Origin of the sequence: Delftia sp. WSY_7 (assembly GCF_043104845.1) — a bacterium.
GTDB lineage: Bacteria > Pseudomonadota > Gammaproteobacteria > Burkholderiales > Burkholderiaceae_C > Comamonas > Comamonas tsuruhatensis.
On sequence record NZ_JBICLB010000054.1, the window covers coordinates 1 to 56756 of the forward strand.

At 67.9% G+C, this 56756-nt stretch carries 48 protein-coding genes and 2 riboswitches (1 of these 50 running past the window's edge); of the genes, 34 read left to right on the forward strand and 14 right to left on the reverse strand.

The window, feature by feature from the left end; translation table 11 throughout:
* Positions 1-16 precede the first annotated feature (16 nt).
* The 3 genes from ACF8ME_RS26035 to ACF8ME_RS26045 all read right to left on the reverse strand — a co-directional run bounded on the left by ACF8ME_RS26035 (position 17) and on the right by ACF8ME_RS26045 (position 1687).
* The gene (locus ACF8ME_RS26035; RefSeq protein WP_209668890.1) at positions 17-373 is read right to left on the reverse strand and encodes a VOC family protein; all 357 of its coding nucleotides are present in this window, start codon (positions 371-373) and stop codon (positions 17-19) included.
* Between the two features lie 85 nt (positions 374-458).
* Positions 459-1226 carry a helix-turn-helix domain-containing protein gene (locus tag ACF8ME_RS26040; RefSeq protein WP_310044015.1) on the reverse strand — a complete coding sequence of 256 codons (768 nt, stop codon included), beginning with the start codon at positions 1224-1226 and terminating at the stop codon, positions 459-461.
* A 5-nt stretch (positions 1227-1231) separates the two neighbouring features.
* Positions 1232-1687 (reverse strand): Lrp/AsnC family transcriptional regulator, encoded by a 456-nt coding sequence (locus tag ACF8ME_RS26045; RefSeq protein WP_012206124.1) that lies wholly within the window; start codon positions 1685-1687, stop codon positions 1232-1234.
* 367 nt (positions 1688-2054) lie between these two features.
* Between ACF8ME_RS26045 and ACF8ME_RS26050 the strand changes: the two genes are divergently transcribed.
* A complete protein-coding gene (locus ACF8ME_RS26050) occupies positions 2055-3776 on the forward strand; it encodes an ATP-binding protein (protein ID WP_392418873.1) in 1722 nt (573 codons plus the stop codon).
* A gap of 51 nt (positions 3777-3827) precedes the next feature.
* Here the strand turns inward: ACF8ME_RS26050 and ACF8ME_RS26055 are convergent, their stop codons facing one another.
* Entirely contained in the window at positions 3828-4319 is a 492-nt protein-coding gene (locus ACF8ME_RS26055) for a DMT family transporter (protein ID WP_392418876.1), read from the reverse strand.
* 98 nt (positions 4320-4417) lie between these two features.
* Here ACF8ME_RS26055 and ACF8ME_RS26060 point away from each other — a divergent pair, with 98 nt between their 5' ends.
* A complete protein-coding gene (locus ACF8ME_RS26060; protein ID WP_209668884.1) occupies positions 4418-5335 on the forward strand; it encodes a LysR substrate-binding domain-containing protein in 918 nt (305 codons plus the stop codon).
* Between the two features lie 15 nt (positions 5336-5350).
* On the opposite strand, the gene ACF8ME_RS26065 is transcribed toward ACF8ME_RS26060, so the two are convergent.
* Entirely contained in the window at positions 5351-6955 is a 1605-nt protein-coding gene (locus tag ACF8ME_RS26065; RefSeq protein ID WP_315533457.1) for a fatty acid--CoA ligase, read from the reverse strand.
* Between the two features lie 169 nt (positions 6956-7124).
* A riboswitch (glycine riboswitch) is annotated at positions 7125-7236 on the forward strand.
* 15 nt (positions 7237-7251) lie between these two features.
* Positions 7252-7370, forward strand: a riboswitch (glycine riboswitch).
* Positions 7371-7395: 25 nt separating this feature from the next.
* Here ACF8ME_RS26065 and gcvT point away from each other — a divergent pair.
* The 10 genes from gcvT (at position 7396) to ACF8ME_RS26115 (ending at position 20372) form a co-directional block, all read left to right on the forward strand.
* Positions 7396-8562: a glycine cleavage system aminomethyltransferase GcvT gene (gene gcvT / locus ACF8ME_RS26070; protein WP_209801978.1), complete on the forward strand. Its 1167-nt coding sequence runs from the start codon at positions 7396-7398 to the stop codon at positions 8560-8562.
* 133 nt (positions 8563-8695) lie between these two features.
* Positions 8696-9070 carry a glycine cleavage system protein GcvH gene (gene gcvH / locus ACF8ME_RS26075; RefSeq protein WP_012206130.1) on the forward strand — a complete coding sequence of 125 codons (375 nt, stop codon included), beginning with the start codon at positions 8696-8698 and terminating at the stop codon, positions 9068-9070.
* A 71-nt stretch (positions 9071-9141) separates the two neighbouring features.
* Positions 9142-12033, forward strand: coding sequence for an aminomethyl-transferring glycine dehydrogenase (gcvP, locus tag ACF8ME_RS26080; protein ID WP_392418879.1), 2892 nt, complete (start codon positions 9142-9144; stop codon positions 12031-12033).
* Between the two features lie 155 nt (positions 12034-12188).
* A complete protein-coding gene (locus ACF8ME_RS26085; RefSeq protein WP_017404836.1) occupies positions 12189-14417 on the forward strand; it encodes a PAS domain-containing sensor histidine kinase in 2229 nt (742 codons plus the stop codon).
* Positions 14414-15115 (forward strand): RluA family pseudouridine synthase, encoded by a 702-nt coding sequence (locus ACF8ME_RS26090; protein ID WP_392418881.1) that lies wholly within the window; start codon positions 14414-14416, stop codon positions 15113-15115. The genes ACF8ME_RS26085 and ACF8ME_RS26090 overlap by 4 nt, the downstream gene beginning before the upstream one ends.
* Positions 15116-15455: 340 nt before the next feature.
* Entirely contained in the window at positions 15456-16577 is a 1122-nt protein-coding gene (locus ACF8ME_RS26095; RefSeq protein ID WP_016446333.1) for a branched-chain amino acid ABC transporter substrate-binding protein, read from the forward strand.
* 100 nt (positions 16578-16677) lie between these two features.
* Positions 16678-17604, forward strand: coding sequence for a high-affinity branched-chain amino acid ABC transporter permease LivH (gene livH, locus ACF8ME_RS26100; protein WP_016446334.1), 927 nt, complete (start codon positions 16678-16680; stop codon positions 17602-17604).
* On the forward strand, positions 17604-18842 hold the full coding sequence (locus ACF8ME_RS26105) for a high-affinity branched-chain amino acid ABC transporter permease LivM (RefSeq protein WP_016451503.1): 1239 nt from the start codon (positions 17604-17606) through the stop codon (positions 18840-18842). The genes livH and ACF8ME_RS26105 overlap by 1 nt, the downstream gene beginning before the upstream one ends.
* Positions 18843-18894: 52 nt before the next feature.
* Positions 18895-19662: a high-affinity branched-chain amino acid ABC transporter ATP-binding protein LivG gene (gene livG / locus ACF8ME_RS26110; protein WP_016446336.1), complete on the forward strand. Its 768-nt coding sequence runs from the start codon at positions 18895-18897 to the stop codon at positions 19660-19662.
* 8 nt (positions 19663-19670) lie between these two features.
* A complete protein-coding gene (locus ACF8ME_RS26115) occupies positions 19671-20372 on the forward strand; it encodes an ABC transporter ATP-binding protein (protein ID WP_026062223.1) in 702 nt (233 codons plus the stop codon).
* Between the two features lie 99 nt (positions 20373-20471).
* Here ACF8ME_RS26115 and ACF8ME_RS26120 read toward each other — a convergent pair whose 3' ends face one another.
* Positions 20472-21620 (reverse strand): hypothetical protein, encoded by a 1149-nt coding sequence (locus ACF8ME_RS26120; protein ID WP_016446338.1) that lies wholly within the window; start codon positions 21618-21620, stop codon positions 20472-20474.
* Between the two features lie 172 nt (positions 21621-21792).
* On the opposite strand from ACF8ME_RS26120, the gene pdxK reads away from it, so the two are divergent.
* The 5 genes from pdxK to ACF8ME_RS26145 all read left to right on the forward strand — a co-directional run bounded on the left by pdxK (position 21793) and on the right by ACF8ME_RS26145 (position 28549).
* The gene (gene pdxK / locus ACF8ME_RS26125; protein WP_126312574.1) at positions 21793-22713 is read left to right on the forward strand and encodes a pyridoxine/pyridoxal/pyridoxamine kinase; all 921 of its coding nucleotides are present in this window, start codon (positions 21793-21795) and stop codon (positions 22711-22713) included.
* On the forward strand, positions 22710-23486 hold the full coding sequence (locus ACF8ME_RS26130) for an SDR family NAD(P)-dependent oxidoreductase (protein WP_046240202.1): 777 nt from the start codon (positions 22710-22712) through the stop codon (positions 23484-23486). Before pdxK ends, ACF8ME_RS26130 begins: the two co-directional genes overlap by 4 nt.
* A 292-nt stretch (positions 23487-23778) precedes the next feature.
* Positions 23779-24753 carry a hypothetical protein gene (locus tag ACF8ME_RS26135; protein WP_392418885.1) on the forward strand — a complete coding sequence of 325 codons (975 nt, stop codon included), beginning with the start codon at positions 23779-23781 and terminating at the stop codon, positions 24751-24753.
* Between the two features lie 134 nt (positions 24754-24887).
* On the forward strand, positions 24888-27572 hold the full coding sequence (gene ligD, locus ACF8ME_RS26140) for a DNA ligase D (RefSeq protein WP_392418888.1): 2685 nt from the start codon (positions 24888-24890) through the stop codon (positions 27570-27572).
* Positions 27569-28549 (forward strand): Ku protein, encoded by a 981-nt coding sequence (locus tag ACF8ME_RS26145; protein WP_392418891.1) that lies wholly within the window; start codon positions 27569-27571, stop codon positions 28547-28549. Before ligD ends, ACF8ME_RS26145 begins: the two co-directional genes overlap by 4 nt.
* Before the next feature lie 201 nt (positions 28550-28750).
* On the opposite strand, the gene ACF8ME_RS26150 is transcribed toward ACF8ME_RS26145, so the two are convergent.
* A complete protein-coding gene (locus ACF8ME_RS26150) occupies positions 28751-29209 on the reverse strand; it encodes a hypothetical protein (RefSeq protein ID WP_392418989.1) in 459 nt (152 codons plus the stop codon).
* Here ACF8ME_RS26150 and ACF8ME_RS26155 point away from each other — a divergent pair.
* The 6 genes from ACF8ME_RS26155 (at position 29117) to ACF8ME_RS26180 (ending at position 35529) form a co-directional block, all read left to right on the forward strand.
* Positions 29117-31204, forward strand: a complete 2088-nt coding sequence (locus ACF8ME_RS26155; RefSeq protein WP_016446345.1) for a catalase — start codon at positions 29117-29119, stop codon at positions 31202-31204. The genes ACF8ME_RS26150 and ACF8ME_RS26155 overlap by 93 nt on opposite strands.
* 345 nt (positions 31205-31549) lie before the next feature.
* Positions 31550-32611, forward strand: a complete 1062-nt coding sequence (locus ACF8ME_RS26160) for a DNA topoisomerase IB (RefSeq protein ID WP_016446347.1) — start codon at positions 31550-31552, stop codon at positions 32609-32611.
* Between the two features lie 162 nt (positions 32612-32773).
* On the forward strand, positions 32774-34369 hold the full coding sequence (locus ACF8ME_RS26165) for a sigma-54 dependent transcriptional regulator (RefSeq protein ID WP_016446348.1): 1596 nt from the start codon (positions 32774-32776) through the stop codon (positions 34367-34369).
* A 95-nt stretch (positions 34370-34464) separates the two neighbouring features.
* The gene (locus ACF8ME_RS26170) at positions 34465-34992 is read left to right on the forward strand and encodes a hypothetical protein (protein WP_338500487.1); all 528 of its coding nucleotides are present in this window, start codon (positions 34465-34467) and stop codon (positions 34990-34992) included.
* 70 nt (positions 34993-35062) lie between these two features.
* Entirely contained in the window at positions 35063-35341 is a 279-nt protein-coding gene (locus ACF8ME_RS26175) for a GlsB/YeaQ/YmgE family stress response membrane protein (RefSeq protein WP_016446350.1), read from the forward strand.
* A gap of 44 nt (positions 35342-35385) precedes the next feature.
* Entirely contained in the window at positions 35386-35529 is a 144-nt protein-coding gene (locus tag ACF8ME_RS26180) for a hypothetical protein (RefSeq protein ID WP_016446351.1), read from the forward strand.
* 92 nt (positions 35530-35621) lie between these two features.
* On the opposite strand, the gene ACF8ME_RS26185 is transcribed toward ACF8ME_RS26180, so the two are convergent.
* Entirely contained in the window at positions 35622-37250 is a 1629-nt protein-coding gene (locus ACF8ME_RS26185) for a hypothetical protein (RefSeq protein WP_392418895.1), read from the reverse strand.
* Between the two features lie 233 nt (positions 37251-37483).
* On the opposite strand from ACF8ME_RS26185, the gene rpoN reads away from it, so the two are divergent.
* From rpoN to ACF8ME_RS26220, 7 genes are all read left to right on the forward strand, one after another.
* A complete protein-coding gene (gene rpoN, locus ACF8ME_RS26190; protein WP_126312568.1) occupies positions 37484-38818 on the forward strand; it encodes an RNA polymerase factor sigma-54 in 1335 nt (444 codons plus the stop codon).
* Positions 38819-39002: 184 nt separating this feature from the next.
* Positions 39003-39311 carry a hypothetical protein gene (locus tag ACF8ME_RS26195; RefSeq protein WP_392418898.1) on the forward strand — a complete coding sequence of 103 codons (309 nt, stop codon included), beginning with the start codon at positions 39003-39005 and terminating at the stop codon, positions 39309-39311.
* A 49-nt stretch (positions 39312-39360) separates the two neighbouring features.
* Positions 39361-39555 (forward strand): hypothetical protein, encoded by a 195-nt coding sequence (locus tag ACF8ME_RS26200; protein WP_016446355.1) that lies wholly within the window; start codon positions 39361-39363, stop codon positions 39553-39555.
* A gap of 333 nt (positions 39556-39888) precedes the next feature.
* Positions 39889-43719 carry an ATP-binding protein gene (locus ACF8ME_RS26205; RefSeq protein WP_392418901.1) on the forward strand — a complete coding sequence of 1277 codons (3831 nt, stop codon included), beginning with the start codon at positions 39889-39891 and terminating at the stop codon, positions 43717-43719.
* A gap of 93 nt (positions 43720-43812) precedes the next feature.
* Positions 43813-45090 carry a Zn-dependent hydrolase gene (locus tag ACF8ME_RS26210; protein WP_043791156.1) on the forward strand — a complete coding sequence of 426 codons (1278 nt, stop codon included), beginning with the start codon at positions 43813-43815 and terminating at the stop codon, positions 45088-45090.
* A gap of 254 nt (positions 45091-45344) precedes the next feature.
* Positions 45345-46328, forward strand: coding sequence for a tripartite tricarboxylate transporter substrate binding protein (locus tag ACF8ME_RS26215; protein ID WP_017404816.1), 984 nt, complete (start codon positions 45345-45347; stop codon positions 46326-46328).
* 60 nt (positions 46329-46388) lie between these two features.
* Complete coding sequence (locus tag ACF8ME_RS26220; protein WP_227468561.1) at positions 46389-46943, forward strand: bacteriohemerythrin; 555 nt, start codon at positions 46389-46391, stop codon at positions 46941-46943.
* A gap of 90 nt (positions 46944-47033) precedes the next feature.
* Here ACF8ME_RS26220 and ACF8ME_RS26225 read toward each other — a convergent pair whose 3' ends face one another.
* From ACF8ME_RS26225 to pobA, 3 genes are all read right to left on the reverse strand, one after another.
* Positions 47034-47471 carry a universal stress protein gene (locus ACF8ME_RS26225; protein ID WP_016446360.1) on the reverse strand — a complete coding sequence of 146 codons (438 nt, stop codon included), beginning with the start codon at positions 47469-47471 and terminating at the stop codon, positions 47034-47036.
* Between the two features lie 99 nt (positions 47472-47570).
* Positions 47571-48353, reverse strand: coding sequence for a 2OG-Fe dioxygenase family protein (locus tag ACF8ME_RS26230; protein WP_043791151.1), 783 nt, complete (start codon positions 48351-48353; stop codon positions 47571-47573).
* A 120-nt stretch (positions 48354-48473) separates the two neighbouring features.
* Positions 48474-49649 (reverse strand): 4-hydroxybenzoate 3-monooxygenase, encoded by a 1176-nt coding sequence (gene pobA, locus ACF8ME_RS26235; RefSeq protein WP_047327502.1) that lies wholly within the window; start codon positions 49647-49649, stop codon positions 48474-48476.
* A 170-nt stretch (positions 49650-49819) separates the two neighbouring features.
* On the opposite strand from pobA, the gene ACF8ME_RS26240 reads away from it, so the two are divergent.
* A complete protein-coding gene (locus tag ACF8ME_RS26240; RefSeq protein ID WP_016446366.1) occupies positions 49820-50602 on the forward strand; it encodes an IclR family transcriptional regulator C-terminal domain-containing protein in 783 nt (260 codons plus the stop codon).
* 34 nt (positions 50603-50636) lie between these two features.
* Here ACF8ME_RS26240 and ACF8ME_RS26245 read toward each other — a convergent pair whose 3' ends face one another.
* Entirely contained in the window at positions 50637-51536 is a 900-nt protein-coding gene (locus tag ACF8ME_RS26245; RefSeq protein WP_312841185.1) for a LysR family transcriptional regulator, read from the reverse strand.
* A gap of 203 nt (positions 51537-51739) precedes the next feature.
* On the opposite strand from ACF8ME_RS26245, the gene ACF8ME_RS26250 reads away from it, so the two are divergent.
* Positions 51740-52747 (forward strand): tripartite tricarboxylate transporter substrate binding protein, encoded by a 1008-nt coding sequence (locus ACF8ME_RS26250; RefSeq protein WP_046238589.1) that lies wholly within the window; start codon positions 51740-51742, stop codon positions 52745-52747.
* 74 nt (positions 52748-52821) lie between these two features.
* Here ACF8ME_RS26250 and ACF8ME_RS26255 read toward each other — a convergent pair whose 3' ends face one another.
* Positions 52822-53964 (reverse strand): DSD1 family PLP-dependent enzyme, encoded by a 1143-nt coding sequence (locus ACF8ME_RS26255; RefSeq protein WP_047327503.1) that lies wholly within the window; start codon positions 53962-53964, stop codon positions 52822-52824.
* An 11-nt stretch (positions 53965-53975) separates the two neighbouring features.
* Entirely contained in the window at positions 53976-54380 is a 405-nt protein-coding gene (locus tag ACF8ME_RS26260; protein ID WP_016446370.1) for a GFA family protein, read from the reverse strand.
* Between the two features lie 143 nt (positions 54381-54523).
* On the opposite strand from ACF8ME_RS26260, the gene ACF8ME_RS26265 reads away from it, so the two are divergent.
* Positions 54524-54871, forward strand: a complete 348-nt coding sequence (locus tag ACF8ME_RS26265) for a low molecular weight protein tyrosine phosphatase family protein (RefSeq protein WP_392418904.1) — start codon at positions 54524-54526, stop codon at positions 54869-54871.
* 165 nt (positions 54872-55036) lie between these two features.
* Positions 55037-56756 carry the start of a TOMM system kinase/cyclase fusion protein gene (locus tag ACF8ME_RS26270; protein ID WP_392418907.1) on the forward strand. 2369 nt of this gene lie beyond the right edge of the window, so 1720 of the gene's 4089 nt are visible here — the first part of the coding sequence; it begins with the start codon at positions 55037-55039; its stop codon lies off the right edge, out of view.

Consider the following 56756-nt stretch of genomic DNA (forward strand, 5'->3'; position numbering starts at 1 on the left):
TGCGGGCTGTCGTCTTTCAGGCATCGGCCGACCACACGGCCAGCTCGTAGCCGTCCGGATCGGTGAAGTGGAACCTGCGCCCCCCCGGGAACGCGAACACCGCGCGGCTGATCACGGCCCCGGCCGCCTGCACGCGGCGCTGCGCCTCGGCCAGATCGTCGGCGTAGAGGATGACCAGCGGGCCGCCGGGCCGCACCTCCTCGCCCGTGGTGAAGCCGCCCGTCAGCCGGCCGTCGCTGAACTCGGTGTAGCTCGGCCCGTAGTCTGTGAAGGTCCAGCCGAAGGCCGCGCCGTAGAACGCCTTGCTGCGTGCGATGTCGGCCACGTTGAATTCGATGTTGTCGATCTGGTGGTTGTTGCCCCTGATGCCCATGTGATGCTCCATTGAATGTCGGTAGGCCGCCATCATCGGCCACGCAGGGGCATGGCATCTTGAACAAAACGGCCAGCCGGGCCGCTCAATCCAGCAGTTGCTGCAGGGCAGCGCGGGGCGTGATGCCGCACAGCGCCCTCACTTCGCGCGACAGATGCGCCTGGTCCGCATAGCCGGCCTCCGCCGCCAGGGCCGCAAGACCTGCCTGCCGGTCAGACCGTGCCAGGGCCAGCAGGCGCTGAAAGCGCAGCACGCGTTCCAGCGTCTTGGGGCCGTAGCCAAACTGCGCGTGGCACAGGCGGCGCAGGCTGCGCTCGGACATGTCCAGCTGCGCGCGCATGGCGGCCAGCACACCGGATGCGTCCCGCCCGGCTGCAGCCGCCACACCGAACAGCTGCATGGCCTGCCGGTCGGGCTCCGGGGCGTCGCGGCCCATTTGCACCAGTCCATGGATGAACACGGCCTGCCCTGCGCCCGGCTGCGCATCGTTGATGCGATGCACCCACTCGCGCGCGCGCGGCCCCAGCAGATCGCCCAGTTCCACCGCCTGCCCCACGATCTCGTCCATGGGCAGGCCCAGCCAGGCGCTGGCCGCACCGGGGCCGAAGCGCGCCCCCCATACCTCGGACCCCGGCACCAGCGCAGGCCGCGCAGCCACCCTGTCAGGCCCCACGGCCAGCAGCCGCCCGCCTTTGCAGACGATGTCCACGCAGCCATCGGGCACCACGAGAAAGCCGCCGGCATAGTCCGGGGCCACGGTGCTGCTCCACAGACACTGGAAGTGCGGCTGCAAGGCGGGCGGCGGGGAGTGTTCGCGGTAGGGAGCGGGCGGCGGCGCCTGGCCAGAAGGCATGGACTTCAGACCCCCAGCGGCAGGTCCGCCTTCTTCAGCGTGCGCAGCACAAAGCTGGACTGGCTGTGGCGTATGCCCTTGATCTTGTAGAGCTTCTCGCGCAGCAGGCGCTCGTAGTCGCGCGTGTCCTTGACGACGACGCGCAGCAGGTAGTCGTACTCGCCCGAGACCAGGTGCGCCTCCACCACCTCGGGAATGGTCGCCAGCATCTCGCCGAATTTCTCCAGCGTGTTGTCCGAATGGCTGTCCAGCGTGACCTGCACCAGCACCGTATCGCCCAGGCCCAGCGCCAGCGGGTTCAGGCGCACGGTATAGCCCTCGATCACCCCCGCCTCTTCCAGCTTCTTGATGCGTGCCCAGCAGGGCGAGGCGCTCAGGCCCACGGCCGCGCCGATTTCCTGCAGGCTGGCGCGCGCGTTGGCCTGCAGGGCGGAAAGAATCTTTCTGTCGAGGATGTCCATGGCCGGCAATCTACTGCAAAACAGGCAGGCGCAGAATAATTTTCTGTAGCAACGCCTGTTTTGAAGAAATAAAGCAGCATTTTCTGAGGCCAAACGCGCACACTTGTCTGCATGGGAGCACGCTTACCGGCGCAGCAAAACCATTCACCCAGCCCCGCCGACTACCGCCAGCGCCCGGATGCGTGATTCAGACCAGGAGCCCGTTACAGGCCGCCCCGCTTATCCGCAGTGGGGCGGCCTGTTGCATTGGGGCACCTGGCAGACGGCAGACAGCGCTTTCCCGCAATGGCCGCCGGTGCACAATGGCCCCCCGCAAGCCTGCACGGCGGACATATATGGGCGCACGCCACTTCAACCAATCGGACCCTTGATCCACACGCAAGACAACCCTACCGAAGGCGGCCGGAAGCACTGGCAAACGGGTGCTGCAGCGCAATGGCTGGTGCAGACCCTGGTGCAGGCCCTGGCAGCCGCAGCGCTTCTGGCACTGCTCACCCGCTTGCTGCCCAACCCACAGGCCGCCCAGGGCATTGCGGTCTTTCCCGGCAGGAGCATGGCGCCGGCCGCCATGCTGCTTTACGCGTACATGGGCTCGGCCTTGGCCATCACGCTGATGAGCCTGATCCTGTGGTGCTGGCTCAGGGAAAGGCTCTACATTCTTTGCGCCGCGCTCCTGGCAGCCGGTTTTGCCTACGCTGCTTTCCGTTACCGGCCCGAAGGCCTGTGGCTGCCCGGCGCCGACCAGCCCCAGCATGCGCTGTCCATCGCCTACTGCAGCTTCTGTGTGGTGGCGACGGTGTTTTTCAGCCAATTGTTCGAGTTCCGTCGCCATTGGATCTGGGCTGCGCACCTCTTCAGCGTGGTGGCCTGGCTGAATGCCATCGCACTGGGCCTGGCACTGTTGGGTGGCTATGCGCAGATCTCGCGTGCCGTGGTGTTCACGGCCCTGGTGTCCACATCGTTCGGCGCCGTCTTCGTGCTGTACCTGCTGGTGGTCCGAAGGCAGTGGCAATACCTGCCGGGCGCGCTGGCGTTTGCCGTGCCATCCGCCCTGGGCATCCTGAACCTGCTGAGAACCCAGGGCCTGCTGCCCGATGTCGCGCTGCCATCGGCCCAGATGCTGTGGTTTGCCGGGCGTGTTTCCGAGGCCATCCTGCTGGGAATGGCGGTGACCAACCGCACGCGGGTGGCGGAGCGCGCCCTGCGCAGTGAGCGGATGCAGGCCCTGTCACGCGCCCAGGCGGCCGAGCGCGAGCTGGAGTCCAAGGTCCTGCAGCGCACCGCACAGCTGCAAACGGCCCAGCAGGCCCTGCAGACGGCCTTGCACAGCGAGCGGGAGATGCGGCTGGAACAGCGCCAGTTCTTCAACATGATCAACCACGAGTTCCGCACCCCGCTCACCATCGTGGACGGCGCCGCGACCGAGCTGCAGACGTTCCCGACGACGGATGCGGACTCCCTCATCGAGCAGGCGTCCCAGATACGCAGGGCTTCGCGCCGGCTGATGACCCTGGTGGACACCTGCCTGATCAACGACCGGCTGGACGCGGGCGCGTTCCGGCTGCAACTGGAGCAGACGCCATTGGATGAACTCCTGGAGGAGTCTGCAGAGCTCGTCGGCTGGTCCCGGCGGCATCGCCTGAAACTGGATCTGGAACAAGGCCCGCAGCAATGGCAATGCGACCCTGTCCTGGTGCGCATCGCCATCTCCAACCTTGTCGGCAACGCCATCAAATATGCCAAGGCGGGCGACATCACCCTGGCCGCCCGCTGCGATGCGTCCGGTGACCTGCTGATTTCCGTCAGCGACCAGGGACCGGGCCTTGCACCCGAAGCGGCAAGACAGGTTTTCGAGCCCTATGAACGCGCAAGCGCCACCCGGCACGTCAACGGGCATGGCCTGGGCCTGTCCGTGGTCAGGCGCATCGCCAGGCTGCACGCAGGCGACGCGTTCTTCCAGCCGGCTGCCGGAGGCGGGGCCTGCTTTGTCATCCGGCTGGGCCGGTTCCTGCCCGGCACGGCAGATGACCGCCAGGAACGTCCGCCAGCGGCAAGGCCGGCCGCCGTGCCGCCGGGCATGCCCGCCTGACGCGGGCAAGGCCGGGGCCTTCGCCCCTGAAGCAGGGCGTGCTCGCGGCGCTCATGGGGCCGCCGCTGCACGGGCCGTCCCGCCCTGCACCACCAGGAACACGCCGCCCAGGATCAGCGCCACCCCTGCCAGCCGCGACCAATTGACCGGCCTGGCGCCCAGGCCCATCAGGCCGAAATGGTCCACCAGCACCGAAACCACGATCTGCCCCGCCACCACGCAGACCAGGAAGCCGCCTGCGCCCAGCCTGGGCGTGACGGCGGCCGCGCTGGCCACATAGATGGCCCCCAGTACACCGCCTATCCATAGCCACCATGGCCCCGCTGCCGCCTGGGCCATGGCCGGAGCGGGCGCGCGCAGCACCCACAGTGCAGGCACCACGACCATGACGCTCACGGCCAGCGAGACCAGCGCGCCCCACAGCGGGTGGCCCAGCAGGCGGCCCACCAGGGCATTGCTGGCAGCCTGGAATGGCAGGATAGCCCCCGCCAGCAGCGCCAGGGCCACGGGAGCAAGGGCGGTGAATGTGCTTTTACCTGTCATGCGGCAAGACCTTTCTTCTTCTGTCAATCGATGCCTGCATGCTCTCGCATCCAGCACGTTGATGGAAATCATTTGTGTGCACGGTCTATATTCATGGCATGGATGAACTGCGCCGGATCGACCTCAACCTGCTGCTGGCCCTGCATGCCCTGCTGGCTGAAAAACATGTGACGCGCGCGGCCCTGCGGCTGCACAAGAGCCAGCCGGCCATGAGCCATTCGCTGGCGCAGCTGCGCGAGCACCTGGGCGACCCGTTGCTGGTGCGGCGCGGCGGCCGCATGGCGCTGACGGCACGCGCACAAGGCCTGGTGCAACCGCTGGCGGATGCGCTGGGCAGCCTCAACGGCTTGCTGGCACAGGCGGAGTTCGACCCGGCCCACGCACGCGGACGGCTGCGGCTGGCGCTGTCGGACTACGCATCGCGCATCGTGCTGCCGCCGCTGATGCGGCATCTGCGCCAGCACGCACCCGGGCTGGACCTGGCCATCAGCCAGTCCACGCGCGAGGTGATGCTGGCCCAACTGGCCGATGGCGAACTGGACCTGGCCCTGGGGCCCTTCCCCGACGCACCCGACCTGCCCGAGGGCATCGAGGTGCAGGATCTGTTCCAGGAGCAGTTCGTGAGCGTGGCCGACCAGGCCGTGCTGCCGGCACGCGGCGGGCTGTCACTGCAAGACTGGCTGCAGCGCCCGCACGTCATGCTGGCCATGCGGCCCGACGCCAGCGAGGAGATCGAACGGGCGCTGGCCGCCCAAGGCCTGAGCCGCCGCGTGGTGCTGGCCCTGCCCCACTGGAGCGCAGCGCTGGAGGTGCTGGCAGGCACCGACCTCGTGCTTACCGTGGGCAGCCGTGCCATTGGCGACCTGCGCCGCCACAAAACGCTGCGCCGCTTCGCTCCGCCGCTGGAGCTGCCCCGGTTTGCCTACCAGCAGGCCTGGCATGTGCGCAAGCAGGGGGATGCCATGCATCGGTGGCTGCGCAACTCGATGGCGCAGTGCTGTACTGCGCAGAAGTAAACGCAGGCCGCAGCCTCAGGCTGCCACCACCACCCTCAGCAACTGCTTCTGTATCTTCCCGCTGGCCGTCTTGGGCAGCGCCTCGCGGAAGTGGTAGCGGCGCGGGCGCTTGTAGGCGGCCAGGCGGTCGCCGTGGACCAGGAAGGCGTCCAGCGCCTCGGCCGTGGGCGTGGCGCCAGGCTTGGCGACCACGTGGGCGGCGACGATCTGGCCCCAGCGCTCGTCGGCCTCGCCGATGACGGCGACTTCGAGCACATCGGCGTGTTCGACCAGGGCGTCTTCCACTTCGCGGGGATAGACGTTCTCGGCACCCGAATTGATCATGTAGTCGATGCGGTCGCGGATCCAGAGATAGCCGTCGTCGTCGATGTGGCCCAGGTCGCCCGTGTGGTACCAGCCGTGCGCCAGGGCGCGGGTGTTGGCGTCGGGGCGGTTGAGGTAGCCGGCCATCATGCAGGGGCCGCGCACGAGGATTTCGCCCACCTCGCCGGGCAGGCAGGCCTCGGCCGGGTCGGTGGGGGCGTTGTCTTCGCGCAAGCGGGCCACGATGAGGTCATGGCCCATGGAGGGCAGCCCCGCCGAGCCCGCGTGCGAGAGTTGCTCGCGTGGCAGAAGGATGGACATGCAGGGGCCCATCTCGGTGGTGCCGTAGACCTGGACCAGGTCGCTGCCGACCTTGCGCGTCCATTCGCGGATCAGGTGCGGCGCCATGGAGGCGCCGCCGTACTCCACAAGCCGCAGCGCGGGCGCCTGCTCGGGCGAGGCGATGGGGTCGGCCAGCAACATGGTGACCATGGTGGGCGCCGCGAAGAAGAAGCTCACGCGCTCTTCGCGGATCAGGCGCCAGGCCTCGGCCACGTCGAAGCGGCGCAGCAGCACCTGGGTGGCACCGGCCTGCAGGCGCGGCAAAAAGCTGGTGTGCAGCTCGGCCGTGTGGTTGAGCGGCGCCATGGCCAGGCCCACGTCGTCGCGCGTGAACTGCATGGTCTGGTGCATGAGGGCGTTGTGCGCCAGCTTGCTGCGGTGCGTATGCAGCACGCCCTTGGGCCGGCCCGTGGTGCCGCTGGTGTACATGAGGATGCAGGGGTCGCTCTCGCGCACATGGGCCTGGGGCGGCGCGCTGCTGCGGCCCCTGGCCAGGGCCGACAGGCGCTGCGTGGCCCAGACCGGCAGCGGGTCGGCCGGGGCATCGTCGGCAAAGATCCAGTGCTCGATGCCTGCGCCAGTGCCGCCGCCTTCGGCCTTGAGCAGGGCCTGGGCGCGTGCGGCCACCTCGCCGCCCTCGTGCTCGAACACCAGGGCGCGCGCTGCGCCGTCCTTGAGGATGAAGGCCAGCTCCTGCGCCGCCAGCCGGTAGTTGATGGGGTTGAAGATGGCGCCCAGGCGCGCGGCCGCCAGCATGGTGAAGACAAAGGCCGGCGTGTTGTAGAGAAAGGCCGCGACCACGTCGCCATGGCCTATGCCCAGCTCGGCCAGGCCGTGGGCGTGGCGGTTGACTTCGGCATCGAGCTGGGCGTAGGTCCAGGCGCGGCGCTCGCCGCCCTCCCACGCGACCAGGGCTTCCTTGTTCGGCAGGTAACGTGCCGGCCAGGCCAATGTGTCTCCCAGCGTCTGCTGCATGTGCGCTTCTTCCTTCTCGCTCACGAGATTTCATATATCGATGCACCTCAATGTAGGAGATTTTTTAGACAGTTATGCAATTTGCAAATGCATCCATGCAGGCAAGCGCATGGAGTTGCAGTCGGCCCGCGGAAATCCCGAAGCCGCGCGGACGCTGGCCGCAGCTAGAATGCGCCGGTCAGGAGAGAGTGCCCGCCCGGCCGCAACGGTCGCAGGCAGCGGCACCGCCGAAGGCGCAGGGTTCGCCCCGAACGCTCAGGCAAAAGGACTGGCACCGCCTGCCGCCACGGCCGCAGGCGTTCCTAGCTGGAGAGAGATGCAGGGTACGGCGGTGTGCCCCATCCACCGAAGGAGCAAGCCCCACGCATGGAAGGTGCGGGTGAATCTCTCAGGTAAAGCGGACAGCAGGGCAGCACATCCCGGAGGACCGGGATGGCGTTATGCCTTGTTCCTTGCCTGAAAGAGAGCCCTCCTTGTCCGCTGCCTCCACCACCGATCTGCTCAGGACCCCGCTGTTCGACCTGCACCAGGAACTGGGCGCGCGCATGGTGCCGTTTGCCGGCTACTCCATGCCCGTGCAATACCCGCAGGGGCTGATGGCCGAGCACCTGCACACCCGCGAGGCGGCAGGCCTGTTCGATGTCTCGCACATGGGCCAGATCAGCCTGCGCGGCCCGGATGCCGGCGCGGCGCTGGAATCGCTGCTGCCCATGGACGTGCTGGGCCTGGGCGAACACCGCCAGCGCTACGGCCTGCTGCTCAACGACGCGGGCGGCATTCTGGACGACCTGATGTTCGTGCGCCGCGAGGACGACCTGTTCCTGATCGTCAACGGCGCCTGCAAGCACGAAGACCTGGCGCACATCCAGGCCCGCATCGGCCAGCGCTGCGAAATCGAGCCCCAGTTCGACCGGGGCCTGCTGGCGCTGCAGGGCCCGCAGGCAGCAGCCGCCATGGAGCGCCTGCTGCCCGACACGGCCGGCCTGGTGTTCATGACAGGCGGCCACTTCGACTGGGAGGGGGCCGAGCTGTACATCACGCGCAGCGGCTATACCGGCGAGGACGGCTTCGAGATCTCCTTGCCCGCCAGCCACGCCGAGGCCTTTGCCCGTGCCCTGCTGGCCCAGCCCGAAGTCAGGCCCGTGGGCCTGGGCGCGCGCAATTCGCTGCGCCTGGAAGCCGGCCTATGCCTGTACGGCAACGATCTGGACACGACCACCACCCCGGCCGAGGCCGCCCTGAACTGGGCCGTGCAGAAGGTCCGCCGCGCAGGTGGCGAGCGCGAAGGCGGCTTTCCCGGCGCGGCCACCGTGCTGGCCCAGCTGCAGTCGCCCGAGCTGCTCACGCGCAAGCGCGTGGGCCTGGTGGCCCTGGAGCGCGTGCCCGTGCGCGAAGGCACGGAGCTGCTGGATGCCGGCGGCCGCAAGGTCGGCCAGGTCACCAGCGGCCTGCTGTCGCCCACGCTGAACCAGCCCGTGGCCCTGGCGTACGTGGAGCCGGGCAGCGCCGCCGTCGGCACCACGCTGCAGGCCATGGTGCGCGGCAAGGCCGTGCCCATGCAGGTGCAGGCCACGCCCTTCGTGGCGCCCCGCTATCACCGCGGTTGAGGACAGCCTGCGCGCTTGGCGTGGATCGAGTTCGGCGGATTCGTTTTTCCTGCCATCGCATGCCGCTACAGTGCGCACTGACCTTTCTCAAACCGCCTTTCACAGGTTTTTTCAGTTTCTATCGGAGCAAGCCATGAGCATCCAGTATTCCAAGGACCACGAGTGGATCAACGCCGCCAACCCTGACGCGGCCATCGTCGGCATCACCCTCCACGCGCAGGACGCGCTGGGCGACGTGGTGTTCGTCGACCTGCCCGCCGTGGGTACCAGCTTCAACCAGGGCGATGTGGCCGGCGTGGTCGAGTCCGTCAAGGCCGCCGCCGATGTCTACATGCCCGTCAGCGGCGAGATCGTCGAAGTCAACGAGGCCCTGCGCGACGACCCCTCCCTGGCCAACAGCGACCCGCTGGGCGAAGGCTGGTTCTTCAAGGTCAAGCTCAGCGACGCAGGCCAGCTGGCCGCGCTGCTCGACGAAGCCGCCTACACGGCCTTTGCCCAGAGCAACTGACGCCACTTTCCGGCCAGGACGGGCGCCAGGGCCCGCCCTGGCGCTTTTCAGCTTTTGAGACAGGTCCCTCCATGCTGATGTCCTCCACCCAGCCCCTTGCCGCCCTCGAGAACGCCACCGAATTCGTGGCCCGCCATATCGGCATCGCGCCCGAAGACGAGGCCCACATGCTCAGCGCCATCGGCGCGGCATCGCGCGATGCGCTTATCGACGCCATCGTCCCGCCCTCCATCCGGCGCCACCAGCCCATGGCGCTGCCGCCAGCGTCCACCGAGGCCCAGGCGCTGGCCGAACTCAAGGCGCTGGCAGGCCGCAACCAGCTGCTCAAAAGCTTCATCGGCCAGGGCTACTACGGCACGCACACGCCCGGCGTCATCCTGCGCAACATTCTCGAGAACCCCGCCTGGTACACGGCCTACACGCCCTACCAGGCCGAGATCTCGCAAGGCCGCATGGAGGCCCTGGTCAACTTCCAGACCATGGTCTGCGACCTGACGGCCATGCCGATTGCCAACGCCTCCATGCTGGACGAGGCCACGGCGGCCGCCGAGGCCATGACGCTGGCCAAGCGCTCCGTCAAAAGCAAGAGCAACCGTTTCGTGGTGGCCGGCGATGCCCACCCCCAGACCATCGAGGTGATACAGACGCGCGCCGCGCCGCTGGGCATCGAGGTGCTGCTGGCCAACTCGCTGGAGGAATGGAACCAGCTGATGGAGGGCGACTACTTCGCCGTGCTGGCCCAGTACCCTGCCACCAGCGGCCGCATCGACGATCTGCGCGCCGACGTGGACAAGGCGCATGGCAAGCAGGCCGCCTTCATCGTGGCCACCGACCTGCTGGCGCTGACCCTGATCACGCCGCCCGGCGAATGGGGTGCCGACATCGTGGTGGGCACCACCCAGCGCTTTGGCATGCCCATGGGCGCCGGCGGCCCGCACGCCGCCTTCATGGCCTGCCGCGACGAGTTCAAGCGCTCCCTGCCCGGCCGCCTGGTCGGCGTGAGCGTGGACGTGCACGGCAAGCCCGCCTACCGCCTGGCACTGCAGACGCGCGAGCAGCACATCCGCCGCGAAAAGGCCACCTCCAACATTTGCACGGCCCAGGTGCTGCCCGCCGTGGTGGCCAGCATGTACGCCGTCTACCACGGCCCCGAGGGCCTGGAGCGCATCGCCCGCCGCGTGGCCTCGTACACGGCCATCCTGGCGCGCGGCCTGGCCGAGCTGGGCGCGCCACTGCGCGAGGCGCCCAGCTTCGACACGCTGAGCCTGCACACGGGCGCGGCCACCCAGGCCATCGTGGAGCGTGCCGTGTCCCTGGGCGCCAACCTGCGCGTGTATTTCAAGGAATACCTGTGCATCTCGCTGGACGAGACCACCACGCGCGCCGATGTCGAGCTGCTGTGGAAGATCTTCGCCCGGGACGACCAGGCCCTGCCCAGCTTCACCGCCTTCGAAAAGGGCGTGGAGCCGCTGATTCCCGACGGACTGCGCCGCAGCAGCGCCTTCCTCACGCACCCGGTGTTCAACACCCACCGCTCCGAGACCGCCATGCTGCGCTACATCCGCCAGCTGTCGGACAAGGACCTGGCGCTGGACCGCAGCATGATCCCGCTGGGCTCGTGCACCATGAAGCTCAACGCCACCAGCGAGATGATTCCCATCACCTGGCCCGAGTTCGCCCAGGTGCACCCCTTTGCCCCGGCCGACCAGCAGCAGGGCTATGCGGAACTGGACAAGCAGCTGCGCGACTGGCTGTGCCAGGCCACGGGCTACGCCGGCATCAGCCTGCAGCCCAATGCCGGCAGCCAGGGCGAGTACGCGGGCCTGCTGGCCATCAAGGGCTGGCATGCGAGCCGGGGCCAGTCGCACCGCAACGTCTGCCTGATTCCCAGCAGCGCCCACGGCACCAACCCCGCCAGCGCGCAGATGGTGGGCATGCAGGTGGTGGTCACCGCCTGCGACGCCAACGGCAACGTCGACATGGCGGACCTGGCGGCCAAGTGCGAGCAGCACAGTGCCAACCTGGCCTGCATCATGATCACCTACCCCAGCACGCACGGCGTGTTCGAGACCCAGGTCAAGGAGCTGTGCAAGCTGGTGCATGACCACGGCGGCCGCGTCTACGTGGACGGCGCCAACATGAACGCCCTGGTGGGCCTGGCCGCGCCGGGCAGCTTCGGCGGCGATGTCAGCCACCTGAACCTGCACAAGACCTTCTGCATCCCGCACGGCGGCGGCGGCCCGGGCGTGGGCCCGGTCTGCGTGGTCGAGGACCTCGTCCCCTTCCTGCCCGGCCATGCCACCACGGGCCTTGCGGGCGGCACGGGCGCGATCAGTGCCGCGCCGCTGGGCAATGCGGCCGTGCTGCCCATCAGCTGGATGTACATCCGCATGATGGGCGCCCAGGGCCTGACCCTGGCCACCGAGACCGCCATCCTCAGCGCCAACTACATCAGCGCCCGGCTGCGCGACCACTACCCCACGCTGTACGCGGGCGAGCACGGCCATGTGGCGCACGAGTGCATCCTGGACCTGCGCCAGTTCAAGGAAAGCACGGGCGTCATGGCCGAGGACGTGGCCAAGCGCCTGATCGACTACGGCTTCCATGCGCCCACGCTGTCCTTCCCCGTGCCCAACACGCTGATGGTGGAGCCCACCGAAAGCGAAAGCCTGTACGAGCTGGACCGCTTCGTGGACGCCATGATCGCCATCCGCGAGGAAATCCGCGCCATCGAGCAGGGCCGCCTGCCCCAGGACGACAACCCGCTCAAGAACGCGCCGCACACGGCCGAGACGCTGCTGGCCTCGGAATGGGCCCACCCCTACAGCCGCGAGGCCGCCGCCTACCCGGTGGCCGCCCTGCGCCAGTCCAAGTACTGGTGCCCGGTGGGCCGCGTGGACAACGTCTACGGCGACCGCAACCTGTACTGCAGCTGCATCCCCGTGGACGCTTACCTGAGCTGAAGCACCTGCCACCCAAAGGGGCGCTTGTGGCGCCCCGGCCGGCGCGCGTACACTGCGGCCCTGCCCGCGCCGGGCCCCGGTCCATCTGCCGGGCGCCAGGCGCGGGCAACCAGGATTTGTGCGGCAGATGCCGCTTTCCCCAGCGCCAGCACGCGATGAGCAGCCAAGACCCTTCCGACCAGCCTCGCGACGACGAGCACCTGCCCCTGCATGCCTTGCTGGCGCCCGGCGCCGACCTGCCCCCCGTCGAACGTTTCCCCTCCTTCCAGCCCGAAGACGATCCGCTGCAGGCCCTGGTCGCCGAGCTGCGCAACTACCAGCGCGAGCTGGAGATCCAGAACCGCGTGCTGGACTACAGCCAGGCCGTGGCCGAAAGCGCCTCCGAGCGCTTCGAAGCCCTGTTTGCCAGCATTCCCCTGCCCCTGCTGGTGGTGGACGAGCACGACATGGTGGTGCAGGCCAACGCCATGGCACACAGCGCCTTCCAGCCCACCGAGCATGACCGGCTGCTGGTCAATTTCGCGCCCTTCGTGCACCCTGACGACGCCGAGCGCGTGCGCGAGACCTTCGTTGCGGCACGCGAGCTGGGCCGCACCGAGGCCCACGAGGTCTGCTTCGACATCACCGAGCAGCACCAGCTGCGCGCCGACCTGCATGTGGCCTGCATCGCCATCCCGCAGCAAAGCGGCCCGCCCATTGCGCAGTACCTGTGCGCCGTGGTCGACCAGGGCCCGCTGCTGGCCGAGCGCCTGGCGCTGCAGCAGCGCAACCACCAGCTGTTCCTGAGCGAGCGGCGGCTCGAATCGGTCATCAACTCGGCCCTGGACGCCATCATCTGCCTGGACCACGAGCAGCGCATCACCGTCTTCAATCCCACGGCTGCCGCCCTGTTTCTGTGTCCGCCGCACGACGCGCTGGGCAGTCCGCTGGAGCGTTTCCTGCCCGATGCGGCCCAGGCCCTGTCCTTTGCGCCGCTGACCACGCAGGCCGTGCTGGGCGAGATGACGGCACGCACGGCCAGCGGCCGCGAAATCCCGGTCGAGGTCAGCGTCTCCTTCGAGCACCACAGCGGCGGCGAGACCACCACCGTGTTCGCGCGCGACCTCACCAGCCGCAAGAAGGCCGAGGCCCAGCGCAACGAGCTGGAAGACCAGCTGCGCGAATCGCACAAGATGCAGGCCCTGGGCACCATGGCCGGCGGCATTGCCCACGACTTCAACAACATCGTGGGCGCCATCCTGGGCAATGTGGAGCTGGCCAAGGCTGACTGCGGCGGCAATGCCGCAGCCATCGAAAGCCTGCAGGAGATCGAAAAGGCCGGCCGCCGCGCGCGCGACCTGGTGCGCCAGATCCTGACGTTCAGCCGCAATGAACCGCCGCAGCGCAAGCCCGTGCAGGCGCGCGAGGTCATGGGCGACACGGCGCGGCTGCTGCGCGTGACCCTGCCGCCCGCCGTGGAGCTGCAGGTGCACGTGCCGCCGCAGATGCCGCCCATGCTGGCCGACGCCATGCAGGTGGAGCAGGCCCTGTTCAACCTGTGCACCAATGCCATGCACGCCCTGGGCGAGCGGCGCGGCCTGATCCAGATGGATGCCGACCTGGTGCGCCCGGACCAGCGCCTGTGCGAGCGCCTGGGCCTGCCGCCCGTCAGCTACGTGGCGCTGTCGGTGCAGGACAACGGCCCCGGCATGGACGCACGCACGCTGCAGCGCATCTTCGAGCCCTTCTTCACCACCAAGCCCGTGGGCCAGGGAACGGGCCTGGGCCTGCCCGTGGTGCACGGTGTCATGCGCAACCACGGCGGCGCCGTGGACGTGTACAGCATCCCCGGCCAGGGCAGCCGCTTCACGCTGTACTTTCCTCCGGCCGACCCCCTGACGCCGGCCGACTCAGCACCGGCCGAGCCCCTCGCCGCCCAGGCGCTGCCCAGCGCACCCGAGCCCCTGGCGGCCGCGGAAACCCCGACCGGCCCGCAGTTCGCCCTGCTGCCCGACCCGCAGGCCGCGCAGCAGCATGTGATGTACGTGGACGATGACCAGGCCCTGGTCTTTCTGGTGCAGCGCCTGCTGCGCCGGCGCGGCTACCAGGTCAGCGGCTTCACCGATCCGCACGAGGCCATCGAGGCGCTGCGCGCCGCGCCCCAGGACTGCGACCTGCTGGTCACCGACTACAACATGCCCGGCTACAGCGGCATCGACCTGGTGCATGAGGCCCTGTCCATCCAGCCGCAGCTGCCCATCGCGCTGGCCTCGGGCTACATCACCACCGAGATCGAGCAGGCCGCATTGGCTGCAGGCGCCAGGGCCCTGGTCCACAAGCCCAACGACGTGGAAGAGCTGTGCGCCACGGTGCACAGGCTGCTGAATGAGCGGGGAACGGCTTGACCCCTGAGCAACGCGATGGCGGCGCCAGTGCAGGTGGCGGCGCAGGCGTCATCTGCCTGCACGAAGATGCCGAACTGCTGGTGCTGGACAAGCCCAGCGGCCTGCTGTGCGTGCCCGGGCGCGGCCCAGACAAGCAGGACTGCCTGAGCGCCCGCGCCCTGCAGCGCTGGCCCGATGCGCTGGTCGTGCACCGGCTGGACCAGGCCACCTCGGGCCTGGTGATCATGGCGCGCAGCCTGGCCAGCCAGCGCCTGCTGAGCGAGGCCTTTGCGCAGCGCCGCGTGCACAAGCGCTATGTGGCCGTGGTGGCAGGCAGCCCCACCGCGCGGCAAGCCGACGCATGGCAGAGCATCGACCTGCCGATTGCCGCCGACTGGGAGCGGCGCCCGCTGCGCATCATCGATGCCGTGCAGGGCAAGCCCAGCCAGACCCTGTGGCGCGCCCTGCCAGGCGCGCAAGCCACCGAAGTCCGGGACGCAATCACCACGCGGGTGCAGCTGCAGCCCGTGACGGGGCGCACCCACCAGCTGCGCGTGCACATGGCCGCGCTGGGCCATCCCATCCTGGGCGATGCGCTCTATGCCGATGCCGCCGTGCAGGCGCTGTCGCCGCGCCTGCTGCTGCATGCGCAGCTGCTGGAGCTGGCGCATCCCCTGTCTGGCGAGACGCTGCGTTTCGAATCCGCCGCGCCGTTCTGATCCATCGCAGGAACACGCAAATCATCGCCACAGCGTACGTTGCTGCAATGCAACATTCAGCGTACGTGTTTCCCCTTCTTGCAGTTGGTCATATTGACTTCATGAAGCACCGTCAGGGTGCAGCGTCGGCATCAGCCGTTTTCTTCGGCCAAAACAGCCCCCGCCCGACGGCGCAGGCCGCGATGGGAGCCTTAGCGAAAAGCCTGTTGCCGCGCCAGCCCCGGGATACCCTGTTGCCATTGGTAACCAGGCGATTAACCTGTGCTTCTTTGCGCGGCTAGCCCCTACAGGAGCCACCGCGTTTTTCAGAACGCTTTACCCAAAGTTGAAGGAAGTACTCATGAGCATTCCGTTCCGCATGCACACCGTCGTCGCCGCCCTGGGTTTGGCTGGCGCCGCCCTGTTCTCCACAGCGCATGCGCAAATCAAGATCGCCATGGTGGTTCCCACCACCGGCCCGCTGACGCAGTACGGCGACATGGTCAAGGAAGGCGTGAACACCGCCGTGGAAATGGCCAATGCGGCCGGCGGCGTCAACGGCAAGAAGATCGAGCTGGTGTCCGTCGATGACGCCTGCGAACCCAAGCAGGGTCCCGTGGCCGCCAACCGCGTGGTCAACGCCAAGATCGGCTACGTGATCGGCCCCGTCTGCTCGGGCGCATCGATTGCCGCAGCCCCGATCTACAACAACGAAGGCGTGGTCGTGGTGACCCCCTCGGCGACGTCCCCCGCCCTGACCGACGGCAAGAACTACCACTTCATCTTCCGCACCATCGGCCGCGATGACCAGCAGGGCCCGGCCGCCGCCAAGTTCATCCTGGAAAAGGCCAAGCCCAAGAAGGTTGCCGTGCTGCACGACAAGCAGTCGTATGGCCAGGGCATTGCATCCTCCGTGCGCGACGACCTGAAGAAGGCCGGCGTGGAAGTGGCCCTGTTCGAAGGCATCAACGCCGGCGACAGCGACTACTCCGCCGTCATCACCAAGCTCAAGAGCGCCGGCGTGGACTTCATCTACTACGGTGGCTACCACCCCGAAATGGGCCTGCTGCTGCGCCAGGCTTCCGAGCAGGGCCTGAAGGTCCGCATGATGGGCCCCGAAGGCGTGGGCAACCCCGAAGTCAACGCCATCGCCGGCAACGCCGTCGAAGGCATGCTGGTGACCCTGCCCGCAGACTTCTCGGCCAACCCCAAGAACGCCGCCGTGGTCAAGGCCTTCAAGGACAAGAAGCGCAATCCTTCGGGCGCCTTCCAGCTGACCGCATTTGCCGCCACGCAAGTGCTGCTGGACAGCATCAAGGCCGTGGGCGACAGCCCCGCCAAGGTGGCTGACCACCTGCACAAGTCCAACTTCGAGACCGTTCTGGGCTCGGTGGGCTGGAACAAGCAGGGCGACCTGAAGTCCTTCGACTTCCAGGTGTTCGAATGGCACAAGGACGGCAGCAAGTCGGTCGCTGCCAAGTAATCCCCCTCCGTCTGACTGACCGGGGCACGCATTCGGCGTGTCCCGGTCGTCTGCATCCTGGCCTTTTAGGCCTTTTCCTGTTTTGGGGCGGCATTACACCATGTCAGAACTCTTACCTCAGCTGATACAGCAGCTGTTCAACGGACTGTCCCTGGGCGCCATCTATGCCCTGATCGCCATCGGCTACACGATGGTCTACGGCATCATCGGGATGATCAACTTCGCCCACGGCGACATCTACATGATCGGGGCCTACATCGGCCTGGTCACGCTGTCGGCCATAGGCACGCAAAGCGGCCTGCCGGTGTGGGCCATCATCGGCCTGATGCTGGTGGTCTCGGTCTTCGTCACCGGCGTCTATGGCCTGGTGGTGGAGCAGGTGGCCTACAAGCCGCTGCGCCGCAGTCCCCGCCTGGTGGCCCTGATCTCGGCCATCGGCATGTCCATCTTCCTGCAGAACTGGGTGGCCCTGGGCCAGGGTGCGCGCGACATGGCCGTGCCCTCGCTGCTGCCGGGCGCGCTGCGCTTCGGTGCCGAAGGCGGCTTCGAGATCTATGTGCCCTACTCGCGCATCCTGATCATCGTGGTGGCCATCGTGCTCATGGTGCTGCTGACGCTGTACATCCGCCACTCGCGCATGGGCCGCGCCTCGCGCGCCTGCGCCCAGGACATGCACATGGCCAGCCTGCTGGGCATCGACACCAACCGCGTGATCTCGTTCACCTTCGTGCTCGGCGCCATGCTGGCGGCCGTGGGCGGGGTGCTGATCGCGCTGGCCGTGGGCAAGCTCAACCCGTTCATCGGCTTTCTGGCCGGCATCAAGGCCTTCACGGCCGCAGTGCTGGGCGGCATCGGCTCCATCCCCGGCGCCATGCTGGGCGGCGTGCTGCTGGGCGTGGCCGAAACCTTTGCGGCAGCCTACATCTCGTCCGAGTACAAGGACATCGTGGCCTTCGGCCTGCTGGTGCTGATCCTGCTGTTCCGCCCCACGGGCCTGCTGGGCAAACCTGAAGTGGAGAAGGTCTGATGAAAACCAAACCCACTTTGAACCTGCGCGACGCCCTGATCGCCACGGTGATGACGGCCGTGGTCGTCACGCCCATCTTCGGCCTGCACCTGGAACGCGCCGGCACCCGCACCATCATCAACCCCGACTGGACGGTGGTGGCCTGGGCCTGCGCCCTGGTCTTCCTGGTGCAGCTGCTGCGCCCGCTGATCGCGGCGAAGATGCCCAAGGTCTCGCTGCCCTCGCTGCCGCAGGCGCGCCCCAGCCACCGCAACGGCCTGATGCTGGCGGCCCTGCTGATCGCCGTGTCCTGGCCCTTCTTTGCGGGCCGCAACGCGGTGGACATCGCCACGCTGGCCATGATCTACGTGATGCTGGGCCTGGGCCTGAACATCGTCGTGGGCTTTGCCGGCCTGCTGGACCTGGGCTTCGTGGGCTTCTACGCCGTGGGCGCCTACACCTATGCGCTGCTCTTCCACTGGGCCGGCTGGTCCTTCTGGGAAGCGCTGCCGCTGGCCGGTGCCGCTGCCGCGATGTTCGGCTTCGTGCTGGGCTTTCCGGTGCTGCGGCTGCGCGGTGACTACCTGGCCATCGTGACCCTGGGCTTTGGCGAGATCATCCGCCTGCTGCTGGTCAACCTGACCAGCATCACGGGCGGGCCGGACGGCATCTCCAGCATCCCCAAGCCCACGGTGCTGGGCCTGGAGATGACGCGCACCCCCTCCACCGAGGGCGGCACGACGTTCCACCAGTTCCTGGGGCTGGAGTTCAGCTCCCTGCACATGGTGATCTTCCTGTACCTGATGGCACTGCTGCTGGCCGTGGTCACGCTGTGGATCTCCAACCGCCTGGTGCGCATGCCCATAGGCCGCGCCTGGGAGGCACTGCGCGAGGACGAGATCGCCTGCCGCTCGCTGGGCCTGAACCCCATGAAGATCAAGCTGTCGGCCTTCACGCTGGGCGCCATGTTCGCCGGCTTCGGCGGCGCCTTCTTCGCGGCGCGCCAAGGCATCGTCAACCCCGAGTCCTTCACCTTCATCGAGTCGGCGCTGATCCTGTCCATCGTGGTGCTGGGCGGCATGGGCTCGCAGCTGGGCGTGATCATCGCGGCCATCTTGCTGACGGTGCTGCCCGAGCTGGCGCGCGAGTTCTCCGAGTACCGCATGCTGATCTTCGGCCTGGTGATGGTGCTGATGATGGTCTGGCGCCCGCAGGGCCTGCTGCCCATGCGCCGTCGCCATGTGGAGGTGCGCTCATGAGGCATGCCGACACCATGATTTTTGGGACAACAGATAGCAGCAAGGGCCGGCAATGAGCGAGTATTTGCTAGAAGTCAAAGACCTGTGCATGCGCTTCGGCGGCCTGCTGGCCGTGGACCACGTGGGCTTCAACGTGCGTCCGCAGGAAGTGTTTGCCATCATCGGCCCCAACGGCGCCGGCAAGACCACGGTGTTCAACTGCATCAGCGGTTTCTACCAACCCAGCAGCGGCTCCATCGCGCTGGACGGCAGCGCCATCGAGGGGCGCAGCAGCCACCACGTGGCCAACCACGGCGTGGTGCGCACCTTCCAGAACGTGCGCCTGTTCAAGTCCATGACGGTGCTGGAAAACCTGCTGGTGGCACAGCACCGCCGCTCCGGCGTCAACCTGCTGTCGGGCCTGTTCAACACGGCGGGCTACCGCCGCAGCGAAGAGGAAAAGATCGAGAGCGCCCTGCACTGGCTGGACGTGATGGGCCTGCGCGAGTTCGTCAACCGCGAGGCCGGCAACCTGGCCTACGGCCACCAGCGCCGCCTGGAGATCGCGCGCTGCATGATCACCAAGCCGCGCGTGCTCATGCTTGACGAACCCGCCGCCGGCCTGAACCCGCAGGAGAAAAAGGACCTGCAGGGCCTGATCGACCAGCTGCGCCGCCAGTACGGCATTGCCGTGCTGCTGATCGAGCACGACATGGGCCTGGTCATGGGCGTGTCCGAGCGCATCCTGGTCATGGAGTACGGCAAGCCCATCGCCATGGGCCTGCCGGATGCCATTCGCAACGATGAACGGGTCATCAAGGCCTATCTGGGAGAAGCCTGATGCCTGCCATGCTGCAACTGGAGAACATCTCCACCCACTACGGCGCCATCTGCGCGGTCGACAGCGTCAGCCTGCACGTCAACCAGGGCGAGATCGTCTCGCTGATCGGCTCCAACGGCGCCGGCAAGACCTCGCTGCTGATGACGGTGTGCGGCAACCCGCGCGCCAGCTCGGGCCGCATCTCGTTCGAGGGCGAGGACATCACCCAGCTTCCTTCGCACCACATCATGCGCAAGGGCATTGCGGTCTCGCCAGAAGGGCGGCGCATCTTCTCGGACCTCACGGTCACCGACAACCTGAAGATGGGCGGATTCTTCCTGGACAAGCCGCAGATCGAGGCCGGCATCGAACATGTGTTCGGCCTCTTCCCGCGCCTGCGCGAGCGCGCCCACCAGCGCGCCGGCACCATGTCGGGCGGCGAGCAGCAGATGCTGGCCATCGGCCGCGCGCTGATGAGCAAGCCCCGCCTGCTGCTGCTGGACGAGCCCACGCTGGGCCTGGCGCCGCTGATCATTGCGCAGATCTTCGAGATCATCCAGACCATTCGCGCCGCTGGCGTCACGGTCTTCCTGGTCGAGCAGAACGCCAACCGCGCCCTGCAGATCGCCGACCGCGGCTATGTGCTGGAGACCGGCAAGGTGGTGCTGGAGGACACCGGCGCCAACCTGCTGACCAACGACGCCGTGCGCCGCGCCTACCTGGGCGCCTGAGCGCCTGCGCGCCCGGCAAAACGCCGGCAATACTGCACGCCGGCACTGAACGGAGGCCCGCCATTCGGCGGGCCTTTTCATTTCAGAGCCCGCGAGACCTCATACCAGGCCGCGCTGCTTGAGCAACGCCCAATGCGCATCCGGCAGACGGGCCTTCATGGCCTTCAAGGGATCGACCTCGCCCGTGTTGTCGGCAAAGGCCACCACGAAATCATCGGTCACGGGCAGGCCCGCCTGCCTGACCATGCTCTCCAGCAAGGGCAGCATGTGCCTGAGCACCCGCATGGCCGAGGCATTGCTTTGCTTCATCTCCATCAACTGGCCATGCAGCAGGCAGGCTTCGCCTAGCGCCTCGTCGGAGAACCAGTGCTCATCGGCCTCGCCCATGCCGCGTATCTCGTCCGGCGCCCACAGGTAATACGGAATCTCTTCACCACGCTCCAGCACCGCGCGCCGATAGGATTCGCGCCCCCAGACCAGAAAAGGCGGCCAGGCTGCAGTCAGGTCCTCATGCGTGTAGCAAAGCAAAAGACCGTAGAGCGGTTCACCGCGTGGGATCTGCTGCAAGGCCGTGGCCAGTGACTGCTCCAGCAGCTGCTGCACACGCGCCTCGACGGTCTTCAGCGTCTCGCCCCTGGGCAGGCGCAGGTAGAGCAGCCTGTCGGCACCCGGCTCGGGCTGGCCCTGGGTGTCCAGGTATTGAAGGTGGATGCGATCCAGAACGCCGTCCGCGCCATGCACGAACACATGCCGCGTGAGCCAGGGCTTCTCACGGGTTTCCCAGTTCCGGGTCACGCTGCACTGCAGTTGCCGGCCGTCGTACTCATAACGGCTGTCCATGCCACGGTAGCCAAGGTGCATGTGATGGGCGACCAGCCGCCCCTCCTCGTAGCGGCTTTGGCTGACGGAATCGATGCTGCCGCCTCCATGCCACGACACGGTTGTGCGCTGGCCGGGCGTGTACAGGCATACCTGCTCGCGCGCGTTGGACCGGCATTCGATGACGATACGGCCCTGGGCATCAAAGCCGTGGTGCACATGCTTTTGCGGGTCTGCCCGCCCATCGCTGAGCCAGCGTGCGGCAGGGCCGCCGAACAGCTCACGGGCATAGGGTTCGTCAAAGCTCATGGAGTCGGACGCCCAGCGCCAGCTTGCGACCTGGCTGCGGATCTCGGCCCTCAATCGCTCCGAGGCCTCGGCACCGCTGAATTTCGAATACAGGGCCTGGATTTCTGAAGGGGAATTCATGTTCAAGCGAGATGCATGCGCGCGGAAAAAACCATTCTTGCATGGCGCTCCAATCCCGCTGCCGCGATTCTGGAAGTGGTCTGGCCGTGCTCCCTGGATTGTGCTGCCGGCCCTCGCATGGCAGCGCTATAAATGCAGCTTCGCCCAAGAATTACCACCCGCAAGGCCGCCCATGAACGCCCCCGCCCCCCATGACATGCTGCACCCCCTGGCCATCGACGTGGTGTCCGTGCAGTCCCAGGTCGTCTACGGCCGCGTTGGCAACAACGTGGCCATGCCCACGCTGCAGGCCCTGGGACTGGCGGCGGCAGCCGTGCCCACGGTGGTGTTCAGCAATACGCCGCACTATCCCAGCATCCACGGCGGAGCAATTGCCGCCGAGTGGTTTGCGGGCTATCTGCAGGACCTGGGCGCGCGCGGCGCGCTCAGGCAACTGCAGGCCGTGCTGGCCGGCTACCTGGGCGGGCCGGAACAGGCCGGGCTGCTGGCGGACTGGGTGGCGGGCCTGCTGCAGCAGCGCCCCGGCCTGCGCGTGGTGGTGGACCCGGTGATCGGCGACCACGACAGCGGCATCTATGTGGACCCCGCCATGGTCGAGGCCTACCAGCGCCACCTGCTGCCCCTGGCCGACGGGCTGACACCCAACCATTTCGAGCTGGAACGGCTGACCGCGCGCCCTGTGCACGGCATGGACGATGTGGTCCAGGCCGCGCGCAGCCTGCTGACCGGCCGCACGCAGTGGGTGGCCGTGACCAGCGCGGCGCCCGAGCTGGGCGGCGAGCATGCACTGCGCATGCGCGTGGCGCTGGTCACGCGCGAGGACGTGCATGTGATCACCCACGCGCGCGTGGATGCGGTGCCCAAGGGAACGGGCGACTTGTTCAGCGCCGCGCTCACCGGCCACTGGCTGCAGGGCGCCAGCCTGCGCGATGCGGCCGAGCGCGCCTGCGAACGCATCGTGCAGGCGCTGGAGCATACGCGGCAGGCGCGCAGCGCCGAGCTGCTGCTGCCCTCGGACCCCGTCGCCGCCCGGGCAATGACCGCGCAGGCAGCACCGGCAGCACGGGCACAAGCGATACCATCGCCCGCATGAACAATGCATCGCCTCTCCTTTCCCTGACGATTCTCACGGGCGCTTCGCGCGGCATGGGCCTGGCCATGGCCCGGCAACTGCTCGATGCCGGCCATGAGCTGGTCACGCTGTCGCGCTCCACCAGCGAAGACCTGAACCGGGCCGCCGCCACGGCAGGCGCCCCGCTGCAGCAGTGGAGCGTGGACCTGGGCGAGCCCGAGGCAGCGGCCCGCAGGCTGGGCGAATGGCTCGCCGGGCTGGACGCCACGCGCTACGCCAGCGTCACCCTGATCAACAACGCGGGCGTGATTCCGCAGATCGCGCCGCTGTCGCAGCTGCGGCCCGCCGACATCGCCCAGGCCATGCGCGTGGGACTGGAGGCGCCCATGCTGCTGACGGCCGCCTTCCTGGCCGCCACCGAAGGCTGGACGGCCGTGCCGCGCAAGGTGCTCAACATCTCTTCCGGCCTGGGGCGGCGCGCCATTGCCTCGCAGGCCTCCTACTGCGCGGCCAAGGCCGGCATGGACCATTTCAGCCGCAGCGTGGCGCTGGACGAGGCGCTCAAGCCCCACGGCGCGCGCATCTGCTCGCTGGCGCCCGGCGTCATCGACACCGACATGCAGGTGCAGCTGCGCAGCGCCGATGCCGCAGCCTTTCCCGACGCAGGCAACTTCGCCCAGCTCAAGGAGGGCGGCAAGCTCTCCACGCCCGAGCAGGCCGCCACCCTGGTGCTGGGCTGGCTGCAGCGCGCGGATTTTGGCGAGCAGGTCGTGGCCGACGTGCGCCAGCCCTGAACGTACGGGTCTGGCAGGCCCGATGCAGCAATGAAAACACCGGCAGCAGACAGAAACATATCGCCGTGCTGCCGGAAACAATCCAGCCATTCGCCCTGGAAAATATTCCGCAAGTTTTACCGGTTGCAGGAATCATTTTCCATATCCAGGCCGCGCATTGCCTTGAAAACCGTCATCTGGCAAAGGATGACGTTTTTCGTCTGAGTTTGCCAGTCCTGCTTTTCCAATCCTCCTACAGTGGCATTTATTTCGGCTGGCAAGAATGGGGCACTCAACTCCAGGAAATCCAGCCATGTCCATTGCCTATTCCGATCCCCTGGCAGCGCCAGTGGTCCCTGCGGCCAATACATCCGTCAGCGGTGTTTCATGGGCGGCGATATTCGCGGGCGCCATGGCGGCGGCCTCGCTGTCGCTGCTGCTGTTCATTCTGGGCACGGGCCTGGGCCTGTCGTCTGTCTCGGTATGGACCGGCCAGGGCATGGATGCCGGCGCCCTGGGGTGGACGGCCGTGGCCTGGATCGCCTTCACCCAGCTGGCCTCCGCCGGCGTGGGCGGGTACCTGGCCGGGCGGCTGCGCACCCGCTGGCAAGGCGTGCATACGGACGAGGTCTACTTCCGCGACACGGCCCACGGCTTTCTGTCCTGGGCGCTGGCCACGCTGGCCATGGTGGCCCTGATGGGCGCTGCGGCCGGTGGTGCGGTGTCCGGTGCCTTCAAGGCGGCGCAGACCGTGGCCACCAGCGCCTCCAGCGTGGTGGGCGGCGCGATCGGCGCCGCCGGCGGTGCGGCTGCTGGCGGTGCCGCAGCCATGGCCGGTGCCTCGGGCGCCGACGCCTCGCCCCAGGGCCTGGCCTACTGGACCGGCAGCCTGTTCCGCAATCCCGCTGCAACCTCCGGCAGCACCACGCCTGCCGACATGGCCAGCGCCACGCGGGAGGCCGGCGTGATCTTTGCCCAGTCGCTGCGCACCGGCCAGCTTTCTGCGGCCGATGAGCAATATCTGGCCCAGCTGATTGCGCGCAATTCCGATATTCCGGTGGAAGAAGCGCAAAAGAAAGTGCGAAGCACCTTTGATTCCGTACAGATGCAGATAAAGCAGGCCGAGCAAAAGGCAGAAGAGGCCAAACAAAAGGCCAAGCAGGCCGCTGAAGAAACGCGAAAGGCCACCGCCCATTCCATGCTCTGGCTGTTTGTTTCCCTGATGCTGGGCGCCTTTGTGGGCAGCCTGTGCGCCACCTGGGGTGGCCGCCAACGCGATGCCATTTGATTTTGCATCGCAGTCAACACCATCCAACCATTCATTGAACGGAGGCCATTCATGCGATCCATACTGCTTTTTCTTCTGGGCGTGCCCATTCCCATCATCATTTTGATTGCACTGATGTTCTGAAGGAGCGCCGCATGCCCGCACCGCGCCGCAGCCACCCGGCCGCGCAGCAGCCGCGGCGGGCTGCTGCGGCCGGCGGGCAGGACAAGGCTGCCGCTTCGCTGGCGGCCTACCGGCAAAAGCGCGACTTCACGCGCACGCCGGAGCCCTCGGCAGAACCTTCCAGCGACACGATTGCAGGGCAGCCCGGCACGGGTGTCCTGCAATTCGTCATTCAAAAGCACTGGGCCAGCCATCTGCACTACGACTTCCGGCTGGAGCTGGACGGCAGCATGAAAAGCTGGGCCGTGCCCAAGGGCCCCAGCTACGACCCGGCCGACAAGCGCATGGCCGTGCAGGTGGAAGACCACCCCATGGCCTACAACCGCTTCGAAGGCCAGATTCCGCCGGGCCAGTACGGTGCGGGCAAGGTCATCATCTGGGACCGGGGCACCTGGTGGCCACAAGGCGACGCCGCCGAGGGCCTTCGCAAGGGCAAGCTCAAGTTCGAACTGCGCGGCCACAAGCTGCAGGGCCGCTGGACCCTGGTGCGCATGCGCGGCAAGGACGATGCCAAAAAACCCGCGTGGCTGCTGATCAAGGAGCATGACGGGCTGGAACGCGCCGCCGGCGAATTCAGCGTGGTCGAGGACATGCCCGACAGCGTGTCGGGCCTTCCCCTGGAACCTGCAGCAGCGGCAACGACAGAAACAGAAACAGAAACAACAACAGCAACAGCGCCAGCGCCAGCACGAAAGCAGCACGCCGGCACCGCGACCATGCCGCAGGAGATCGCCCCCCAGCTGGCGACCTTGGTGGACCGCCCGCCCACGGAGGCCGGGCAATGGATCTTCGAGAGCAAGTTCGACGGCTACCGCCTGCTGGCCCGCATCGACAGCGGTACCGTGCGGCTTGTCACGCGCAACGGCAAGGACTGGACCGCCAGAATGCCTGCCCTGGCCCGCGCCTTGGCGGCCCTGCCCTTGCAAACAGGCTGGATCGACGGCGAGGTGCTGATGCTGGACAGCGACGACCGCCCCGACTTCCAGGCCCTGCAGATCGCCTTCGACGGCGAGCACACCGACCTGCTGGTCTTCTTCGCCTTCGACCTGCTGTGGCACGACGGCCAGGACCTGCGCCCGCAGCCCGTGGAACAGCGCCGCCAGCGGTTGCAGGAGCTGCTGCACAAGGCGCCGTCGGACCGCGTTCGGTTCAGCCAGGCCTTTGACGCCCCGCCCGCCGACCTGATGGCTGCCGCCTGCCGGCTGGGCCTGGAGGGCGTGATCGGCAAGCGGCGCGGCAGCGCCTACGTCTCGAGGCGCAGCATGGACTGGATCAAGCTCAAGTGCGGCCACCGCCAGGAGTTCGTGATCGCCGGCTATACCGATCCCCAGGGCTCGCGCACCGGCCTGGGGGCCCTGGTCCTCGCCGTGCATGGCGAGGACGGGCAGCTGCACGCGGCCGGCAAGGTCGGCACGGGTTTCAACGCACGCACCCTGGCCGACCTGCGCCAGCGCCTGGACGGCCTGGCCACCGGCACATCCCCGCTGGCAGACACCCGGGGCCTTGGCAGCCAGGTGCACTGGGTGCGCCCCACCCTGCTGGCCGAAGTCTCGTTCGCGCAATGGACCGCGGACGGCCGCATCCGCCACGCCGTATTCCAGGGCCTGCGCACGGACAAGCCTGCGCGCCGCATCGCAAAAGAGGAGCCACAGCACGTGCCATCGACCGCATCTTCACCCCGCACCGCAACCCGCCACAAAGCCGCCCCGCCCCGCATGGCCAAGGCGGCGCGCCTGCCCGCCACGATCGCCATCACCCATGCCGAGCGTGTCATCGACCCCTCCACCGGCATCACCAAGATGGAGCTGGCGCGCTACTACGCCACGGTGGCCCCCTTCATGATCACCCACCTCAAGGCCCGGCCCGTGGCCATGGTGCGCGCGCCGGAGGGCATCGAGGGCGAGCTGTTCTTCCAGAAACACATGGACCAGACGCCGCTGCAGGGCATTGCCGCCCTGGCGCCCGAACTCGATCCCGGCCATGCGCCGCTGATGGAGGTGGCGCGGCGTGAAGGCCTGGTGGCGGCTGCGCAGATGAACACCATCGAATGGCACACCTGGAATGCCCGCCGGGACCGCATCGACCGGCCCGACCGCATGACCTTCGACCTGGACCCCGGCGAGGGCGTGCCCTGGACGCAGGTGCAGGAAGCGGCCACCTTGCTGCATGTGCTGCTGCAGGAGCTGGAGCTGCCGGCCTTCCTCAAGACCAGCGGAGGCAAGGGCCTGCATGTGGTCGTGCCGATCAAGCGGCTGCTGGACTGGGACACGGTCAAGGCCTTCTCCCAGGCCGTGGTCCAGCACCTGGCCAGCACCGTGCCCCAGCGCTTCGTGGCCAAGAGCGGGCCACGCAACCGCGTGGGAAAAATCTTCGTGGACTACCTGCGCAACGGCTTTGGTGCCACCACGGCCTGCGCGTGGACAGCGCGTGCGCGGCCCGGCATGGGCATCTCCGTGCCCGTGGGCTGGAACGAGCTCGACAGGCTCACGGGCGGCGCGCACTGGACCATTCGCTCGGTGGACCAGCGCCTGCGCCTGGGCAACTCGCCCTGGGAGCACTACGGCACGGCGGCCACCAGCCTGGGCCGCGCCATGAAGGCGCTGGGCTTCGAGGCACCGGCCCGCGAAGCGCCGCCAACGAGGAAAGCACAACGATGACCAGGAAAGCCACATCTCCCCGCACGGCCCCGGCCGTCTCCTCGCGCAGCCTGTGGAAGGGGGCCATCAGCTTTGGCCTGGTCCACATCCCGATAGGCCTGTATGCGGCCACGGCCAGCACGGACATCGACTTCGACTGGCTGGACAAGCGCAACATGCAGCCCGTGGGCTACAAGCGCATCAACAAAGTCACAGGCAAGGAGGTGGCCTCGGCCGACATCGTCAAGGGCGTGGAATTCGAAGAAGGCCGCTACGTGGTGCTGAGCGCCGAAGAGATTGCCGCCGCCTTTCCCAAGACCACGCAGACCATAGAGATCGAGGCCTTTGTCGATGCCGACGATATCCCCTTCATCTACCTGGAGCGGCCCTACTACACCGCCCCCCTGCACCGGGGCGGGAAGGTCTACGCACTGCTGCGCGAGGCGCTGCGCAAGAGCAACAAGGTGGGCGTGGCCAAGGTCGTCATCCAGGCCAAGCAGCACCTGGCCATCCTGATCCCCTGCGGCCGGGCGCTGGTGCTGAACCTGCTGCGCTGGGGCGGCGAGATCCGTTCCTTCGAGCAGCTGGACCTGCCGCCGCTGGACGCAAGGGCCGCAGGCATCAAGGCCGCCGAAATGACCATGGCCCTGGCACTGATCAAGGACATGAGCCAGGCCTGGGACGCCGACCAGTTCCGCAACTCCTTCAGCGAGGAAATCCACCAGCTGGTGCAGGCCAAGGCCCATGCGGGCGACGTGCAAAGTGTGCAAAGGCAGCAGGACGCGTCCGCCGCACCCGCCAACGCAGCCGTGCTGGATCTGACCGCCCTGCTCAGGAGCAGCCTGGGCAAGGCAGGCAGCGGGGCCCCCGCCTCCGCGGCCAAGGAAAAAAATACCGGGGCGACGGCAAAAGCTGCAAAAGCGCCCGCGACCCGGACAACACCCAAGCCCCGAAAGCCAGCGTCCAAGGCGCCTGCAAAACGTTCAACATCCAAATGAAAGGGACCATTGCCGTTTTGCATAATCTACAAATGGCATTTCATGATAAAAAATACATGCATTTTTGCCGCAAAAATGGATTCCATGATATTCATAGCAAATTCCAATGATTTACCAAAAGTAATCTTCCGAATTTCCTACACGCCGTGGATTTTTCAGGCAGCACAATGAAATTGCAGTGATGACGGCATCGCTGTTTACTTAAGGAGTATGGAAATGACGCAACAGACCAATAACCCTCAAGGCAACACGGCCAGCAACCAGCAAAACGACAAGAACAAGCAGAACCAGCAGCAGCAACAAAACAATCCGGGGCAGCAGCAGCAAAGCAATCCCAATAATCCCAACCACCAGCAACAGCAGAGCAACCCCCAGCGCAACCAGCCGGGTCAGCAGCAAAAGCAGGACAGCCACCAGCAGCGTTGAGCCGCAGGTTGCATGACCTGAAAAAAGGGTCCTCCGGGCCCTTTTTTTATTTTCCCATTGCGGCAACTGAAAAACATACCGTTGCTCCGCTTGAAATATCCGCGTCAAAAGAACATGGCGTTCATTCCCAAGGAGTGCATCATGGCCAAGAAAGCCCCAGCTGAAAAGAAATCCCCATCCCAATGCCCCGTTGGCCACGGCGGAGAACTCCAGCAGCAGGCCGAAGCCTCTCATCCTGTATTGACGACGCAGCAGGGTATACCGGTTGCGGACAACCAGAATTCATTGAAGCAAGGGCCAAAGGGACCCACGCTGCTGGAAGATTTCATATTGCGCGAGAAAATCACGCATTTCGACCATGAGCGCATTCCGGAGCGGATCGTCCATGCACGCGGCACAGGTGTCCACGGTTATTTCCAGCTGACCGATTCACTGGAGCAGTACACCACCGCCAAGGTGCTGACCGAAACCGGCAAGCAGGTGCCGGTCTTCGTGCGCTTTTCCACCGTGGCCGGCGGCGCAGGCTCGGTGGACACCCCGCGGGACGTGCGCGGCTTCGCCATCAAGTTCTATACCGAAGAGGGCAACTGGGATCTGGTCGGCAACAACATTCCGGTGTTCTTCATCCAGGACGCCATGAAGTTTCCCGACCTGGTCCATGCCGTGAAGATGGAGCCGGACCGGGGCTTTCCACAGGCTGCCACGGCGCACGACACGTTCTGGGACTTCATCTCCCTCATGCCCGAGTCCATGCACATGGTCATGTGGATCATGAGCGACCGCACCATCGCGCGCAGCCTGCGCATGATCGAGGGCTTTGGCGTGCACAGCTTCCGGCTGGTCAATGCGCAAGGCAAAAGCACCTTCGTGAAATTCCACTGGCGGCCCGAGCTGGGCATCCAATCCACCGTCTGGGACGAGGCCCTGAAGCTGCAGGCCGCCGACAACGACTACCACCGCCGCGACCTGTTCGAGGCCATCGAGGCCGGCGACTACCCGGCCTGGGAGCTGTGCGTGCAGCTGTTCTCGCAGGAACAGGCCGACGCCCTGCCCCATGACCATCTGGACCCCACCAAGATCATTCCGGAAGAGGAAATACCGCTGCGCAAGATCGGCCGCTTCGTGCTGGACCGCTGGCCCGACAACTTCTTTGCCGAGACCGAGCAGGTCGCCTTCTGCCCGGCCAACCTGCCCCCGGGCATCGACTTCAGCAACGATCCGCTGCTGCAGGGCCGCCTTTTCTCCTACCTGGACACCCAGCTGTCGCGCCTGGGCGGGCCCAACTTCACGCAGCTGCCCATCAACGCGCCCAAATGCCCGTTTGCCCACGACCAGCGCGACGGCCATATGCAGACCCAGGTGCCCAAGGGCCGCGTGGCCTACGAGCCCTCCAGCCTGCAGGCCGACAGTCCGCGCGCCTCGGCGGCGCGCGGCTTCAGGCACTTTGCCCAGGATGACGGGGACGGCGCCAAGGGCCGCATCCGCCCCGAAAGCTTTGCCGACCACTACAGCCAGGCGCGCATGTTCTACGCCAGCCAGAGCGCGGTGGAGCAGGCCCACATCGCCAGCGCCCTGGTGTTCGAGCTGTCCAAGGTGCAGACGCCGCATGTGCGACTGGCCGTGGTGGGCCACCTGCAGGTGATAGACGCCGACCTGGCAAAGCGCGTGGCCGACGGCCTGGGCCTGCCCCAGCTGCCGCCTGCCGCCAAGCCTGCCGTGCCCCCGCAAAAGCTGCCGCCCAGCCCGGCCACGCGCATCATCGACCGCATGAAACCCACACTGCAGGGCCGCTGCGTGGCCATCCTGGTGGATGAAGGCTCCAGCGCCCGGCACATTGCCGCCTTCCACAAGGCCCTGGTGGCGCAAAAGGCCAGCGTGAAGATCATTGCGCCCAAGATCGGCGGCGCCACGCTGGACGACGGCAGCCACCTGCCCGCAGACGGCCAGCTGGCCGGATCGCCCTCGGCGCAGTTCGACGCCGTGGTGTCCATCCTCACGCCCCAGCGCGGCGAAGCCCTGGCCCGGGAAGCGGCCGCCCAGGACTGGTTCCGCGATGCCTTCGGCCACCTCAAGGCCATTGCGGCCTGCAAGGCCACCGGGCACATCCTGCAGACTGCGGGCATCACGCCGGACGAGGGCGTGTTTCCCATCGACACGCCCAAGCCCTTTGTCGAAGGCGCCAAGAAACGCTTCTGGGACCGCGAGCCCACGCTGAGGACGCTGGCCTGAGGCCGCAGGCCACCGGTTTTCGCGAATCATTGCTACCAAATGTCAACGCTTCGGCCCCGTGCAAGGGTCCGGGCATGGCGATTGCTGCAGCGGCTGCATGGCCGCTGCGGCCCGCCACCATCACAGGAGAAACCGTTCCATGATCGCTGCACCACCCACACCGCCTGCCACACCTCCCGTCGCTCCGCCGGTCAATCCGCCGCCGACCGAGCCGCTGGTGCCACCCGTGGGTGATCCTCCGCCGGCTCCGGCGCCTTCACCCTATTCCGATCCCCCCATCGCACCTCCGCCGCCGCCGCCGCAGGGGTTGCACTGACTGCAGACCTCATCCATGTCAACGACCGCATGCCCGGCTGGCGCCGCGTGCGGCGTGGCAAAGGCTTTTCCTATGTGGACCAGGACGGCAGGCCCGTGCGCGACGCCCAGGCGCTGGAGCGCATCCGCAAATTGGCCATTCCACCGGCCTATGTGGATGTATGGATCTGCCCTGACGCCCGGGGCCACCTGCAGGCCACGGGCCGCGATGCCCGCGGGCGCAAGCAATACCGCTATCACCCGCAGTGGCAGGAGCAGCGCAAGCAGGTCAAGTTCGACCGCATGCGCGAGTTCGGCCGGCATCTGCCCGCCATTCGGCGTGCCGTGGCGCGGGACCTCAGGCCGGGGCGGCCGCAGCTCGAAACCGTGGTGGCCACCATCGTCTGGCTGCTGGACTGCACGGCGCTGCGCGTTGGCAATGACGAGTATTCAGAAGCCAATGGATCCTTCGGCCTGACCACGCTCAGGAACCGCCATGCCCAGGTGCGCGCCGGCGAGCTGACGCTGAGCTTCAAGGGCAAGAGCGGCGTCGCCCAGCAGGCCCGCGTGTCCGACCGGGCCGTGGCCCGCATCGTCAAGCGCTGCCAGGACCTGCCGGGGCAGCGGCTTTTCCAGTTCGTGGACGACGAGGGAGATGTTCACCATGTGCGCTCCGAGCACGTGAACGACTACATCCGCAGGATCTGCAGCAAGGCCGGGGCAGACGAGGCAGACGGACCGGACTTCAGTGCCAAGGACTTCCGTACCTGGCATGCCAGCGTGTACGCGCTGGAGCTGGCCATGGCCGCCGCAGCGTCACCGGCGGGCAGCCGCCATCCGGGCGCGCTCACCTTCACGGACCTGATCGCCGAGGTGGCGCGGCGCCTGGGCAATACCTGTACGGTTTGCCGCAAGTTCTACATCCATCCCCAGGTACTGGCCCTGTGCGAGCAGCCCGGACAATGCCCGCCCGCCGCGACCGCTGCACCCGCACGGCGCACGCGCGGGCTGAGCGCCAAGGAATGCCTGTTCCTGGGCCTGCTGGAGCCCCAGCCCCGGCCCCGCAGGACCCCGCCCCGCCGTGGCCAGGGCGCCAGCCGCCGGCCCGCCTGATCCGCTTGATCCCCTCTTTGCGGCGACGGCGGCGGGGACCGGACCACCCGGCAAGCACTGTGCCTGTGGACTGACACAGATGCATACATCCCAGCCCCTAAACTGCCGGATCATGAATTTTTGTCAAAACAGGCTGCGGCCGGCAGCTCTGGAGGCCATGGAATGAACCACGTGCTGATCGTCGATGACGACGCGGACTCGGCAGCCACCATGCGCGAACTGGTGGGCGTGGACCGCTTTTCGGTCGCCGTGGCCCACACCCTGCGCGATGCGCGCCGCCAGATGGCCATGCAGCCGCCCAGCCTGGTTCTGCTGGACCTGCAGCTGCCCGATGGCAACGGCATGGACCTGTTCGGCGACCGGCAAGTGCCGCAGGACTCGCAGATCGTGCTGGTGACCGGCCATGCCAGCCTGGACTCCTCCATCGAAGCCCTGCGCCGAGGCGCCATGGACTATCTGGTCAAGCCCGTGGGCATAGGCCGGCTCGAGGACATTCTTTCGCGTTTTCTCATCCCCACGCCGGGCCTGTCGGGCGCGGACAGCCGCAACGGCGCAGGCCCGGCCTCCGATCAGATCACGGCACAAGACCATTGCGCACCCGCTGGCAGCTACTGCGCGCAGGAAGGACGCTTTGGCCGGCTCCTGGGCCAATCGCCTCCCATGCAGCGCCTGTACCAGCAGATGGAGCGCGTGGCGGGCACCTCGGTCACGGTGTTCCTCACGGGGGAAAGCGGCACCGGCAAGGAGGTCGTGGCGCAGACCCTGCACGACTTGAGCCAGCGGCGCAGCCGCCCGTTTCTTGCCGTGAACTGCGGCGCCATTTCGCCGCATCTCATCGAAAGCGAGATCTTCGGCCACGAAAAGGGCAGCTTCACGGGCGCCGACCGCCAGCACCAGGGCTTTTTCGAGCGCGCGGCCACGGGCACGCTGTTCCTGGACGAGATCACGGAAATGCCCATGGAGCTGCAGGTCAAGCTGCTGCGCGTGCTGGAGACCGGCCGCTTCATGCGCGTGGGCTCCACCCAGACGCTGCAGACCGATGTGCGCGTGATCGCCGCCACCAACCGCTGCCCCTTCGAGGCCGTGGCCAGCGGCAGGCTGCGCGAGGACCTGCTGTACCGGCTGAACGTCTTTCCCATCGAGCTGCCGCCGCTGCGCGAGCGCCTGTCCGACGTCCCGCTGCTGGCCCAGCACTTGCTGCAGGCCATCTCGCAGCGAGAGGGGCAGACCAAGCAGTTCACGGCGTCGGCCCTGAGGCAGTTGGCGCAGCACAGCTGGCCCGGCAATGTGCGCGAGCTGCGCAATGCCGTGCAGCGTGCCTACGTCATGGAGCCCGGCCCGCAGGTAGGCACCGAATGGCTGCCACGCCCACCGGTGGCCATTGCCCAGCCCGCCCCCATGCCGGTGTCATTGCACGCATCCGTGCACACATCCGTGCCTGCACAGCTGGCCGCCAACGCCCCGCAATTGCCGCCCACTGCGCAGGCCGCGCCTGTCGCCGTGCATCCGTTCGCCGACCACGGCACGGCAGGCGACGCCTACGACCTGCCCGATATGGAGCCGGCCACCATACAGCTGCCCATCGGCATGACCATGGCGCAGGCCGAGCGGCTGCTGATCCAGGCCACGCTCAAGCAATGCAAGTACCAGAAGGAACGCACGGCCGCCGTGCTCGGCATCAGCCTCAAGACGCTGTACAACCGGCTCAAGGACTATGCGGGCGGCAAAAAGGACAGGACGGACCCCGAACCCGGCTGACACGTGCGCAGACGCGCACAGCACCTGCTGCCGTTGCCTTGCGGGCACGCTGCTTGCCACCCTGCAAGCACCTTTGAGCAACCAAGGACAAGCCCATGGACTCCTCTCCTGCCCGCGCCTACGGTGTCTTCAAGCCCGTGGGCCACATGGTGGTCTCTTTTCCCACGGCTGCGCAGGCCGATGACGGCATGGCGGCGCTGCAGGCGCTGAACCTGCCCGAGCAGGACGTACAGCGCTACACCGACCGGGAAATGCTGGCCCAGATCGACCAAGACCTGCGACAGGCCAGCCCCGTGGCCGCCGTGGGCCAAGAACTCAATCTGGTCAAGGCCCACCAGGCCCTGGCCGAGCGCGGCTACCACTGGCTGGTGGTACGGGTGGACAGCGACGAGGCCGCACGCAACGCCGCCGATGCCCTCAAGGCCGCCGGCGCCGAGCGCGCCCAGCTCTACGGCCGCTTCATCATCGAGGAATTGATAGAACACGCCGCCGATCTGCCCCAGGTCAGCGAGTCGCCCGACCGGGGCCTGGACGCCCAGACACCTTCAGGCCGCGAAGCCGAGCGTGCACAAATCCGCCCTGCGCCGGCCCGGGGCAACGGCACCCCGCAACCGGAGCGCTGAGTCGCTTGCGACGGGCAGGCACGCCGATTGCCATTGATATTCAACTGCAACTTTTGTCAAAGGCGATGCCATGGATTTCCTCATCTGGCTGATGGTGGGCGGGCTGATCGGCTGGATCACCAGCATGGTCACGAACACCCAGGCCCAGCAAGGCATTTTGCTCAACGTGGCAATAGGCGCCATCGGCGCCTTGCTGGGCGGCTGGCTGCTGGCGCCGCTGCTGGCGCCCTCGGCCATGGATGCGCAGGCGCAGGTGCCGGCCACATCCATGTCCATCTTCATTTCCATGGCCAGCGCCGTTGCGCTGCTGGCCATCTTCAACCTGTGCAAACCGCGCATGCGCCACTGAGCCGGCCCGGCCACGGGCCATTGACTTGCAGGAAAGGAGCCTCCATGAGCAAAGATCCCTTCCAGACCAGAAGTACCGCTGGCAGCACCGACCTCTCCCGCCAGGGCAGCGCCGTGTGCAAGAAACCGCTGCGCTCCATTGCCACGGCGCTGGCGGCGGGGCTGCTGATCGCGCGCCTCGCACGCTGACCGGGCTCGGCCCTCCTCTCTTTTTCGACTTTCCTGCTTGCTGACTGCGCGCCCCGGCGCGCAGTCCTGTTTCCAGGACCGCGAATGCCAGCTCAGTCCAGGCTTTGCGCAAGACAATCCTGCGCCGCCATGGGCACGCGCGGCAGGACCAGAGAGACGGCCAAGCCGCCGCTGTCTCCATCGCCGTCGCCTCCCCCGCTGCCGCCCTCGGCCCACGCCACGCCACCGCCAGCCAGGCATAGCCGGCGCGCCAGGGCCAGGCCGCAGGAGGCATCTGCATCGGCGTCGCTCAACCGCACGCCGGGGCGGGATTCCTGCGGCCGCTGCGGCGCCTCGGCGCTGGCTGCGGCCACTACGCCCGCTTCGCCCGCTTCGCCCCCTTCGCCCGCTTCGGCCGCAGCGCCCGATTCGCCCGGACCCGCCCCCTCCGGCCCCGGCCCGGCGCCCTGCCAGTGGGCCACGGCCTCGATGCGGATCTCCACCTGCTCGCCCTTGGCGGCCGATGCCGCAAGATGTCCGCCCACGGGATGTGCCGCCATGCGCACGCGGGCGCCATCGGGCAAGGCCTCGCGCACGGACAGGAAAATGCTGATCAGCGCCAGCTCCAGCTCGTCAGGGTCCACATACACGCCCAGGCGCGCGGCCGGCTGGCCCGGCGGGCTGGCCTCGGCGGGCTCAGCCACCTCCAGCGCCACGCGCTTTCCCAGCACCACGGCCAGCGTGCCCCGCACGCCCGGCAACCAGCGGTACAGATCCACCACCAGCGCATGCGTGCTGTGGCGCGGCCCGAAGCGCAGCAGCTGCTGCGTCAACCGGCTGGCCGTGTCCACCGAACGCAGCATGGCCTGTGCAGGCAGGCGCAGGTTCGGGTCCTCCGAACGACGCTCAATCAGATAGGCGCTGTTGCTCAGAACGCCGAGCTGGTTGTTGAACTCATGGGAGAAGCGGCCTGCCAGCCGGCCGACCACCTGCAGGCGCTCGTTCTGGATATGGGCCTCGCCGGCTTCGTTGTCCTGCTCCCCCGGTGCGCCGCCGGCCTGGCTGCGCCGGGCCGGCCTCATCGGGTCCGCCCTGCCACGCAAGGCCAGCCCCGCCAGGCCCAGGCCGGCCAGCGCAAACAACACGATCGCCGCCCAGATCACGCCCCTCAGGAGCGGGGAACACGCCGGATCCAGCGCGGAACAGGGAACCCAGCTCACCCAGGTCCAGCCCTGGGCCGTCCTGCTGAAGAAAACGCGCAGGGTGCCGCCCTGCGCATCGGGCACATCCAGCCAGCCGTGCGCCAGGCTGGAAGCCAGGCGCTCGCTGAAATCAGCGGGCAAGGCAGGCTGACCCGTTGCCGCAGCGGTGCCGGCCGGCACCGCACGGCCCGCGCTGTCCACCAGAAAGCCGGACCATCCCGCCTCCAGCAGCGGTTGGACGGCCGCCAGCGCCTGCTCGGCATTGGCAGCGCGTGGCTCCTGCCTGTCCAGCAGGCGGGCCGCGGCCATGCTGGCGATGCGAACGGCCTGCTCCTGCGCCGCGTGCCCGGATTGATAGGCGCGCAACAGCAGCCAGGACGAGGCAGCCAGCACAAGCACCAGCAAGGCCAGAAGCAACAGGACCCGTCTCAGGCGCATGGACATGGATGGCCCGCGTGCGGCGCCGCGCGCCCCGCCTTGCGGGACTGCATTGAGGGTTCCCGGCGGCGGGACCGTGTGAAAACCGGTGGATTGGTACATGGCAAAGTTTGCAGAAAACCTTGCGCCCGAGCGGAAATTTTTACCGCAGGCGCCTTGAGCGGCCCTGCTGTTGCAAAGCCGATACCCGCAGCGACGGCCGAACCCCGGGCCCCTGTGCCTTCTGCGCAGCAAGTACGCAGCAGGTTTCGTGCCCAAAGTGTATCCAGACGATTCGCCACGCTGATCGGGGCATGAACGTTGCGTCCTTGTGGCCATCGCAACAAGGAGACGAGATGGGTTCCATGCACCTCAAGGCGGACATACGCCAGTCCCAGACGCTTTCCCCGCGCTTGCAGCACGCGGTGCGCATGCTGCAGATGTCCTCGCTGGACTTTGCCGCGATGGTGCGCAGCAAGATGGAGGACAACCCATTCCTGGAAGATGCCGAGCCCGCAGATGACCGCGACCTGTGGGTGGCCGACATGCACCTGGGCGCGCGCCAGGCCGTTGACGCGGAAGGTTCCGCCATGGACACGGCTGCCTGCGAAACCACGCTGGCCATGCACCTGCACGGCCAGCTCAACGTGACGGCCATGACTCCGCGCGACCTGTGCATGGCGCGCGCCATCGTGGAATCGCTGGACGACGACGGCTATCTGCGCACGGACCTGCAGGAGCTGGCCGGCCTGCTGGCGCTCAGCCCGGCGCCCGATGCGCAGGAAATGCTCATCGCCCTGCGACTGGTGCAATCGCTGGATCCGGCGGGCGTGGCCGCGCGCAGCGTGGGCGAATGCCTGTTGCTGCAATGCCCGCAGATGGCCGACGCCACGCTGCGCCAGCTGTCGCAGACCCTGCTGCAGCACCACATGGACGCGCTGGCCGCGCGCGACGTGCCGCGGCTGGCCAAGGCGCTGCAGGTGCCGGCGGCCCAGGTCGTGCAGGCCATGGATGCCATACGGCGCCTCAACCCCAGGCCTGGCTGGAGCTTCGGCTCCACGCGCGTGGACTACATCGTTCCCGACGTGATCGTGCGCAGGGGACCGAGCGGCTGGAATGTGCAACTGAACCCCGCCGTCGTGCCGCGCGTGCGACTGAACAGCGTCTACGAGCAGCTGTTCCAGCGCCACCGCTGCACGGGCCAGGCCCAGCTGGCCGACCATCTGCAGGACGCGCGCTGGACCGTGCGCAATGTGGAGCAGCGCTTTTCCACCATCCTGGACGTGGCCCGGGCCATCGTGCGAAAGCAGGAGCTGTTCCTGGAGTTCGGCGCCATGGCCATGAAGCCGCTGGTGCTGCGCGAAATTGCCGAGGAAGTGGGTGTGCACGAATCCACCGTCTCGCGCGTGACCAACAACAAGTACATGGCCACGCCCACGGGCGTGTTCGAGCTCAAGCACTTCTTCTCGCGCCCCATGCTCAGTGCCAGCGGCAGCGCCTGCTCGGCCACGGCCATCCGCGAGCTGATCGGCGACATCATCGCGGCCGAATCCGATGCCCGGCCCCTGTCCGACGTCGATATCGCACGCCAGCTGGGCGCCCAGGGCCTGGTCGTGGCCCGCCGCACCGTCACCAAGTACCGCCAGCTGCTGCGCATAGCGCCGGCCGACCGGCGCAGGCGCCACGGCTGACACGGCACCTGCCGTCGCGGCCGCGGCCTTGCGATGGCCCTTGGCGCCGCTGCCCGTGGCGGTGTGTCCTGCCAAGCCCCACTGCCGTGCAGCGGCTTGTCGCTCCCCCAGGTCCTGCCTTGTCCGACAGTTGCAGGCCGCCGTCCGGCCTAAGGTGAAGGCTCATGGATTGAAGGAGACCGCCATGGACACCCCTCCCCGCAGAGTGCACGCCCCCCTCGAACGCCAGCGCAGCGAGAGCAACCACATCCGCGATGGCCGCTGGCCGCTGCGCATCGCCGCCCTCACGGCCGCCGTCGCACTGATCCTGGTGCTGATGTTCAACTTCATGGCACCCAGGGGGCGGCTGGATGCGCCCAGCGCCACCGGAACGCCAGCGACAGAACCCACCTCCTCTGCCTCGCCGGCCGCACCTGCCGCACCTGCCGCGCCGTCCATGACGCCGCCGCAGGCCGATCCGGCCACCGCACCCGCCACCACCGCGCCACGCTGAGCCCGCTTGCGCACTTGTATCAACCCTTCCCCTCAGGACAGCAGCAGCCATGAACCACCCCCTGCCCCACGCACCCAATATTCCCCAGGTGCCGACCACGCCCAACGACCCCGTGGCACCCGACGATCCCAACCGCCAGCCCGGCCGCCCGCGCGGACCCGAGCCGATAGATCCGCCCACCACGGCGCCCCCCATAGAATTGCCGCCCGCGCCCGAGCAGGAACAGACCCGCAAGGGAGAGTGACATGCCCCGAGGAGACAAATCCACCGATACCCATGAGCGAAAACGCCAGGCCCGGCACATAGTGCACAGCCACGAATCGCGCGGCGCAGGCCATGAAGAGGCCGAAAGGCGCCTGTGGGCCACCGTGGACAAGGACAGCGGCGGCGGCAGGCAATCGGGCTGCGGCCGGGGCCGGAAAGCAGCGCATTGCGCTGCCCGCAAGGGCGCCCGCAGGCGAGGCGCCGCACCTGCAGCGCAATCCGCCTCGCGATAGCTGCGCCGCCCCCGCGGCCCCGGCGCCTGGATCAACGACACAGGCCGGCCCGCGAAGTCGGCAATCCCGTGGGAGAACCCGTGAATTCAGAAGACGGTTTTGGATTCCTGCCGCAGCGCGGCGAAATGGCGGCACGCGTGCGCGCCCACGACTGGGCGGCCACGCCCCTGGGCTCGCCGCAGAGCTGGCCGCAAAGCCTGCGCAACGCCGCCAGCCTGATGCTGGGCTCGCGCTTTCCCATCATCATCTGGTGGGGCGATGACTTCCGGCTGATCTACAACGACGCCTACATTCCCTTCCTGGGCACCAGCAAGCACCCCAAGGCGCTGGGACAGGCCGGCGCGCAATGCTGGAGCGAGATCTGGGACGACATCGGCCCCATGCTGGAGGGCGTGCTGCGCACGGGCCAGGCCACCTGGTCCACCGATGCGCGCTACTTCTTCGACCGCGAGCTGCCGCAGGAAGAGGTCTTCGTCACCTTCACCTACGGCCCCATCCTGGCCGATGACGGCATCACCGTGCAGGGCGTGTTCTGTCCCTGCACCGACACCACCGAGAAAATCGTCAGCCGGCGGCGCCTGGAGACGCTGCACCGCCTGGGCATCCGCACGCTGGACATGCGCAGTGCCAAGGACGCGGGCGAAAAGGTCTGCGCCGTGCTGGATGAAAACCCCTACGACGTGCCCTTCGCCATCATCTACGAATGCCAGGCCGCCCCGGATGCAGGCAGCGCAGACACCGCTCCCCCGGCCTTCCAGCTGCTGTGCTCCACCGGCATGGACACCGACCTGGCGGCCGACGCCGCGCCCTGGCCGCTGGCCCAGGCCGTGCAATCGGGCCAGCCGGCCAACGTGGACCTGGCGCAGCTGGGCCTGACCCTGCCTGGCGGCCCCTGGCCCGAACCCTCGCGCCTGGCGCGCATCGTGCCCGTTCGCTGGTCGGGCGACGGCCAGGCCTCGGGCGTGCTGGTGCTGGGCGTCAGCCCGCGCCGCCCGCTGGATGCGGAGTACTGCGCCTTCCTCGATATGGTGGCAAGCCACACGGGCGGCGTTGTCGCGCACGCCGTGGCCTATGAGCAGGAAGCGCGGCGCGCCCGGGCCCTGGCCGAGGTGGACCGTGCCAAGACCGTGTTCTTCTCCAACGTCAGCCACGAGCTGCGCACGCCGCTGACGCTGATCCTGGGGCCGCTGGACGACGCCCTGCGCGAGCACGGCGGCCACCTGCCGCCCGATCAGGCGCAGATGGTCCACCGCAACGCGCTGCGCCTGCAAAAGCTGGTCAACGCCCTGCTGGACTTCGCGCGCATCGAGGCCGGGCGCATGCAGGCCAGCTACGAGCCCACGGACCTGGCCCGCGCCACGGCCGAGCTGGCCAGCGTGTTCCGCTCGGCCATGGAGCAGGCGGGCCTGCGGCTGCGCGTGGACTGCCCGCCACTGCAAGGGCCGGTCTACGTGGACCAGGACATGTACGAAAAGATCGTGCTCAACCTGCTGTCCAACGCCTTCAAGTTCACCTTGCAGGGCGAGATCGCCGTGGCGCTGCACGACGCGGGCCCTGCGGTGGAGCTGTCCGTCAGCGACACCGGCTCGGGGATCGCACCCCAGCACCTGCCCCATCTTTTCCAGCGCTTTCACCGCATTCCGGGCAAGCCCGCCCGCACGCACGAGGGCACGGGCATCGGCCTGGCCCTGGTGCAGGAACTGGTGCGGCTGCATGGCGGCACCATCACGGTCACCAGCACGGAGGGCGAGGGCAGCCGCTTCACCGTGCGGCTGCCCAAGGGCAGCGCGCACCTGCCGGCCGAACAGGTGAACCCCATCGCGTCACCGTCAACCCCGCCGCCGCCGGGGCACGGCGCGGGCGCCCCGGCCGCACGCCAGCTCGTGGACGAGACGCGGCAGTGGGTGCCGGGCGAATCGCCCACGCACGCCCCGCACGGCGTGCCGGGTGGGGCCGAACCGCAAGGCCCCCGGCCGCGCATCGTCTGCGCCGACGACAACGCCGACATGCGCGGCTACATCGGCCAGTTGCTGCGTCCGCTGTACGAGGTGGAGGTGTCCGGCGACGGCCGGGCCGCGCTGGACTGCATCCGGCGCCAGCGGCCCGATCTCGTGATTGCCGACGTGATGATGCCCGTGCTCGACGGCTTCGAGCTGCTGCATGCGCTGCGCAGCGACGAGGCCACGCGCTCCATCCCCGTCATCATGCTGTCCGCGCGTGCAGGCCAGGAGGCCCAGGTCGAAGGCCTGCGCGCAGGCGCGGACGACTACCTGGTCAAGCCCTTTTCGGCGCGCGAGCTGCTGGCGCGCGTCGCCTCGCTGCTGCAGCTCGAGCGCGTGCGCGAGCAGGCCCATGCCGCCCTGCGCGCCAACGAGAAAAGGCTGCGCGCCATCATCGACCAGATGCCGGCGGGCGTGGGCGTGTCCGACATGGGCGGCACCATGGTGCTCAGCAATGCGCTCATGGACCGATTCGTCCCGCGCGCCATCCCGTCCACCCTTGCCGACCGCGTGCAGCGCTGGCGCGGCTGGGACGACAAGGGCCGGCCCATACCGCCCGAGAACTGGCCCGGCAGGCGCGCGCTGCGCGGCGAGGTGGTCATGCCGGGGCTGGAGATGCTGCACACCGACGACGAGGGCCGCGAATGGTGGATGCGCGTCAGCGCCGCTCCGCTGCGCGATGACGGCGGGCAGCTCGTGGGCACCTGCTCCGTCATCCAGGACATCACCGAACTCAAGCGCGCCGAGCAGCACCTCAGGGAGGCCGACCGGCGCAAGGACGAGTTCCTGGCAACCCTGGCCCACGAGCTGCGCAATCCGCTGGCACCCATCAGCCACGGCCTGCAAATCCTCAAGCGCACCGTCCATGGCGACGACAGCGCGCGCCGCAGCCAGGAGATGCTGGAGCGCCAGGTCAACCACATGGTGCGCATGGTGGACGACCTGCTGGAGGTCTCGCGCATCACCACGGGCAAGGTCCAGCTGCGCAAGGAGGTGGTGGACCTGAACAACGTGCTGCAAGGCGTGGCGGCGGCCAGCCATGCGGTCATGGAATCCGGCGGCCACCAGCTTCGGCTGGAGCTGCCCGCCGAGACCCTGCTTCTGCCGGCCGACCCCGTGCGGCTGGCGCAAATGGTCACCAACCTTCTCAACAATGCCGCCAAGTACACCGATCCCGGCGGCCACATCGTGCTGGCGGCCTGGGCAGAGGGTGCGCAGGCCGTGATCTCCGTGCGTGACGACGGCATAGGCATCCCCGCCGCGCTGCTGGACAGGATCTTCGACATGTTCATGCAGGTGGACCGCGGCGGCCGCCGGGGCCAGGGGGGCCTGGGCATCGGCCTGACCCTGGTGCGCAGCCTGGTGGAGATGCACGGCGGCAGCGTGCAGGCGCTCAGCGAAGGTCCGGGCCATGGCAGCGAATTGCGGCTGCGCCTGCCCTTGCCGGCCCATGCACCTGCCGTTGCATCCGCCCATGAACCCGCCGATGTGCCCTCCCTGCCCGGCCCGGCCGCAGGCGCGCAGTCCGGGGACGCGCCAGCCTTCGGCCGCATCCTGGTGGTCGATGACAACGCGGACGCCGCCGACACCCTGTCCATGCTGCTAGGGCTGCTGGGAGCCGAGGTCGAGATCGCCCGCGACGGCCCCGGCGCGCTGGCCATGCACGACGCCTTCAGGCCCGACGTCGTGCTGCTGGACATCGGCCTGCCCGGCATGGACGGCCTGGAAGTTGCGCGCCGCATCCGCGCCCGGCAGGGCCGCGACCAGGTCCTGCTGATCGCCCTCACGGGCTGGGGGCAGGAGGATGACCTGAGACGATCGCGCGAGGCCGGCATGGACCACCACCTGGTCAAGCCCGTGAGCTTCGACACGTTGGAGCGGTTGCTCAGGAGCCTGCGCACGTCTGCATGAGCACCGCCTTTGCGCGCGACAATCCCCGCTTCGCCCAGCCTGCCTGCGCCGCCTGCGCGGCTCGCGCGCCTGCCGCAGAACTCACCGAGACCCATGACCGCCCTGCCCCCCATCAATGCCGAGCGCCTTTGGCGCCGTGTCCAGACCCTGTCCACCTTCACCCTGCCCGACCGGCCCTGGACCCGCCGCGCCTTCTCGCCCGAGTTCGACCAGGCCCGCGCCTGGCTGCGCGCCGAGTTCGCGGCCGCGGGCATGCAGGTGCATCTGGATGAAGGCGGCAATCTGGTCGGCCGCCTGCCGGCTGCCCAGGCCGCTGCGGGCGGCGCAGAACGCGCCCCCATCTCCACCGGCTCGCACTGCGACACCGTGATGATGGGCGGGCGCTTCGACGGCATCATCGGCGTGCTGGCCGGCATCGAGGTGGCGCACTGCCTGCATGAAAACGGCATCGCCCTGCAGCACCCGTTCGAGGTGATCGACTTCCTGTCCGAGGAGCCCAGCGACTACGGCATCTCCTGCATCGGCAGCCGCGCGCTGTCGGGCAAGCTGGACGCCGCCATGCTGGCGGCACGCAACCCGCAAGGCGAAACCCTGGCCGAAGGCATGCGGCGCATCGGCGCACGGCCCGAGGCGCTGCACCGCCCGCTGCGCAGCGCCGGCGGCACGGCCGCCTTCGTGGAGCTGCACATAGAGCAGGGCCCGGTGCTGGAGCAGCGCGGCCTGCCCATTGGCGTGGTGACGAACATCGTGGGCATACGCCGCGTGGGCTTCACCGTGCACGGCCAGGCCGACCACGCAGGCACCACGCCCATGGACATCCGACAGGACGCGCTGGTGGGCGCGGCGCGCATCATCGATGCGGCCAACCGCAAGGCCGCTGCGCTCAATGGCCAGCCCCACTATGTGGTGGCCACCGTGGGCCGGCTCTCGCTCACGCCCAATGCCTCCAATGCCGTGCCCGGCCTGGTCGAGATGATGATGGAAGTGCGCAGCGACCACGCCGGCGTGCTGGAGAGCTTCCCCGAGGAACTGCTGGCCGAAGTCCTGCCCGGCCTGGCCGCCCTGCGCGTGCGTGCCGAGATGGCCGACGTGAGCCGCTCCCAGCCCACGGACTGCGCTGGCCTGGTCATGCAGGGCGTGGAGCAGGCCTGCGACAACCTGGGCTACGCCCACATGCGCATGCCCAGCGGCGCCGGCCATGACGCCGTCTACATGGCGCCCACCGGCCCCATGGGCATGATCTTCATCCCCTGCCTCCACGGCCGCAGCCACGCGCCCGAGGAATGGATAGAGCCGTCCCAGCTGCTGGACGGCACCCGGGTTCTGTACGAGACGGTGCGCGTGCTGGACAGGCAGTTGGCGCAGGGCTGAGCGCCTGGCCTGCGGCCAGGCACCAAGGCGGCATAAAATAGCCCGCTTCCCTCTGGAGCAGGCACAAGCTGCTCCTTGGTGGAAGCCCCTGTGGCACAGATTGCGGAAATCCGCCCAAATAGCGGGTTTCCCAATGCAAGATGGCGGAACCACCCTCCCCGATCATCGACAACCCACCGCATGGGCGGCCCGGCACTGCCGGTCCGCTGCGAGAGGGTTGCACCGCCCCATCAGACCCTGGAGTTTCTTCTTTCATGTTCCGCCAACTGATCACCTGCACCGCCGTGGCCGCCGCCATGGGCCTGAGCTTTTCCGCAGCCGCCCAAGGTGCGGCTGCCGACTATCCGAACAAGCCCGTGCGCATGATCGTGCCCTTCCCGCCCGGCGGCGGCACCGACATCCTCGCGCGCGTGGTGTCCAACAAGCTTACCGAAGTCAGCAAGTGGACCGTGGTGCCCGACAACCGCGCGGGCGCTGGCGGCACCATCGGCATCACCGAGGCCGCCAAGGCAGCGCCCACGGGCTACGACATGGTCATGGGCCAGAAGGACAACGTGGTCCTGGGCCCCTACCTCTACAAGAACCTGCCCTGGAACCCGGTGAAGGACCTGGTGCCCGTGGCCCACGTGGCCTACACGCCCATCGTGATCGCCACCAGCGTGAACTCGCCCTACAAGACCCTGGCCGACATCGTGGCCGCTGCCAAGCAGCACCCGGGCAAGGTGACCTACGGCTCGCCGGGCAATGGCACCAGCATCCACCTCTCGGGCGTGCTGCTGGAGAAAGCGGCGGGCATCCAGCTGGTGCACGTGCCCTACAAGGGCTCCAACCCGGCCCTGATGGATGCGCTGGCCGGCAACGTGGACCTGCTGGTGTCCTCCGTGCCCTCGGCCATCGGCCAGATCAAGGCCGGCAAGCTGCGCGCCATCGCCGTGACCTCGGCCAAGCGCTCGTCCTCGCTGCCCGACACGCCCACGCTGGCCGAATCGGGCCTCAAGGGCTTTGACGTGAGCACCTGGTACGGCCTGTTCATGCCCAAGGGCACGCCCACGGCCGTCGTGACCAAGGTCAACGCCGAAGTGAACAAGCTGCTGGCCATGCCCGAAGTGCGCGACGCCATCCAGACCCAGGGCGCCGAGCCCCAGTCCATGACCGTGGCCGACTTCGACAAAATGTTCCAGGCCGACTTCAAGCAGTCCAAGCAGATCGTCGAGTCCTCGGGCGCCAAGATCGAGTGACGCCGCGTCTCCTTGATGCAGATCAGACTGATCTGCATCAAGGGGCGATGTGACAGTCCCGTGAATACTTCTCCGGAAATCACCGAATTCCTGGAGAACGCCATGGCATTGCTGGTCTGGGTCCCCGAGCTGGACACCGGAATTGCAGAGATCGACAGGCAGCACCGCCGCATCGTCGACTACATCAACAAGCTCTACGAGCTGCGTTCGTCGCCCGACCGCGAGGCCCTGGGCGATGTCATCGGCGAGATGATCGACTACACCGTCTCGCACTTCGTGTTCGAGGAAAGCCTGATCGAGAGCGCCGGCTACATGTTCGCCGGCCCGCACAAGAAGGTGCACGAGCTGTTCACCCGCCGCGTGATCGAGATGCAGACCCGCTTCGATGCCGGCGAGGACGTGGCCGCCGAGCTGCACGGCATGCTCTCGCGCTGGCTGTTCAACCACATCCGCAACGAAGACACCGGCTACGTGGACTCGGCCAAGGCCTATCTGCGCATGGCGCGCGAGTCCAGTCCTGCCGCCGAGAAGGAAAGGCTCAAGAACGAAGTGCTGCAGGAACTGGAACTGCAGCGCAAGAAAAAGGGCTGGCTGGCACGGCTGCTCAATCGCTGATCGCCCTCTCCCCCTGCAGCGCACCAATAAAAACGGCTCCCGAAGGAGCCGTTGACGTTTCACCCGGCGAAGGGCCGAGCGGCCCGGGAATTACTCGCGCACCACCAGCACCGGCACGCGCACGGCGCCCAGCACGCGCTGGGTCACGCTGCCCAGCATCAGCTTTTCCAGGCCACGGCGGCCTTGCGAGCCCATGATGATCAGGTCGGCGCCCGTGCTCTCGAGCACGCGCACGATGCCTTCGTGCACCGCATGGCCTTCGCCCACCACGGTGGTGGCGGTGATGCCGGCCTCGTCGGTGATCTTCTTGACGGCGTCCAGCGTGGTGTTGGCCTCGGCCGTGGCCGCGCTCAGGTACTGCGACTGGCCGTAGGCGAAGTCGGCGCCCACGCCCGTGAACGGATAGGGGTCCACCACGTAGACCGCCGTCAGCGTGCTGCCAAAGACCTTGGCCAGCTCCACGCCCTTGTGGACCGCCAGCATCGAGCTGTTGGAGCCGTCCACGGGAACCAGGATGTGCTTGAACATGCGTTTTCTCCTTTGTGCTTGGCCGCCCTCAGGAATCGGGGACGGCCGGGTCGATGAACCAAAGTGTGCGCCCATCATGCGCCAGCGTCTTGAGCTGCATCAATCCTTGCGGCGACGCGTCAGCTCCGAGCCCTGGAAACCCTGGCGGCGATAGGTCAGCACCAGGGTATCGCGCACGCCGCCCGGCTGCTCTGGCTGGATGGGCGTGGTCTCGTGGATCATGCGGGCATCGTCCAGCAGCATCACCGACCAGGGCTCGGTCAGCGTAAAGCGCTGGCCGCTGGGACCCGTGGCCTCGAAGATGCGTGTCTCGCCGCCCTTCACGCCCTCGCGCCCGACCAGGATCACGGCCACCAGGTCCACGCCGTCGCGGTGCGCGCCTTCGGGCGTGGGTCGGCCAATGCCGTCCGTGGTGTCGATGCGGAACTGGTGGGACTCGATGAACCAGCGCTCGTGCTGCACATCATCGCCCTGTGCGCAGAACACCTGGTCGGACAGGCCCGCCAGCGCCAGCAGCAGGCGGCTCCAGGTGGCGCTTTGCGCCGTGGCGTCGCGCATGGGATCGAACATGCGCAGCATGCCGCCATGCAGGGCGTTGTATTCCACCGGCTGCCAGTGCGCGCGGTGCTCCACCTGCTGCAGCCCGTCCTGCCCGGCGATGAAGCAGGAATGGCGGCGGCGCCGGTAGCGCCCGCCGTCCTTCAGAAAGGCATCGGGCGGCAGCTGGGCCCAGTCGGCATCGAGCGCATGCAGCTCGGTCAATGACACGCCTGCCCAGGCCGCGAATTCATCGGGGCGCAGCACCGCATAGCCTGCGTCGCGCAGCGACTGCGCTGCATTCTGGGGGGCGATATAGGGAGGGGGAAACGTGATGTGCGCCATAACCCGACAAGCTTACTCCTCGCCCGCACCCGTCCGGGCGAGGCGGGCTGCAAATTTGCGCAATGCTGTGGCGACAGACGCGCATCAATGCGGGCGCTGCCCCTCGCTATTGCCCTGGGCTCACACCAGCGGCAACCCCACATAGTTCTCCGCCAGCGAGGTCGAGCCTGCCCGGGAGTTGACGATGTAGTCCAGTTCCGCCTCCTGCACCTTGGTGTCGAAGCCGCCCGCGTCGGGGAAGCGGTGCATGAGCGAGGTCATCCACCACGAAAAGCGCTCGGCCTTCCAGACGCGGCGCAGGCATTGCTCGGAATAGCCGTCGATGCCTTCGGGCGCCTTGTCGCGGTAGTACTGCGCGAAGGCGCTGGACAGGTAGCCCACGTCCGAGGCGGCCAGGTTCAGGCCCTTGGCGCCCGTGGGCGGCACGATGTGGGCCGCGTCGCCGGCCAGGAACAGGCGGCCGAAGCGCATGGGCTCGGTCACGAAGCTGCGCAGCGGGGCAATGCTCTTTTCCAGCGAGGGGCCGGTCACCAGGCGCTCGCGGGCCTCGGGGTCCAGGCGCAGGCGCAGTTCGTTCCAGAAGGCCTCGTCGCTCCAGTCCTCGACCTTTTCGGTCAGCGGCACCTGCAGGTAGTAGCGGCTGCGCGTGGCGCTGCGCTGGCTGCACAGTGCGAAGCCGCGCTCGGTCTGGGCGTAGATCAGTTCGTGCGAGACGGGCGGCGTGTCCGACAGCAGTCCCAGCCAGCCGAAGGGGTAGACCTTCTCGAAGGTGCGCACCTTGTCCTGCGGCACGCTGGCGCGGCAGATGCCGTGAAAGCCGTCGCAGCCGGCGATGAAGTCGCATTGCAGCTCATGGACCTGGCCGTCCTTTTCGTAGCGCACGACGGGGCTGTCGCCATCGAAGCCCACGGGCTGCACGTTGCTGGCCTCGTAGACCGTGGCCAGGCCCTCGGCGACGCGCACTTCCATCAGGTCGCGCGTGACCTCGGTCTGGCCGTAGACCATGACGCGCTTGCCGCCGGTCAGGCCGTGCAGGTCGATGCGGTGGCGCTGGCCGCCGAACAGCAGCTCGATGCCGTCGTGCGGCAGGCCTTCGGCGCGCATGCGGGCATCGGCGCCGGCCTGCTCCAGCAGGTCCACGGTGACCTGTTCCAGCACGCCGGCGCGGATGCGTCCCAGCACGTAGTCGGCGCTGCGCTGCTCGATGATGACGTTGTCTATGCCTGCGCGGTACAGCAGCTGGCCGAGAAGCAGGCCGGCAGGGCCTGCGCCGATGATGGCGACTTGGGTACGCATTGATCTGTCTCCGTTGCGTTGTTCGATGTCATGGCCGGTTCATGCCATGGCCTGGTCCCAAGACTAGTTTTGAGGCAGCGCAAAGACGAGGGGCTGGCACATGAGTTGCGCGGTGATCGCGCAATCTGCGCGACAATCGCGCACTACCTGCATGCCCGCCCTCCCCGCCCATGAACCAGCCCTTTCCCATCGACCCCGATGACTTCATCGCCGGACTGGCCAAGGGCCTGGCCGTGCTGGAGAGCTTCGACACCGAGCGCCAGCGCCTGAACGCCACCATGGCGGCCGAGCGCTCGGGCATCACGCGCACGGCCGCGCGCCGCCATCTGCTGACGCTGGCGCACCTGGGTTACCTGGAGACGGACGGCAGCCATTTCTGGCTGGCGCCCAAGGTGCTGCGGCTGTCGGGCAGCTACCTGGCCTCGGCGCGGCTGCCGCGCATCGTCCAGCCCGTGCTCTACCGGCTGGCGGCGCAGACCCAGCTGTCGTTTTCCTGCGTGGTGCGCGATGGCCACGAGGTGGTCATCGTCGCGCGCAGCGCCCTGCACGAGCGCGGCCAGCGCCTCATGGCCCACGGCCTGCACCTGGGCAGCCGCCTGCCCGCCCACGCCACCTCCACCGGCCGCGTGCTGCTGGCCGCCCTGCCTGCGGCCGAGCTCAGGCAATGGCTGGCCTCGCACGACCTGCGGCGCCTGACCGCCCACACGGTCACCGACAGCGCAGCGCTCGAAGGCGTGCTGGACGAAGTGCGCCGACAGGACTTCTGCCTGGCCCTGGAAGAGCATGAGCTGGCCGTGCAGGCCCTGGCCGTGCCGCTGCGCAACATGGAGGGGCGCACGGTGGCCGCGCTCAACATCGTGACCTCGCCCCAGCGCATGGCGCCGGCCGACATGGTGGCCGAGCTGCTGCCGCTGCTGCAGGAGGCGGCGCGGGAGCTGCGGCCGTTGCTCTGAGGCCTGGCTGAACTGCCGCCGTCGCTGCAACCGCTCAGAGCGGCGCGCACACCTGCTGGCTCAGTTCGCGCAGGGCCAGAGAAGTCTTGCGGATCAGCGGCGTGGCCTTTTTCTTGGCCGACTGCGCCAGGCACAGCGTGCTCACCACGTGGGGCGATTCGATGGGAATGCCCACCAGCTCGGCATCGGTCAGGTGGCTGCGCATGGCGCTGTCGGTCAGCGCGGCGTAGCCGTAGCCGCCGCGCACCAGGTCCAGGATGGCCGGCACGCTGGACACTTCCCAGACCACGTTGAGCTTGACCTGGGACAGCGTGGCCTGCGCTTCCATCAGCTTGCGGAAGATCTGGCCGTGCTGCGGCATGATCAACGGAAACTGCGACAGCTCTTCAAAGCGCACGCTGCTGCGCCCGCCCAGCGTGCGCGTCGGGCCGATCAGGCACAGGCGCTCTTCCAGCACGGGCGTGACCTCGATGTGCGGATGCGGCTCGGGCGTATAGACCAGGCCCAGGTCCATGCGACCCGAGGTCAGCCATTCGGCAATGTTCATGGAAAAGCCCTCGACCACGGCCAGCCGGGCCTTGGGCATGTCCTTGCTGAACAGATCGATCAGTGGCAGCGTCAGGCGCCGCGCCAGGCTGGGCGGCAGGCCCACCACGATGCGGCCCACGGGCTCGTCGCGCTGGCTGCCCAGATCCTCCTTGGCCAGCGCCACGCGCTGCATGATGGCGTGGCCGTGCTCCAGCAGGCGGCGGCCCGCGTCGGTCAACGTCACGCCGCGGCCGGTGCGGATCAGCAGGGTTTCGCGCAGCTCGGTCTCCAGCGCCCGCACCTGGCGGCTCAGTGCGGGCTGGGCCGTCTCCAGCAGCACGGCCGCCTTGCTGAAGCTGCCGGTCTCGGCCACATGCACGAACGTCTCTATCTGCTGCAAATTCATGTTCTCTCGCCTCCTCACTTATGCCATTTTGCTATAGCTGCTAGCGCCAGCCACGGCTAGGTGCTTTGCAACGAACTGACACAATGCGGCGACTGGATGATCCAGCCGCTCCCGCAAGAGAGCGTAAAAACAAGAGCAGCCTGTGCCTTGCCGGCATAGGACCAAGCCACCCAGCAAGCCCAACAGCGACTCGGAGACAAACCATGAAAGACAGCGCCTTCCGCATCAATCGCCGCCAGGCGGGCCTCGCCCTTGGCGCCCTGGCCATGGGCGCCCTGGCACCCGCGCGCGCCCAGTCGGGTGCCGCCGCCAACTGGCCCACCAAGCAGGTGCGCATCATCAACCCCTTCCCCGTGGGCGGCGGGCCGGACGGCACCTCGCGCCTGGTGGCCGACAAGCTGGCGCGCCTGTGGAACCAGCCCGTCATCGTGGAAAACCGCCCGGGGGGCAACGGCTTCATCGCCATCGAGGCCTTCAAGCGGGGCGCCACCGACGGCACGGACATCATCCAGCTGGACAACGTCCACCTGGCCGCCTATCCCCACCTGTTCAAGAAACTGCCCTACAGCATCGACAAGGACTTCGAGGTCGTCCTGCCGCTGTTTCGCACCTTCTTCTTCGTCTGCGTGCCGGTCAACAGCCCCTACAAGACCGTGGCCGACCTGATTGCCGACGCCAAGGCGCGCCCCGGCAAGCTCAACTACGGCTCGTGGTCCGTGGGCAACCCGGTGCACCTGGGCTCGGCCCTGCTGGAGTCGCTGACGGGCACCAAGATGGAACACGTCATCTACAAGGAAACCAGCCAGCTGTACACCAGCGTGGCCACGGGCGAGCTGGCCTTTGCGCTGGGCTCCTCGGGCACGGCCGGCCCGCTGATGCGCTCGGGCAAGCTGCGCTTTCTGGCCGTGCTGGCGCCCCACCGCCTCAAGGGCTATGAAGACGTGCCCACCGTGGCCGAGTCCGGCGGCCCGGCCGATGCCGTGGTCACCGGCTGGAATGCCTTTGCCGTCTCCAAGTCCACGCCGCCGGCCGTGGTCGAGAAGATCCGCCAGGACACCATGAAAGTCCTGCGCGAGCCCGACATCCAGCCCAAGTTCCAGACCTTCGGCTACGAGAACTACTTTCCCACGCCCGAAGAGTTCAAGGCCTTCATCGTCGAGGAAAACAAGCGCTTTGGCGACGTGATCCGCCGCGCCAAGATCGAGCTGTAAGCCACAGGCCACAGCAGGCGCAGACGCAAAAAAGCCGCCGCGCCGCAAGGCCGGCGGCTTCTTTCATGCCGTCTTCAGCGCGACAGCCCGCGCGCCGCAATCGGCCACAGCGCGTGCACCGTGCCGCCCTGCAGCACCACCAGCTCGTCGTGCAGGTTGAATGTCGGGTCCACGTGGGAGGGCAGCAGCTGCAGCACGCTGCCCAGGGCGGGCGCCTGGGCGCCAGGCTCCACGCATACCACGCTGTGCTCGTCATTGATGGCCACGCAGCGCAGGCCCGGCGTGCCGTAGACGGCGGGCGGGCCGCATTCGGCCGAGGTGGATTTCAGGCCCGCATCGAGGATGACGCGGTCCGGCGCGGGCGTGCTCATCACCGTGGACAGCAGGAACAGGCTGCGGCGAAAGGCCAGCGCCCCGCCCCATTCGTTGGCGCCGTAGTCGCCATCCATGAAGGCATAGGAGCCCGGCTGCAGCTCGGTGTAGACGCCGCTGGCCGCATCGAACTCCACGCTGCCCGTGCCGCCGCCCGTGATGGTGTGGCACGCCAGGCCGTTGTCGCGCAGCAGCTGCGCGCAGGCCGCCGCCCGGCTCGCAGCCTCCTGGCAGGCCTGCGCACGCTCTTCGCGGCTGCGCCGGTGCTGCGCCGCTCCGTGGTAGGCCTGCAGGCCCGCGAAATTCACGCCCGGCAGGTTGTGCGCCTGCCGCGCCAGGGCCAGCACGGCCTCGGGGCCCGTGACGCCGCAGCGGCCCTGACCCACGTCCACCTCGACCAGCACGTCGATCTCCACGCCCGCCTGCGACATGGCCTCGGACAGCTGCACCAGGTTGGCCGCGTTGTCCACGCACACGGCCATGCGCGCACTGCGCGCCAGCCGGGCCAGCAGCGCGTGCTTGGCCGGCCCCACGACCTCGTTGCTGATCAGGATGTCGCGCACGCCGGCCGCCACAAAGGGCAGCGCTTCGCTCACCTTCTGGCAGCAGATGCCACGCGCGCCCAGCGCCAGCTGGCGCAGCGCGATCTGGGGGCACTTGTGCGCCTTGGCATGCGGGCGCAGCGCCACGCCATGGCGGTCGGCCCAGTCCTGCATGGTGCGCAGGTTGGCATCGAAGGCCGTCAGGTCCAGCGCCAGGCTGGGTGTGTCGATGCGATCGAGCGGATCGCCGGGCCGTGCGGCAGGCTCCAGTGCCAGACCGCTGGCGTCATCGTGCAAGGGCATGGTGCTGTGCCTCATTCCTGCGGGGGCGCGTACTGGGCGATGACCTCGGCCTCGGTCATGGTCGGCGTCTGGTTGGCGAAGTCGTAGTAGCCGGGCTTTCTGTCGATGTAGATCTGCGTGGCCAACTCAAAGTCCTGCGACTCGAAGGCGCCGGCCGGCACAAAGTACTCGCCCGTGGCGTGCAGCCGGTAGTACAGGTGCGTGCCGCATTGCCTGCAGAAGGCGCGCTCGGCCCATTCGGAGGAGGCATAGGTGCCTATGTGCTCGCCGCCCTCGAACTTCACATCGGGCCCGCAATGCACCGCCAGCATGGGGCCACCGCCCCAGCGCCGGCAGTACCCACAGTGGCAGGCCCCGATTTCCCGGGCCTGGGGAGAGACAAAGCTGACAGCGCCGCAAAGACAGTGACCGTTCATGGTGCATGGACCTTTCCGTGGGTTGCGAGCACCTGGGATTATTCACAGGTGTCGCGCATCATAGGGGATGGCGCAGCACCTGCAAACCGCGGCGCCCTACACTGCGCGCCAGTCCTCTCAACCACCCATCCCCCTTGTCAGCCATGCCCCGCAATGACAACCGCCTCAAGGTCCTCTTCGTCTGCAGCCGCAACCAGTGGCGCAGCCCCACGGCAGAGCAGGTCTGGCGCAGGCACCCTGCCTTGCAGGTGCGCTCGGGCGGCACCAGTGCGGGCGCCCGCCACCGCGTGTCGGCCGACGATGTGGCCTGGGCCGACGTGATTCTCGTGATGGAGGAAAGGCACCAGACCCGCCTCAAGGCCGATTTCGTCCGGCTGCTGGCGCAAAAGCGCCTGCATGTGCTCGATATTCCTGACGAGTACCGCTACATGGACCCGGAACTGATGGACATGCTGCAGACCGCCGTCAGCGCACTGCTGCAACTGGACTGAGCGCCGGACGCCACGGCGACGGCAACCATGGGCAAGCACGTAGGCAAAAACAGGCAATTGCATTCGGACGTACGCTATAGTAACGAACGGTATCAAAAGCACGGTCTGCCGTATGACAAATGGACGACTGGATACCCTCCAGGAGGATACCCAACCGAGGCTGAAATGCACGATGCCATCACCAACCCCACGCAAGCTGCGGTGACCCCGGTGGCGCCAGCCCCCCTGGAAATACCCGATTACGAACTGCTGGAAACCTTGGGATCGGGTGGCTACGGCACCGTATACCGCGCGCGACACCGGCGCACGGGTGCATCGGTGGCCATCAAGGTCGTCAGGCTGCAGGAAGGCGGCCGCCAGGTGGAGCGCTTCCACCGCGAGACCATGCTGTGCGCGTCCCTGCACCATCCCCACATCGTCCAGCTGCTGGACAAGGGCGAGCAAGGCGACTGCGTCTACGGCGTCTTCGAATATGTGCCCGGCGAGACCCTCAAGAGCCTGATCCGCCGCCAGGGCGTGCTGACTGCCGCCGAGGCCGGCCGCCTCATGGCCGAGGTGCTCGATGCGCTGGACTGCGCGCATGCCGCCGGCATCGTGCACCGCGACCTCAAGCCCGACAACGTGATGGTCACCTCCACGGGCGCGGTGCGGCACGCCATGGTGCTGGACTTCGGCATCGGCACCGTGATCCCGCAGTTTGCCGGCCCGCAGGTCTCGCAGCTCACCATGGGCGACGAGTGCCTGGGCACGCCGGCCTACAGCGCCCCCGAGCAGCTGCGCGGCGAGCCGCCCAGCGCCCGCACCGATCTGTATGCCTGGGGGCTGATGTTCCTCGAATGCCTGACGGGCACGCCCGCCGTGCAGGGCGCCTCGGTGGCCGAGATCGTGCACCGCCAGCTCAGCCCGCAGGAAGTGCAGCTGCCGCCGGCCATCTCCACCCACCCCATCGCCGCCCTGCTGCGCAAGGCGCTCAAGAAGCGGCCTGTGGAGCGCAGCGACTCGGCGGCGGCCCTGCTCAGGGACCTCATGCGCGTGCGGCTGGACGATCTGGTGGGCCAGTTGCCCGCAGCCGCCCAGGTGCAGCCGTCGGACCTCACCCGCACCGTGGCCACCACGCGCGTTTTCTCGGAAGTGCGGCAGCTGACCGTGCTGTGCTGCAGCGTCTCCCTCTGGCCGGGCAGCGACACCCACGGCATGGACGGCACGGCGGGCACCTCAAGCCAGCCCTCGCAGGGGCTGAACATCGAAGACATCGAACTGCTGCAGCGCGAGGAACTCACGCTGTTCTCCGACGTTGCCACCCGGCGCGGAGGCATGCTGGCGGGCACGCTGGGCGACCGCATGCTGGTGCTCTTCGGCTACCCGCACACCAGCGACACCGATGCCCGCCAGGCCGGCATGACGGCCCAGGAGCTGCTGACGCTCAGCCGCAGCCGCGCAGCCGCCATCGAGCAGGTCCACGGACTGCACCTCGGAATCCGCATGGGCCTGCACACCGGCATGGCCGTGGTGGTCGGCGGCGAAGCGCCCTCGGGCCATGCCGTCAACGTGGCCATGCGGCTGGAGGCCATCGCCGATGCGGGCACCCTGCTGGCCAGCGAAAGCAGCCACCGCCTGCTGTCGCGTCATGCGCGCTTCGAGAAGGCCGGCAGCCTGCGCCTGCCCGGCCAGCCCACGGGCATGCAGACCTATCGCCTGCAGCTGGAACAGCCCGCCGAGCCACTGCCAGGGCCTGTGTCCGATGCGGCCTTGCAGTGCATAGGCCGCGAACCCGAACTGCAGCGCCTGAACGACGCATGGGCGCGGGCCCGCGAAGCCGGGGGCAATGCGCTGTGGATTCGCGGCGAGCCGGGCATCGGCAAATCCTGCCTGGCCGACATGCTGC

Excerpts from the sequence above, each read along its gene's own strand:
- ACF8ME_RS26250 (WP_046238589.1), top strand. The coding sequence starts at position 51,740 with ATGAAAGACAGCGCCTTCCGCATCAATCGCCGCCAGGCGGGCCTCGCC.
- pdxK (WP_126312574.1), top strand. The coding sequence starts at position 21,793 with ATGAACGCCCCCGCCCCCCATGACATGCTGCACCCCCTGGCCATCGAC.
- ACF8ME_RS26240 (WP_016446366.1), top strand. The coding sequence starts at position 49,820 with ATGAACCAGCCCTTTCCCATCGACCCCGATGACTTCATCGCCGGACTG.
- ACF8ME_RS26200 (WP_016446355.1), top strand. The coding sequence starts at position 39,361 with ATGAACCACCCCCTGCCCCACGCACCCAATATTCCCCAGGTGCCGACC.
- livG (WP_016446336.1), top strand. The coding sequence starts at position 18,895 with ATGAGCGAGTATTTGCTAGAAGTCAAAGACCTGTGCATGCGCTTCGGC.
- ACF8ME_RS26160 (WP_016446347.1), top strand. The coding sequence starts at position 31,550 with ATGCCCGGCTGGCGCCGCGTGCGGCGTGGCAAAGGCTTTTCCTATGTG.
- ACF8ME_RS26155 (WP_016446345.1), top strand. The coding sequence starts at position 29,117 with ATGGCCAAGAAAGCCCCAGCTGAAAAGAAATCCCCATCCCAATGCCCC.
- ACF8ME_RS26230 (WP_043791151.1), bottom strand. The coding sequence starts at position 48,353 with ATGGCGCACATCACGTTTCCCCCTCCCTATATCGCCCCCCAGAATGCA.
- ACF8ME_RS26245 (WP_312841185.1), bottom strand. The coding sequence starts at position 51,536 with ATGAATTTGCAGCAGATAGAGACGTTCGTGCATGTGGCCGAGACCGGC.
- ACF8ME_RS26185 (WP_392418895.1), bottom strand. The coding sequence starts at position 37,250 with ATGTACCAATCCACCGGTTTTCACACGGTCCCGCCGCCGGGAACCCTC.
- ACF8ME_RS26165 (WP_016446348.1), top strand. The coding sequence starts at position 32,774 with ATGAACCACGTGCTGATCGTCGATGACGACGCGGACTCGGCAGCCACC.
- ACF8ME_RS26085 (WP_017404836.1), top strand. The coding sequence starts at position 12,189 with ATGAGCAGCCAAGACCCTTCCGACCAGCCTCGCGACGACGAGCACCTG.
- ACF8ME_RS26175 (WP_016446350.1), top strand. The coding sequence starts at position 35,063 with ATGGATTTCCTCATCTGGCTGATGGTGGGCGGGCTGATCGGCTGGATC.
- ACF8ME_RS26095 (WP_016446333.1), top strand. The coding sequence starts at position 15,456 with ATGAGCATTCCGTTCCGCATGCACACCGTCGTCGCCGCCCTGGGTTTG.
- ACF8ME_RS26135 (WP_392418885.1), top strand. The coding sequence starts at position 23,779 with ATGTCCATTGCCTATTCCGATCCCCTGGCAGCGCCAGTGGTCCCTGCG.
- ACF8ME_RS26225 (WP_016446360.1), bottom strand. The coding sequence starts at position 47,471 with ATGTTCAAGCACATCCTGGTTCCCGTGGACGGCTCCAACAGCTCGATG.
- ACF8ME_RS26255 (WP_047327503.1), bottom strand. The coding sequence starts at position 53,964 with ATGCCCTTGCACGATGACGCCAGCGGTCTGGCACTGGAGCCTGCCGCA.
- livH (WP_016446334.1), top strand. The coding sequence starts at position 16,678 with ATGTCAGAACTCTTACCTCAGCTGATACAGCAGCTGTTCAACGGACTG.
- gcvP (WP_392418879.1), top strand. The coding sequence starts at position 9,142 with ATGCTGATGTCCTCCACCCAGCCCCTTGCCGCCCTCGAGAACGCCACC.
- ACF8ME_RS26060 (WP_209668884.1), top strand. The coding sequence starts at position 4,418 with ATGGATGAACTGCGCCGGATCGACCTCAACCTGCTGCTGGCCCTGCAT.
- pobA (WP_047327502.1), bottom strand. The coding sequence starts at position 49,649 with ATGCGTACCCAAGTCGCCATCATCGGCGCAGGCCCTGCCGGCCTGCTT.
- ACF8ME_RS26260 (WP_016446370.1), bottom strand. The coding sequence starts at position 54,380 with ATGAACGGTCACTGTCTTTGCGGCGCTGTCAGCTTTGTCTCTCCCCAG.
- gcvT (WP_209801978.1), top strand. The coding sequence starts at position 7,396 with ATGCCTTGTTCCTTGCCTGAAAGAGAGCCCTCCTTGTCCGCTGCCTCC.
- ACF8ME_RS26115 (WP_026062223.1), top strand. The coding sequence starts at position 19,671 with ATGCTGCAACTGGAGAACATCTCCACCCACTACGGCGCCATCTGCGCG.
- rpoN (WP_126312568.1), top strand. The coding sequence starts at position 37,484 with ATGGGTTCCATGCACCTCAAGGCGGACATACGCCAGTCCCAGACGCTT.
- ACF8ME_RS26055 (WP_392418876.1), bottom strand. The coding sequence starts at position 4,319 with ATGACAGGTAAAAGCACATTCACCGCCCTTGCTCCCGTGGCCCTGGCG.
- ACF8ME_RS26195 (WP_392418898.1), top strand. The coding sequence starts at position 39,003 with ATGGACACCCCTCCCCGCAGAGTGCACGCCCCCCTCGAACGCCAGCGC.
- gcvH (WP_012206130.1), top strand. The coding sequence starts at position 8,696 with ATGAGCATCCAGTATTCCAAGGACCACGAGTGGATCAACGCCGCCAAC.
- ACF8ME_RS26040 (WP_310044015.1), bottom strand. The coding sequence starts at position 1,226 with ATGCCTTCTGGCCAGGCGCCGCCGCCCGCTCCCTACCGCGAACACTCC.
- ACF8ME_RS26210 (WP_043791156.1), top strand. The coding sequence starts at position 43,813 with ATGACCGCCCTGCCCCCCATCAATGCCGAGCGCCTTTGGCGCCGTGTC.
- ACF8ME_RS26265 (WP_392418904.1), top strand. The coding sequence starts at position 54,524 with ATGCCCCGCAATGACAACCGCCTCAAGGTCCTCTTCGTCTGCAGCCGC.
- ACF8ME_RS26105 (WP_016451503.1), top strand. The coding sequence starts at position 17,604 with ATGAAAACCAAACCCACTTTGAACCTGCGCGACGCCCTGATCGCCACG.
- ligD (WP_392418888.1), top strand. The coding sequence starts at position 24,888 with ATGCCCGCACCGCGCCGCAGCCACCCGGCCGCGCAGCAGCCGCGGCGG.
- ACF8ME_RS26215 (WP_017404816.1), top strand. The coding sequence starts at position 45,345 with ATGTTCCGCCAACTGATCACCTGCACCGCCGTGGCCGCCGCCATGGGC.
- ACF8ME_RS26130 (WP_046240202.1), top strand. The coding sequence starts at position 22,710 with ATGAACAATGCATCGCCTCTCCTTTCCCTGACGATTCTCACGGGCGCT.
- ACF8ME_RS26035 (WP_209668890.1), bottom strand. The coding sequence starts at position 373 with ATGGGCATCAGGGGCAACAACCACCAGATCGACAACATCGAATTCAAC.
- ACF8ME_RS26045 (WP_012206124.1), bottom strand. The coding sequence starts at position 1,687 with ATGGACATCCTCGACAGAAAGATTCTTTCCGCCCTGCAGGCCAACGCG.
- ACF8ME_RS26170 (WP_338500487.1), top strand. The coding sequence starts at position 34,465 with ATGGACTCCTCTCCTGCCCGCGCCTACGGTGTCTTCAAGCCCGTGGGC.
- ACF8ME_RS26180 (WP_016446351.1), top strand. The coding sequence starts at position 35,386 with ATGAGCAAAGATCCCTTCCAGACCAGAAGTACCGCTGGCAGCACCGAC.
- ACF8ME_RS26150 (WP_392418989.1), bottom strand. The coding sequence starts at position 29,209 with ATGAGAGGCTTCGGCCTGCTGCTGGAGTTCTCCGCCGTGGCCAACGGG.
- ACF8ME_RS26065 (WP_315533457.1), bottom strand. The coding sequence starts at position 6,955 with ATGCAGCAGACGCTGGGAGACACATTGGCCTGGCCGGCACGTTACCTG.
- ACF8ME_RS26145 (WP_392418891.1), top strand. The coding sequence starts at position 27,569 with ATGACCAGGAAAGCCACATCTCCCCGCACGGCCCCGGCCGTCTCCTCG.
- ACF8ME_RS26120 (WP_016446338.1), bottom strand. The coding sequence starts at position 21,620 with ATGAATTCCCCTTCAGAAATCCAGGCCCTGTATTCGAAATTCAGCGGT.